Raw genomic sequence first — 56,625 nt, 5'->3', positions numbered from 1 at the left:
CGAGCGGTAGAACGCCTGGTCACGAAAACGCAGGTTGGACGATTCCCGCGAGGCGCGCGGCGGGTAGGTGGGCTGGCCTAAGAATGCGCGGGTCACAGGAAGGCCTCCTTTCGGTACGCGGCCTGCGAGGGTGTCCAGGGCTGATCCTTCGTCGAGGCGAGGATCTCAGCCATGTGCACCGCCCGGACGCCGTAGTGCTGGCGGGACAAAACTCCGGCGATGTTCATCAAGCACGACGAGTCGCCGCCGGTGACGTACTCGGCGTTCGTATCGGCGATGTGGCGGGCCTTATCCGCCGCCATGGCCGAGGAGACATCGGCGTTCTTGATGGCGAAGGTGCCGCCGAAACCGCAGCACTCCTCCGCGTTGCCGAGCTCCACCAGCTCCATGCCCTCGACGTTGCGCAGCAGTTGGTACGGGCGCTCGCCGACCTTCAGCATCCGCTTGCCGTGGCACGACGGGTGATAGGTCACCCGGTGCGGGAAGTAGGCGCCGAGCTCGGTGGTGCCTTCCACGTCCACGAGGAACTCGCTGAGCTCGTAAGTTTTCTGCGCGGTGGTGCGGCAGCCGTCGACAAGTGCTGGGGTGCCGTAGCGCTTGACGACGTGCTCCTGGTGGTTGCGCACCGAGGTCACACAGGAGCCGGAGGGTGCGACGACGGCGTCGATGGATGGATCGCTGAATGCATCCACATAAGTTTCGACGATGCCGGCCGCCTGCTTCTGGTAGCCGGAGTTGATGTGCATCTGCCCACAGCAGGTTTGCCCCTCCGGGTAGACGACCTCATGACCCAACCGGGAAAGGATCAGAGCGGTGGCTTTCGAGGCATCCGGGAACAAGGCGTCCCCGATGCAGGTCGAAAACAAAGCGATTCTCACGATTGATACTCCTTAGGGGTCTCCCCTGTAAGTTTAAACCCCGGAGCATGCGATCGCGCCGGGAACCTATAGAATTTGCCGCTATGACCCCAGCAGATCTCGCCGCCTTGATCAAGGACACTGCCCAGCGCGTGCTTTCTGCGCGCGAACTCGATACCTCGGTGTTGCCCGAGTCCGTCAACGTCGAGCGTCCCCGCAACCCCGAACACGGTGATTACGCGACGAACCTCGCGATGCAGATCGCCAAGAAGGTAGGCACCAACCCGCGTGAGCTCGCCGGCTGGTTGACCGCTGCGCTCGCCGAGGCCGAGGGTATCGACGAAGCCTCCGTCGCCGGCCCCGGCTTCATTAACATCCGCCTCGCCGCGGCCGCGCAGGGCGATATCGTGGCGAAGATCCTCGCCGCCGGCGAGAACTTCGGGCACAGTGACAAAAACGCCGGCATGAAGATCAACCTCGAGTTCGTCTCCGCCAACCCGACCGGGCCGATCCACCTGGGCGGCACCCGCTGGGCGGCGGTCGGCGACTCGCTGGGGCGCGTGCTCGAGGCCACCGGCGCCGAGATCACTCGCGAGTACTACTTCAACGACCACGGCGGCCAGATCGACCGCTTCGCCCGCTCGCTGGTCGCGGCCGCCAAGAATGAGCCCACCCCCGAAGACGGCTACGGCGGCGACTACGTCCGCGAGATCGCCCAGGGTGTGCTCGAGAAGGCGCCGGACGCCCTCGAGGGCACCGACGCGGAGGTCCAGGAGACCTTCCGCGCCCATGGCGTGGAGATGATGTTCGACCACATTAAGTCCTCCCTGCATGAGTTCGGCGTGGATTTCGACGTCTACTTCCACGAGAATTCCCTGTTTGAGTCGGGGGCGGTGGATCGGGCCGTCGAAAAGCTTAAGGACAACGGCTCGCTCTACGAGTCGGACGGCGCTTGGTGGCTACGCTCGACGGACTATGGCGACGACAAGGACCGCGTGGTGATCAAGTCCGACGGCGAGGCCGCCTACATTGCCGGCGATATCGCGTATGCCGCCGACAAGTTCGAGCGCGGCCACGACCTGGCGATCTACATGCTGGGCGCCGACCACCACGGCTATGTCTCGCGCCTGAAGGCCGCCGCCGCGGCGCTCGGTTTTGACTCGAACCGCATCGAGGTGCTCATCGGCCAGCTGGTCAACCTGGTCCGCGATGGCGAGGCCGTGCGCATGTCCAAGCGCGCCGGCACGGTGATCACGCTCGATGATCTGGTCGAGGCCATCGGCATCGACGGTGCCCGCTACTCGCTCGTGCGCTCCTCGGTCGATTCCTCGCTGGATATCGACCTGGGCCTGTGGCAGTCGCAGAGCTCGGATAACCCCGTCTACTACGTCCAGTACGGGCACGCGCGGCTGTGCTCCATCGAGCGCAAGGCCGCCGAGTGCGGCGTCGGTATCGAGGGCGCCGATTACTCGCTGCTCACCCACGAGCGCGAAGGTGATCTCATCCGCACCCTTGGCGAGTTCCCCGGCGTCGTCGCCACCGCCGCCGACCTGCGCGAGCCGCACCGCATCGCCCGCTACGCCGAGGAACTCGCCGGTGTTTTCCACCGCTTCTACGACAACTGCCAGATCCTGCCCAAAGCCGGCGAGGACGCCGCCGCGATCCACTCCGCCCGCCTCGCCCTGGCTCGCGCCAGCCGCCAGGTGCTCTTCAACGCCCTGACCATGGTCGGCGTGAGCGCCCCGGAAAGGATGTAGCCAGACATGCCCGAGTACTCCTTCAACGATCTGCCCGCCCACGTCTGGCCGCAAACAGCCACGCGTGACGACGACGGCGTCGTCCACATCGGCGGCGTTGCACTAACGGAGCTCGCCGCGCGTTATGGCACCCCGCTGTTCGTCGTCGACGAGGCCGACTTCCGCGCCCGCTGCCGCGCCATGGCTGCCGCCTTCCACGGTGCCGCTAACGTCCACTACGCCTCGAAGGCGTTTTTGACCCGCACCATCGCCCGCTGGGTTAAGGAAGAAGGCTTGTCTCTCGACGTGGCCAGCGGCAACGAGCTCGCCGTCGCGCTGCGCGCTGGCTTCCCGGCCGCACGCATCACCGCACATGGCAACAACAAGTCGACGCAGTTCCTGCGCACCTGCGTCGAGGAGAAGGTCGGCCACGTGGTGCTGGATAATCACGGCGAGCTCGCGGCGTTGGCGGACATCGCCGCCGAGGCCGGGGTGCGCCAGCCGGTCATGGTGCGCGTCAAGCCCGGCGTGGAGGCACACACCAACGAGATGATCGCCACGGCGCACGAGGACCAGAAGTTCGGGTTCTCGCTTGCCGACGGCGCCGCGTGGAACGCCGTCACCGCCGTCGTGGACTCACCCCACCTCGAGCTGGTGGGGCTGCACTGCCACATCGGTTCCCAGATCTTCGACGCCGGCGGTTTCAACCTGGCCGCGGCGCGCGTGCTCGAGCTCTACGGCCGCGTGCACGACGAGCTCGACGTGCGCCTGCCGGAGCTGGACTTAGGCGGCGGCTACGGCATCGCCTATACGGCCGACCAGCAGCCCCTCGACGTTGAGGCGCTGGCCCGGGAGATGCTCGAGGCGGTGCGCGAGCACGCCGAGGACGCGGGCATCGAGGCGCCGACGGTGCTGGTGGAACCGGGCCGGGCGATCGTCGGGCCGTCGACCGTGACTGTCTACACGGTGGGCTTCAACAAGACGATTTCCACCAGTGAGACCGACACGCGGCGCTACGTGGCCGTCGACGGCGGCATGAGCGACAACATCCGCCCGGCGCTCTACGGCGCGCAGTACGACGCCCGCCTAGTCAACCGGCGCGCCGCCGGAAAGCTGACGGCCACCCGCGTGGTCGGTTCGCACTGCGAGTCCGGCGATATCCTCATCAGCGACGAGGACTACCCGGATGACCTCACCACCGGGGACTTGCTCGCGGTGGCGAATACCGGGGCCTATGGCTACGCGATGGCCTCGAACTACAACCTGTTTACCCGCCCAGCCGTGGTCACGGTATGCGATGGTGAGGTGACCACGATGCTGCGTCGGGAAACGGTCGACGATTTGTTGTCGCTGGAAGACGGCGAGTTCTAGGAGTTTGGGCCGATATAGCCCGAGGGAGGCGTGAGCCTTTTGACGGCTTCCGCGATGAGCTCGTCGTTATGCTCGGCCGGAACCATCCGGCGGTGCAGCAGCAGGCCTTCGTAGAAGGCGTCGAGGATGTGGGCGGTCTCGTCGTCGAAAGCCTTGCCCATGGCGTTGCGGGTGGCCTTCGCCCACTCGATCAAGAGCAGCCGGTGGCGGGGGCGGCGCAGCGAGAGCGTATAGAGCTCGCTGCTGATGGCCGCGGTGCGATACGACGACGCCGCCTCCGTGAGGACCTGGACGGCGGCGGCGCGGGCGTCGTCAAGCGAGGTGATATCCGCGAAGGCGGCCTCGAAGCTGGCCACAGAATCGTCGACAAACGCCCGCAGCGCTTGGTTTAACAGGGTGTCGCGATCGGCGAAGTGGTAGGTGATCGAGCCGAGTGAGACACCGCACGCGCTGGCGATACGCCGCAGGCTCGCTCCGGCGAGGCCGTGGCTCGTGATGACATCGAGGGTGGCCGCGATGATCTCTTCGCGGCGGTTGCTCGGCCTAGGCGGGGTGGTCACAAATGTTCAAAATACCCCCGATACCGGGTCTTAGGCGACCCGGGGTTTGTCGGCGTTCTTCTTGGATCGGCCGGTGAAGATCTTCCACAGGCCGAAGACGGCCACGAGCGCCCAGACGGTCTCAGTGATGAACAAACCCGGGTTGAACGGGGAGATCGCGGTGTAGGTGAAACCGAGTGCGCCGAAGAGGTTGAGGCACTGGTAGATGGGGGATTCTGCGGTAACGACGCGGAAGTTCAGCAGCGCCAGGGCGACCACGAAGCTGATGCCAGCAGCGATACCGATTTCATAGGAGAACTCCATGAGAAAACCTTTCCAATGAGGGAGATCGAGTGCGGGCGTTAGTTAGGCACAGCGGGGCCGGGCTTGGGGACGTCCTTCTTCCGGCGCCCGTTTCGTGACGTAGATGCGGATGAGCCCGTAGAGGCCGAGCAAGGACCACAGCACCTCGGTCCAGAAGACGCCGGCGTTGAAGGGCTCAAAAGCAGACGCCGCGAGGAAGGCGGCGCCGAGGAAGTTCAGCGCCTGATAGGGGTAGCTATCGGCGGTCCACTTGCCGAGGTTGAGCATGGCGAAGGCAAAGAGTAGCGCAACTGACGCAACCAGCCCGAAAAAGACCATGGGGGTCATGGATGGGGCAACCTTTCTGTCGTCGACACGGTGTGTAAGGGGCGTGCCGTCGCTGCCTCTCCGGTGGCTCGGCCCGGCTTTCGTGGCGTCGAAACCGGGTGCGGCGGCGTTGGAAATATCTTATGGCGTATGCGTTCTCGTGAAAATGTGCGCTCTGTGAACGCGGATAAAAATCCAGCTCAGGGCGCTGGGCGGGTGTAAATAACAGTTGTTCTGCGCAGCGACGGGTCGGTTAAAGAACGGTTTACAGAGTAAGATCCTTATCGATCGGTGGCTTCCCACCGACTCCTGAGTACGTACAAAGCGCAAAACTCTCCGGGCGCTTTGATCCTTAGGGCCCGCCGCCGGCAGCCCTGAGAATGCGTACCTGCCGTCCCGCCTGCTGGTGAAGAAGTGGCGCTTTACTGGCTTGCCCGCCGAGCTGTACCCCGTAGGCCTGGTGATCCTTTCAGCGGCCGAGGTCGATACGGCGGACAGTAACGAGGAGGATTCATGTCGCAGAACACCACTGTTGACAACGACACGCAGGATGTCATGCTCCACGTCCCGCCCGGACGGGAGCGCGCCCCATTCTTTCGCTATATCCGCGTCAACCTGCCCCGCCTGACCAAGGCAGTCTTGCTGCTCATCATCGCAGTGCTTGGCGGGTGCGCGGCCTATGTCGCCAGTTCGAATCACGAGGTCTTCCCGGCCAGCGATATCGTGCTGTGGATCGTGATCGGTTTCGCCGCCGTCTTCGTCGTCGTGGGAGTGCTCACGAAGCTCAAGATCTGGGACTTCGGCGTCGTGCCGGCGTTCGGCGCCCTGCTGCTGTGGGGCGCCGGGCTGTTTACGCACGCCCCGTTTGTCTGGAACGGCGCGGAGGTCTACGAGGCAGCCGCGTGGAACACCATGATGCTCTCCGGGGTCGCCTACTTGCTTCTGTACTGGGCGCTCAACTACGGAATTCTGGTGGCCTACCCAGACGACCAGGGATTCGAAGACTAGGGATCGAGGAATAAGGAGAAGTCATGGACGTCGTATTGACGGAATACCCCTGGTGGCTGCGCATCGAGCACTTCGTGAACATCTTGTTCATCACGTTGTTCATCCGTTCGGGTATCGAGATCCTCGGTACCTTCCCGAAGCTGCACACGTCGATTCACACCCCGCTGGGCAAGCAGTGGGCCCAATTCACGGTGAAGGAAAAGCGCAAGCGCAAGTACTTCCCGGTCGCCGGTGAGTACGAGAACTACAGCCCGCTGATCTCGCTGCCGGGCCACGGCGCGCTGGGCCAGGGCCGCTACTGGCACTTCATCTCGGTGATCGGGTGGGTGACCATGATGGTCATCTACTGGGTCCTGCTTCTGGCCACGGGCCAGTGGCGTCGTTACTGGCCGGAGGATTGGGGAGTGTTCGCCCAAGCCTTCGACGACATGATCCACTACCTCGCCTTCGACATGCCGCCGGCGATGGAGGGCTACCCCTTCAACGCGGTGCAGCAGCTGTCCTACCTGTTCGTCGTGGTGGTGCTCCCGCTGATCATGATCGTGACCGGGTTCTTCCAGTCCCCGGCTATCAACAATCGCTTCCCGCGGATCTCGAAGGCGATGGGCGGACGCCAGGTCATCCGCACGATTCACTTCTTGGGCCTGGCGATGTATCTGGCCTTCGTCGTCATCCACGTGCTGCTGGTGGTCCTGCACGGCTGGGGCCACGAGACCTCGAAGATGGTCTTCGGCGACACCGAACGCCCGGTGGCCGCCGGCATCATCTACCTCATCGGCCTGGCGTTCATCGTCTGGTTCCATGTCTGGGCTACCCGCACGTCGCTGGAGAAGCCCAAGGTGATTGAGAAGATCCACAACGTGGTGGTGCGCCCGATGACTCGCGGTATGCGCAAGCTGGCCTCCCGCCAGCACTACTCGGACAAGGACGTCACCCCGTGGGGCGAGCACCGCGCCTCGGGCATGCCGCCCTCGACCGAGGAATATGCCGCGCTGGTGTCCAACGAGTACAAGGACGACTTCGTCCTAGAGATCGGCGGTTTCGTCGAGCGGCCCATGAGGTTGACCCTGGCCGATCTGGAGGAGATCTCCGGCGGGCACTCCCAGAACACGGTGCACCACTGTGTCCAGGGATTCTCCTCGCTGGGTAAGTGGAACGGCGTCATGCTCAAGGACCTCATCGAGCTGGCTGGGCCTATCGACGGGTGGACCGACGTCAACGTGATGTCCTTCCAGAACATGACCCGCGACGACGACGTCTACACCGGCGCCTACTACTACGAGACCCTGGCCAAGGAGGAGGCGCTGCAGCCGCAGACGCTCATCGCCACCGGGTACCTCGACCGAGAGCTGCCGATGAAAAACGGCGCGCCCTGCCGACTGCGCCTGGAGACCTCCACCGGCTACCGCTCCGCCAAGTGGATCGAGCGCATCGAGGTGGTCAACCGCTTCGACATCATCGGCAACGGTATGGGCGGTTTCTTCGAAGACACCGACAGCTACGACCGCCTGCAGATGATTTAGAAGGTTCAAGGAAGGAGACACACGATGCGAGCACTCTACAAGGACATGGAGCTCGACGACGCCCAGGTGCAGATCGTCAGCGACTACCTCCGCGAGATCGACTTCCACCTGCCCGGGGCCACGCCTGCCGACTTCGAGATCAACCGCACCGCCCGGTATCTGGGCTACATGTTCCAGAAGGAGGACCTCGAAGCCTTCGGGGTGGGGCTGAAATCCACCCACCCGGATCACCGTGGGCACAACACCTTCATCCGCATGTCGCGGGATCAGCTCCTCGGCGTGGAAAACCCGAAGATCCTGCCGGTCAACCGTCCCGCGATGGCTTCGGGGATGATGACCATGCAGCGCTTCTGGGAATCGCCGACCGGTCCCGCCACCCACGGCGTGGACGCCTACGCCGGCGATGAAGGCCTGCCCGGCGGAGACATGGATCTGTCGATGCTCGAATCCGCGCTCGGCGACATCCTCAACTTCGACGACGGCCGGCCGGTGCACCTGAACCAGGAGATCCTGGACTTGAAGGTCAACTGGGGCACGCTTCTAGCCGGGCGCTACCCGCGGCTGAAGCACTTTGAAGCGAAGGGCCGTTTGTCCGCTGCGCAGCAGGAAAGGCTAAGCCGGCTGGAAGAAGAGATCGGGAAACAGGCGGCGGTGTTGGAAAAGCACGGCCTGCCCACGCTGGAGACACTGAAAACGAAACCGGTGGTTAACGGGTAGGGGTGTTTCGGGGGCTCTCGGGGTTGGTTGGGTTGGTTCCGGCATGCGGCGCTAGCGCTGGTCGAAAACACCCTGACAGAAAGGAGTCCTGCGAAGTCGAAAGGACTCCGAAACCGACCCTCTTTTCGACCGCCTCCTTTCGACCAGGCGTGTGGGCGCGCTACCGCCGCATGTCGTTAGGGTGTTTGACGTTCTGTGGGTCCGCTTTTCAGCGCGGGGTGACGTTGCTGCTGCACAAACCCTTAAAGGAAGATGCTTGAAGGGCGCGTCCCTCAAGGGTTTGTGCGAGAAAATGGCCTGATTTTGCGTCCTTCAAAGTTCTTCCTACAAGCATTTGTGTTCGAGCGCTACAGAGGGGCCAGGGGTCAACTGCGCCCTAGACTCTTCCTTTCGACCCCGTGGGACTCGTTTAGTAGAGGGTCCTTTCGACCGGCGTTAGCGCAACACGAGGGTCCGGAGGGGTAGGAGCTCAGTATCGCCGGCCATTCGCACCATCCACCCCATCCGCCCTACCCGCCCCTTCTGTGAGGCTCCCGCGACGGTTGAGACGTCCCCGCCATACAGCGCTAACGCTGGTCGAAAGCGCCCGTACCGAAAGGACTCCTCCTTCCACCCGCGCGACAGCGCTAGTGCTCCATGCTCCCCAACGGAGGCGCGTGCCCCACAGCCCCCACAGTGCAACAAGCAAACCAAAGCCCCCTGCAATGAGGGCCCCCGAACAATGACGTGTTAGACAGCATTGTCTACACTGGTGCCGGTGACCGGGATCTGTCCCGGAACGAGTCGATAAGAACCGAAACGGATCTCAAAAGGAGTGTTCATGACGGCGAACAACCAGTCCAGCTTCAACCCGGGCAAGGGAACCGGCGAGCCCGTCGGCGTCGCTGTGCTCGGTATGGGCACTGTGGGTACTGACGTGATTCGTCTCATGTCCGAAAATGCTGAGCACTTCACCCACCGCATCGGTGGCCCCCTGGAGCTCAAGGGAGTGGCCGTTTCGGATCTCTCGAAGGAGCGCCCCGGCGTCGACCGTGACCTGCTCACCGACGACGCCCGCTCGCTGATCACCCGCGATGATGTCGACGTGGTCGTCGAGGTCATCGGTGGTATCGACTACCCGCGTGAGCTCGTCCTCGCGGCGCTGAACGCCGGCAAGTCGGTGGTTACCGCCAACAAGGCCCTCGTCGCCGCGCATGCGGACGAACTCGCCGAAGCCGCCGACGCCGCCGGCGTCGACCTGTACTTTGAGGCGGCCGTCGCGGCGGCCATCCCGGTCGTCGGCATGCTGCGCCGCTCCCTGGCTGGCGATCAGATCAACCGCATCTTCGGCATCGTCAACGGCACCACCAACTACATCCTGGACGCCATGACCAGCACGGGCGCTGACTACGACGACGCCCTCGCCGAGGCCACCCGCCTGGGCTACGCGGAGGCCGATCCGACCGCGGACGTCGAAGGCCACGATGCCGCCTCGAAGGCCGCGATCATGGCGTCGCTCGGCTTCCACACCCGCGTGAAGTTCGACGACGTCCACTGCGAGGGCATCACGCAGATCACCGCCGACGACATCGAGGCCGCGAAGAAGGCGGGCTATGTCATCAAGCTGCTCGCGATCTGTGAGCGCATCACCGACTCTGTCGGCGACGAGTCCGTCTCCGCCCGCGTGCACCCGACGCTCATCCCGGAGGCCCACCCGCTGGCGAGCGTCAACGAATCCTACAACGCCATCTACGTCGACGCAGAAGCAGCAGGTTCCCTCATGTTCTACGGCAACGGCGCCGGCGGCGCCCCGACGGCGTCCGCCGTGCTCGGCGACCTCGTCGGCGCTGCCCGCAACAAGGTTCACGGTGGTCGCGCCCCCGGCGAGAACACCTACGCAGAGCTCCCGCTCACCCCGTTCGGGGACGTGCCCACCCGCTACCACATCGACATGTCCGTCGTGGACCGCGCCGGCGTGCTGGCGGATCTCTCCGCACGCTTTTCCCGCAAGGGCATTTCCCTGCGCACCGTGCGCCAGGAGGAGCAGGAGCGCCACTCGCACGCCCGCCTGATCGTGGTCACCCACCAGGCGCGGGAATCGGATTTGCAGGACATCGTCAAGGAGCTCTCCGAGCTCGACGACGTGCAGGAAATCACCAGTGTCATCCGCCTCGACGGCTAGAACCCGACGTTTAGAAACGGAAACCCACTTTCATGGCGATCGAACTCGTTCCCGGCACCTTTGTCACCGTGCGGGTGCCCGGCTCCTCCGCGAACCTCGGCCCGGGCTTTGACACGCTGGGTCTGGCGCTTTCGATTTATGACACCGTCGAAGTCGAGGTCACCCGCTCCGGGCTCGAGGTGGAAATCCTCGGCGAAGGGGCCGAAGATCTACCCCGCGACGGCTCCCACCTCGTCGTCCGGGCCATCTACTCCGGGCTGGCCGCCTGCGGCGTGGAGGCCCCAGGCCTGCGCGTGCGCTGCCACAACACGATCCCGCAGTCTCGCGGGCTGGGCTCGTCGGCAGCTGCGGCAGCTGCCGGCGTCGTCGCCGCCGACGCGCTGGCGGATCACCCGCTGACCACGGATCAGCTCGTCCAGCTGGCCAGTGCCTTCGAGGGACACCCCGATAATGCCGCCGCCTCGATTCTGGGATCGGCTGTGGTGAGCTGGACCGACGTGCCCGTCGACGGCAAAAGCGAGCCGCGTTACCAAGCCGCGGGTATCGACGTCCACCCGGATATCCACGCCACCGCCTTGGTGCCGGACTTCCACGCCTCCACCCACGCGGTGCGCAAGGTGCTGCCGGAGCAGATCACACACCAGGACGCGCGCTTCAACGTCTCCCGCGTGGCCGTCATGACCGTGGCCCTCCAGCACCGGCCCGACTTGTTGGCGGAAGGTACCCGCGATCGCCTGCACCAGCCTTATCGTGCCGACGTGCTTCCCGTCACCGCCGAGTGGGTCAACCGCCTGCGCAACCGCGGCTATGCCGCCTACCTCTCCGGCGCCGGACCGACGATCATGGTCTTGTCCACCGAGCCGGTCGAAGAGCGCATCCTCGACTCCGCCCGCGACGATGGCCTGCGGGTGCTCGAGCTGGAGGTCGCCGGCCCGATCGAAGCCACCTCCGGGCAGGCCTAAAGCGCTAGGGGCGCGGGTGGATCGTGATCGCCTGCGCCTTCGTCACCAGCTCGACGCGGCTTTTCGGCGCGAGCCCGAGCTCGACGACCGCGGCGGTGGTCACACTCGCGCGCACGAGACGCTCACCCAGGCCGACTACCACCGTCGTCGCCGACGCGCTGCCGGCCTGCACATCCGTGACCTCGCCGACCCAGTGGTTACGCGCGGACGTCGGCACCTTTTCGCCCCCGCTAGCCAGGCGCAGCGTGATGGCCTCTGGCAGCACGGTCGCGACCACAGAATCCCCTTCGGAGAGCGCCGAGCCCGCCGTCGGGAGCCCGATGAGCTCCACGCCGGAGGCCTCTACCGTGACCGTGTCGGCATTCACCGCCGTCACCGTGCCCGCCAGCCGGTTGATGCCGGCGAGCCCGGCGACGAAGTCATTCGGCGGGACCTCGAGCATCTCTTGGGTGGGCCCCGCGGCCACCGGCACCCCTGCCTCCAGGGTGACGATGCGATCGGAGAGCCCGGCTATATCCAGCAGGTCGTGGGTGACCAGCACCGTCGTGCGATCACCGGCGGTCGCCCGCAAAAGTGCTCTCCAGCGGGCAGAGGAGTGCACGTCGATGGCGGCGAGCGGCTCGTCGAGAATCAAAGCCCGCGGGCGCGAGGCCAGGGCCCGCAGCAAGGCGACCTGCGCTGCCTGGCCGCCGGAGAGAGAGGCGACGGGAACGTCGCGCAGCGGATGGAGGCCGGCGGCGTCGAGAAGCTGGTCGCTGCGCCGCTGATCCCGGGTGACCATGGTGAGGATGTCTAAGGCCGTGCCGACGCGCGGCAACCCCGGGTTCTGGGTGAGTAGCACGATGCCGCGGCGGTGGGCGGGCAGGGTATCGACGCGCACCTCATCGACGCTCACCTCAGCGCCGGTGAGCCGGCCGGCGATCATGCCGCTGAGCGTCGATTTTCCGGAACCGTTGGGCCCGATCACCGCGGTGGTGCTGCCGGCGGGAAAGGCGGTGGTGGTGGCGTCGGCACGCGCGGTGATCGCGGCGGGTTCCTCCGGGACCGTCAGGGTGCGCAGGCGCGCGGTGTCCATGTCTGCGAGCGTGCGCGCGACCGGGGTGGGGGAGCGGTGCAGCAGCGTCGGCACGAAGGCCAGCGCCAGGACGATGACCGCGAGGGCGATGAGCACCGCGGAGAGCGCGTAGGCGGCGTCGCGGTCGGTTTCGCGCTCTAGGTAGATGGCCAGCGACATCGTGCGGGTGATACCCGGCATGGAGCCGGCGAAAGTGATAGTGGTGCCGAACTCTCCCAGCGAGCGGGCAAACGCCAGCCCCGCTCCGGTGGCGATGGCGGGGCGGATCGTCGGCAGCGTGATCTTGCGCAACACCTCAGCGGGGCTCATGCCGATCCCGGCGGCCGAGGCGGTGACCTCGGAGTCGATCTGGCGCAGGGCGGAGTCGACGGCGACGACCACGAAAGGCAGGGCCACGAACACGTGGGCGGCCACCACGCCGGGGAAGGCGAAGGCGAACTGGAGGTTGAGTACGTCGAGGGCACCGGCCAGGATGCCGTTGTTGCCGATCAGCGCCGAGAGCGCCAGGCCGCCGACGACCGGCGGCATCGCCAGCGGCAGCAGCACCAGCAGGCGCGCGATATGCGCCCCGCGGCGCAGCGACTGGATGGCCAGAGCCAGCGGGACGCCAATGAGCACCACGATCGCTGAGCTGGCCACCGCGGCGGAAAGGGTCAGCCCGATGAGCTCGGCGACCTCGGGGCGAGTGAGGATCTCGACGAGGCGGCCCCAGGGCACCCGGGTCGCCAGTGCCATAATCGGCAGCACGAGGTAGGCGACCGCCAATGCCCCGAGCACCACGATTACCAGGGGAGGCCGGGGGCGCAGCTCGCGGGGGTTAGCCATAAAGGCTCATCCTAGTTGGTGGCGGCGGGGTGGAATCCGGCGTCTTCCAAAAGACCGGCGACCTCCTCGCTGGTCAGCAGATCCAGGAACTTCTCGGCGGCCTCGGGGTTCTGGGAATTCTCGACGACCGCCGCGTACAGCGTGTTGGGGTGTTCTTCGGCGTGCGGGATGTCGATGATGGTGACGTCGTCACCCGCCGAGTGCGCGTCAGTGCGGTAGACCCACCCGGCATCGGCCTCGCCCGCGACGACCTTGCCGAGCACATCGCCTACCGAGTGCTCCAGCGAGACGGGGGAGAAATCCAGGTCATTTTCTTCCGCGAGGGTCTCCGATAAGCGCCCGCACGGCACCTCCGCGTCGCAGAGAATGAGATCGACGCCCTCGGCGGTGGCATCGGTGATCGAGGTGATCTCGCCGGCCGCATCCGGGTGAACGACCATGACCAGCTCGTTATAGGCGAATTTCCGGGGCTTTCCGACGGTCCCGTCCGCCACCGCCGTCTCCATCGTGGCTTCATCGGCGGTGATGAGGATATCGGCCGGGGCGCCCTCGGCCAGCTGGCTGACCAGCCCGCTGGAGCCGTCGTTGTTGAACTCGAGGTTGACCGCCGGCTCGTGGTCGGCGGCGAGCTCTTCGAGGCCTTCGTTGAGCACGCGGGTGGAGGAGGCGGCGAATAAGGTCAGTTGGTTCTCGTCTGCACCCGTGGCGCAGGCGGTGAGCGCTCCGGCGCCGGTGAGTAGGGCGGTGACAGCGGCGAGGACACGGCGTTTCATGAAACTGAGAGTAACAAAGGCGTGGCCGGGGGAGTGCCCTTTGTCACCGCGTAGCGGACAGTTTGACTGGTCTCACCGCTTTCGGAGAAGATTCCGGAAGTATTCATTGCCTGACCACGAAGAGTTCACCCTTCGGTTACTGTCCATTGCCTGCGAGGTAACTGGTCTTCGTCAGGGTTGATTGTGTATATGTCACGAGAGAACCACGAGGCAGGAAGGCCCCAATGACTCGACCTGAAGACCGTTCGAACCCGCCGGAGCAGGCGGGCGAGGAGCAGGCCGCCCGCGCGTCGGGCTCGAGCGCTGCGACGAAGATGGACGATAGCCAGGACGGCGGCGCGCACCAGAACGCCCCGGCCAGCGCCGAAGAACTCGGCGAGGACACCTCGATGGAGGAAGAGGCCCAGCACTCGCAGGGTCCTTTCGCAGCGATGCCGAAGTGGGCGCTGTGGATCCTCGCCTTCGTTACCCTCTACTTCCTCATCGTCGCCATCGGAGTGATCGGTGACGGCTTCTCCGCGGTCGGTGAGGATACCGCCGAGGCGGCCTTCGAATTCGCTACCAACCCGTTCGTGGGCTTATTCGTCGGTATCCTCGCCACGGTCTTGGTGCAGTCCTCGTCGACGACGACGGCGATCACCGTCGCCGCCGTCGGCTCTGGGGCGCTGCCGGTGGAAACCGCGGTGCCGGTCATCATGGGTGCGAACATCGGCACCACCGTGACCAACACCCTGGCCTCCCTCGGCTTCGCAGGTAACCGCCAGGAGTTCCGCCGCGCCTTCTCCGCGGCGCTGGTGCATGACTTCTACAACATGCTCGCAGTGGTCATCCTCTTCACCGTCGAGGTGATCTTCCAGCCGATCCAGCGCTCGGCCAAGTGGGTCGCCGACCAGCTCTACGGCACCGTGCTGCCGGATCCGGACGACGCCGACTTCATCTCCGCTATCACAGACCCCGTCGCCGACCTCATCGGCCCCGAGGGCCTGGCCGGCCTCCTGGGCAACGACATCGCCGTCGGCGTCGGGTCGATCATCCTCGGCGTGGTCATGATCTTCGTGGCCATCTACCTGCTGGGCAAGATCCTGCAGGCCATCATGGTCGGCGCGGCGCGCAAGTACCTGAAGAAGGCGGTCGGCGGCAACCCGATCGTCTCCATGGGCGTGGGCGCCGGCATCACCGTCCTCATCCAGTCCTCCTCGGTGACCACCTCCACGCTGGTGCCCTTCGCCGGCGCGGGCACCTTGAGCACCAAGGACATCTACCCGGTCACCCTGGGCGCCAACCTGGGTACCACCGCCACCGGCCTCATCGCCGCGCTCGCCGTGACCGGTGGCGGCGGCCTGGACGCCCTGACCATCGCGCTGGTGCACACCCTGTACAACCTCTACGGAATCATCATCATCTACGGCCTGCCGTTCCTGCGGAACCTGCCGGTCATGGCCGCCAACGCCATGGGCGCCATCGTCGCCGACCGCCGCTGGGTCGCCCCGGCATGGGTGCTGACCCTCTGGGTCGCCCTCCCGGCGCTGGTCGTCGGCGTCGTCGCCTTCACCTAGAGACCACTCTTTCGCCCATCGACGTGACCAGGAGATCACAGTGACCACGAACAACCCGCAGTCGAACGAGACCCCGCTGGCCCGCATCAGCACCAAAGACCTTGAGCTGATGCTCACCGAGATCGAGCAGGACGTCGCACAGATCCGTACCGAGCTCGCGCACCGCCGCGGCTCCACCCCGGGCACCGAAGCTCTGCTGGTCTCCGAGCAGGGGGACTTCACCTGGCTCAAGGGTGGCTGGTCGAACCTGTTCCGCTACATGCGCGACCTCATCCGCGAAGAGCGCGAGGAGCGCGAAGAACAGCAGTAAAAGCCAGTCCTAGTCCTCGAGCTCGCCGTAGTCAGCGAGTTCTGCCAGAGTGTCATAGTCGCGCTCTAAGCCGTCGCCTTTCACCTCGGCGACGGCTACTTCCTTATAGAGCACCCTCGCGGGCTGGTTTTCCACCGACTCTAAGCTCTCTAGTACCCGGTGCAGCGCGGCGGTATCCCACACCGCGCACAACGGTTGGCGCCGGCCGTCGCCGGCCACCACCACCGCCGCCTCTGCGGTACCGGTGAGGGCGGCGGCGAGGACGTCGATAAGCTGCGCTGAATCTGGCGCATCGACGGCCAAAATGGCCGTGCGCGCCGACGGTGTGCCCGCGCGCAGGGCGCGCACGCCGGCGTCGATAGCGGCGACGGGACCCGAAAACGGCGGATCCTCCGCGACTACCTGCACCCCTTTACGGACCTCGAGGCCGCGGGCGGTGACCACCGCGACCTGCATAAGGCCGGGTTGGGTGGCAAGGTCGTCGAGAAGCACGTCAATGAGACGACTGCCATCGACTTTCACCGCCGCCTTGTCGCGCCCGCCGATGCGCGAGCCGCGGCCGCCGGCGAGGATGATGACGTCGACGCCTGGGGTGAGGCTAGGCATCCGGCAGCTCCCGCGACCAGTCGCCGGAACGCCCGCCCGATTTCGCCGTGATGCCGGCGCGGCGGATATACGCGGAGCGATCGACGCCCTTGACCATGTCGATCACCGCGAGCGCGGCGACGTTGACGGCGGTGAGCGCCTCCATCTCCACGCCGGTGCGATCGGCGGTGCGGACGGTGGCGGTGATGGCGACGTGGTCGTCGTGAAGCTCTAGCTCCACAGACGCCCCGTGGACGCCGATGGTGTGGGCCAGCGGCAAAAGATCCGGCACCTTCTTCGCCGCCGCGATCCCGGCCACGCGGGCCACGGCCAGCACGTCGCCTTTGGGGACGGTGCCGTCTTTGAGCGCGGTCATAATCTCCGGCGAGCAGGCGACGTCGCCGACGGCGGTCGCCGAGCGCACGGTCGGGTTCTTCTCGGTGACATCGACCATGTAGGCCTGGCCGGCGTCGTTGAGGTGGGGAAGCTGCACGGTGCCTTCTTTCTTCAAGCTTGTCTACGCGTTGGTAAGCAGGATCTCGACGGGATCCTCCGGCCCGCTGCCTGGCTCAATCACAGCGAGGCCATTGGTGCCGGAGAGCGATCCCACCAGATGCGACCCCGTCGCACGCCGGTGAAACGGGGTGGCGCGGATATCCCCGGCGAAGTCCACGCGCACGGGGCACAGCAGCGCCTGGTGGGGACGCGCCGGCGGGAACTGGCCGTCGGTCTTTACGACGACACGCCCGCGCCGATCACCGGTGCCCGCCAGCTTTAGCAGCGCGGGTACCACGAACATCTGGAAACCGCAGTAGGCGGCCACGGGGTTTCCCGGCAGGCAGATCAGCGGCACCCCGTCGACTCTGCCGGCGCCCTGCGGGCCGCCGGGTTTCATGGCTACCGGCCCGAACCAGACGCCCAGCCGGGTGCCGACGGCCTTCACCACGTCATACGCGCCCTTCGAGACCCCGCCGGTGGTGACCACGAGATCCGCGACGCGGGTGGCCGTATGCAGAACCTCCTCGAACTCGGCGTCGGTATCCCCGGCGTGGAAGGTGTGTACCTCGCCGGCGCCGTTGGCCTCCGCGAGGGCGGCGACCATCGGCTTGTTGGAGTCATAGAGCAGGCCGGGGGAAAGCTCGCTACCGGGCTCAACGAGCTCGTTGCCCGAAGAGATCACGGCGACAACCGGCGCGGGGTGATAGGAGATCTCGGTGATGCCGGCGGAGACTAACGCGGCGAGCGCCCCGGCATCGATCAGGGTGCCTGCGGCCGCCACCTCGTCGCCGGCGCGCAGGTTATCGCCGCGCGGACGGATATGTGCCTTCTTCGGCTCCTCATAAATGGTGACCTCCCGCGGAAGCTCACCCGGCCCGGGGGTCATGTCGGTGTTTTCGACGGGCACCACCCTGAGGCCATCGTGGTCTTCGCCGGTCGGCCCGCCGGTCATGATCCGCACCGCCGTGCCCGGCGCCACGGTGCGGGGACCGGAACCGGCGGGGATGTCGCCGTCGACACGCAAGGTGACGGGGGGCTCGGGAAGGCCTGCGAGGTCCTCGGTGCGCACCAAGAAGCCGTCCATCGCCGAGTTCGAAAACGGCGGGACAGCTACCTCAGTGATCGCGGGGGCGGCCAAGACCACCCCGGTGCGCGGCGCGGAGCTTACCGGGGCGAGGGGAGAGACCAGCTCGCTGATGAAGCGCTGGTGGCCTGCGATCGGGCGTATCTCGGGCATGCTATCCACCGATCGCCGCCATCGGGCGGTCGGGCTGGAGGAAGCCGGGGTCGTTGATGGCGTGGCCAGGCAGCTTCGCCCACATCGCGGCGGCCCAGACGGTGGCGATCTCGTCGTCGCTCGAACCGTCGCGCAGCTTATCGCGCACGGAGAACTCCTGGTCGGCCGAGGCGAACAGGCAGTTGCGGATGGCGCCGTCGGCCGTGAGCCGGGTGCGGTCGCAGTCACCGCAGAACGAGTGGGTGACGCTGGCGATCACGCCGATCTCGCCGCGCAGGCCGTGGCCATCATCGGCTTTCCACAGGGCGGCCGGGGAGGAACCGCGGGGCTTATCGACGGGCGTGAGCTCGAACTGCGTGCGCAATTCGTCAAGGATGTCCTCGGCGGTGACCATCTCGGAGCGGTCCCACTGCGACGGCGGGCCAAGCGGCATCTGCTCGATGAAACGCAGCTGGGTGCCCTTCTCAAGGCAGAAGCGGGCGAGTTTGACGATGTCTTGGTCGTTGAAGCCCGGCATGATCACCGCGTTGATCTTCACCGGCTGCAGGCCGACTTCAAGCGAGGTCTCGATGGCGTCGATGACATCATCGAGGCGATCGCGGCGGGTGAGCTTCGCATAAGCCTTCTTGTCGATCGTATCCAGCGAGATGTTCACGCGGTCTAGGCCGGCGTCGGCCAGCTTCTGGGCGCGCTTGGCCAGTCCCAGCCCGTTGGTGGTGATCGCGGTCTGCGGCGCTTGGCCCTCGTCGGTTTTCAGCGACTTGGTGTGCGCGATGATCTTCTCCAGGGAGCGGCGCATCAGCGGCTCGCCGCCGGTGAAACGCACCTGCCGGATGCCGAGCTTTTCCACCCCGAGCGTGATGAGCCGGGTTATCTCCTCGTCGGTGAGCACCTTGTCCTTCGGCAACCAGTCGAGGCCTTCTGCGGGCATGCAGTAGGTGCAGCGCAGGTTGCAGCGGTCGGTGAGGCTCACGCGCAGGTCGCGGGCGACGCGACCGTAGGTGTCCGCCAGCGTGCGGGAACCGTCGGCGGCCGGGCGCAGCAGATCCTCCGGGATCGTGATCTGCGGGCGAACGGGCGACAGGGTCAAGGGGATGGTCGTATTACTCATTGTCATTCCAGCCTACGAAGCAGCCCGGTATTTTGACAACAACAGTGCTCGTTAATTATTCGACCTGCTCACGGCCGCCGCGGCGGGTGCGGCGCTCGCCCGGGCCCAGCAGCCGGATGATGTCGAATCTCCCGGCGTCGCGGTGTTCGCGCAGATCCTTCTTGTCGAACTTATCTACGCTGGTCTTGTCGATGTGATCGACGAACGTCCAGTATTCTGGCACCATCCAGTTCGGTAGCTGCTTGCGTACGCTCTGCCGGATCTCCTCGGCCGTCTCCTCGGTTGGGGGATAGCCCTCGTGCAAGACGGTGACGGCCAGCGGGCGCTCGCCCCACTTCTCGGAGGGGATGCCGATGACGGCGCACTCGATCACCGCCTCAGCCTCCATGATGATGTTCTCCAGCTGCGCCGAGTAGATCCACTCGCCACCGGAGCGGATGATGTCGCGGGCCCGGTCGGAGACCTGCAGGAAGCCGTCGGCAGTGACGGTGCCGACGTCGCCGGTGCGCAACCAGCCGTCGTCGGTAAAGCTCTCGGAGCCGTCGGTCACCGGCTCGCCGCGGAAGTACATGCCTGGAGGGCCCTCGAGGTAGGAGCCGGTGACCAGGTTGCCGCGCACCTGGATCTCGCCGTGGTTGCGGTCGGTGGTGGCCACGACCTCGCCGTCGTTGACCACCCGGTACTCCAGCGCGGGCAGAAAACGGCCCTGCGAGGAGCGGTAGAACTGGCGCGCCTCGACGGAGGCCCCGGACGGCGGGCGGGCGACGGTGCCGACGGTCGAGGTTTCCGTCATCCCCCAGACGTGGATGATGTCGACGCCGTAGCGCTCCTCCCAGATCTTCATCAGCGCCGTCGACGCCGGCGAGCCGCCGACGTAGATCTCGGTCAGCGACATCCGCTCCGGCGGGTGATGCAGGTAGTGGACCATGAGCTGGGTCCAGATGCTCGGCACCCCGTGGGCCACCCGCGGGTGGGTGGCGGCGACGATCTCGGCGAGGTCCTCCGGGGTGACAAAACGCCCCGGAAACACCAGGGGAGTGCCCGACATGAACGCCGCGAAGGGAACGCCCCAGCTTAAGACGTGGTAGATGGGCACCCCGCAGAGAAAAGAATCGCCGTGGGTGACGGCCAGGGAGTCCGTCGTGCGTAGGGTCATCGCCTGCAGGTAGGTCGAGCGGTGCGAGTAGACAACGCCCTTCGGCGCGCCGCCGGTGGTGCCGGTGGAGTAGCAGACTGCCGCCGCGGCCTGCTCGGATTGGGTGGGCCAGGCGAAGCGGGTGGAACGACCGTCGAGAAGCGCCTCGTAGGAATAAACCCGCCGCCCGGAGACTTCCGTCGGCATCGGGCCTTGTCCGATGAGCGCCACCGCCCGCACCTTTGGGGCTTTGGCGAGGACTTCTTCTAAAAGGTCGAGGTACTCGGGATCGGAGACGATGATCTCCATCTCCGAGTGGTTGATGATGTGCTCGATCTGGTCCGCCATGAGCTGCCGGTTGAGCGGGGTGAACACGGCGTCCATGCAGCAGGCGGCGAACATGACTTCGAGGTGCTCGGCGCAGTTATCTAACAGGGTGCCGACGCGCTCGTCCCCGGTGATCTCGAACTCGTCTTGCAGGGCGTGGGCGAAGGCGGCAGACCGGGCGGCGATGTCGTGGAAGGTGGTCTCCTCCGGGCCGTGGCCGGTCCAGGTGGTCACCTTGGTAGAGCCGTGGACGCTCGCCCCGTATTCCAGGATGCGGGTGATCGACAGGGGAATGTCCTGCATGGTCGAGAGCATGCCACCCACTGTAGCCGCCCCCGGGTGCGCCTTCGATGACGAACGTGCGCTACACTTTTGATCTGATCGTTGAAGTGAGCCCCGCGACTGAGCTGGCCGCGGCGGCCCGCGATCTAATACCTGCCCGTGTTGTCCCGGTTTCTGCCGGTTCGTCAGCGTTGCGGTGACGGCCGATGCCAGGTGGGTGGGTAGTTGACAGTTATCCAAAAGCTTCCGGCTTTTGCCCGATCATCCGCGGTATGAATAAACGGGCCCGGTCAAGCAACGAAAGGACTTCCGTGAGCGATACGGACACCCAGGATTTAAGCTCCCTGAAGCTGCCCGAGCTGCGCAAGATCGCGGCTGAAAAGGGACTGAAGGGCGTATCCGCACTGCGCAAGAGTGCGCTGATCACCGCCATCGAGACCGGAAAAGTTCCTCCCAAGGCGAAGAAGGCCGCCGCCCGCGCCGCCGCCGAGGAAGAGGCCGCGCCGGAGAAGGCGCCCGAGAAGGAGCAGCGCTCGGAGAAGCAGCCCGAGCAGGACTCAGATCAGCAGAAGGACGACTCCGGCAACAACGACAACCGTAACCACCACCGCAACGATGACGACGGTGGCAACCGCGGCAAGGGCCGACGCGGCCGTCGTAACCGCCGCAACCGCGGCGGGGATAACCACAACAACCAGGGCCACAACAACCAGAACAACCAGCCGGACGAGCTGCAGGACGTCGCGGGCATCCTCGATGTCATCGATAACTCGGCGGCATTCGTGCGCACCACCGGCTACCGCTCTGCCCCGGCCGATGTGTTCGTCAACAACAACCTGATCAAGCGCTTCGGCCTGCGCTCCGGGGACGCGATCACCGGCCAGGTGAAGATGAACGGCGGCGGACACACCCACGGCAACGGCCGCAACCGCCGCAAGTACAACCAGCTCGCCCGCGTCGATACCGTCAACGGCCTGCACCCGGAGGAGTCGAAGAAGCGCCCGGAGTTCCACAAGCTCACCCCGCTGTACCCGAATAAGCGCCTGCGCCTCGAGACGGAGCCGAACATCCTGACCACGCGCGTGATCGATCTGGTCATGCCGATCGGTAAGGGCCAGCGCGCGCTGATCGTCTCCCCGCCGAAGGCCGGTAAGACGACGATTCTGCAGAACATCGCGAACGCGATCGCCACGAACAACCCCGAGTGCTACCTCATGGTCGTGCTTGTCGACGAGCGCCCCGAAGAGGTCACCGACATGCAGCGCAGCGTGCGCGGCGAGGTCATCGCCTCGACCTTCGATCGCCCGCCGTCAGAGCACACCGCCGTCGCGGAGCTGGCCATCGAGCGCGCGAAGCGTTTGGTCGAGATGGGCAAGGACGTCGTCGTCCTGCTCGACTCGATCACCCGCCTGGGCCGCGCCTACAACAACTCTTCGCCGGCCTCGGGCCGCATCCTCTCCGGTGGTGTCGACTCGAACGCCCTGTACCCGCCGAAGCGTTTCCTGGGTGCGGCGCGCAACATCGAAGACGGCGGCTCGCTGACCATCCTGGCCACCGCCATGGTCGAGACCGGCTCCGCCGGCGACACCGTGATCTTCGAGGAGTTCAAGGGCACCGGCAACGCGGAGCTCAAGCTCGACCGCAAGATCGCCGAGCGCCGCGTCTTCCCGGCTGTCGACGTCAACCCCTCGGGCACCCGCAAGGACGAGCTGCTCATGCCCACCGAGGAGTTCCGCATCATGCACAAGCTGCGGCGCATCCTCGCGGCCCTGGATTCGCAGGCTGCCATCGACCTGCTGATCAAGCAGCTGAAGAAGACGAAGTCCAACGGCGAGTTCCTCATGCAGGTGGCCTCTTCCGCCCCGATGGCCGGGGATAAGGATGTGGAGGAGTACCTGTAATGGCTTCGGAAGTTTCACTTGTCGACGACTACGTCTCCGAATACGAGGGCATCGAGGCCCAGATGGCGGATCCCTCGGTCGCCGGCGACCAGGACCAATACCGCAAGCTCTCGAAGCGCTACGCGGAGCTGCAGCCGATCATCAAGGTCAACAACCAGCTCAACGCCGCCCGCGAGGACCTCGAGGCCGCCCGCGAGATGGCCTATGAGGACCACGACTTCGCCGACGAGGCCGAACGCCTCGAAAAAGAGGTCGTCGAGCTCGAGGAGAAGCTGGCCGACCTGCTCGCCCCGCGCGACGAGCACGACGGCGACGACATCATAATGGAGATCAAGGCCGGCGCCGGCGGCGAGGAAGCCGCCCTGTTCGCCGGGGATCTCGCCCGCATGTACCAGCGCTACGTCGAGCGCCACGGCTTCATCTGGGACGTGCTCGACGAATCCGAGTCCGACCTCGGCGGCGTGAAGGATCTCACCGTCTCCATCAAGTCGAAGACCCCCTCGCGCGACGGCGCGTGGAGCGTGTTCAAGTTCGAAGGCGGCGTCCACCGCGTCCAGCGCGTGCCCGTGACCGAGTCGCAGGGCCGCATCCAGACCTCAGCCGCCGGCGTGCTGGTCTACCCGGAGCCCGACGAGCTCGAGGCCGTCGAGATCGACGACAAGGACATCCGCGTCGATGTCTACCGTTCCTCGGGCAAGGGCGGCCAGGGCGTGAACACGACCGACTCGGCCGTGCGCATCACGCACCTGCCGACCGGATTGATCGTCACGTGTCAGAAGGAGCGCTCGCAGATCCAGAACCGCGCGCGGGCCATGCAGGTGCTGCAGGCGCGCTTAGAGCAGATAGAGCGCGAGGCCGCGGAGGCCGAGGCCGCCGAGGACCGCGCCTCCCAGGTGCGCACCATGGATCGCTCCGAGCGCATCCGCACCTACAACTGGCCGGAAAACCGCATCAACGATCACCGCATCAACTACAAGGCCAACAACCTCGACCAGGTGCTCGACGGCAACATGGACGACCTGCTCAAGGCTCTGCAGGCCGCCGAGCGCGCCGAGCGCCTCGAAGCGGAGTCCTAGCCCGTGCGCACCCTCGGTGAGGCGCTGGGCGCGGCCGTCGAAAAGCTTCGCGACGCCGGCGTCGCCTCCCCCGAGGTCGACGCCCGGCTGCTCGCCGCCCACCTCACCGGCGCCCACCACCTAGCGCTGGGTAAGGCCGGCGAGGTGCCCGCGGGTTTCGACGAGCTCATCCGCCGGCGTGCTCAGCGCGAGCCGCTGCAGCACATCCTCGGCGAAGCCCCCTTCGGTCACCTCGATGTCGCCGTCGGGCCGGGGGTGTTCATCCCGCGCCCGGAGACGGAAGTGCTCGCCGACTGGGCGGTGCGCCAGCTGCGCGCGTCTTCGAAGACTTCGCCCGTGGTGATGGATCTGTGCACCGGCAGCGGGGCGATGGCGCAATATATCGCCTCGCTGGTCCCGCGGGCGCGGGTGGTGGCCGTCGAAAAGCAAGCCTCAGCCCTTGACTTCGCGCGACGGAACGCGCCGGATGTCACCGTGCTGGAAGGCGATGTCACCGCCGATATTCTGCGCGACTATCACGGGCGCGTCGATCTCGTGGTGAGCAATCCGCCCTACGTGCCGCAGGCCGACGATCTCGAGCCCGAGGTCTACGCGGATCCGCACGAGGCTGTGTTCGCCGGGGCCGATGGCATGAGCGTGATCCCCAGGATGGTCCCGCTCATCGAGCGCCTGTTGGTGCCCGGTGGGCTGGTGGGCATCGAGCACGACGAGACCACCGCCCACGCTGTGTGTGAGGTGCTTGCCGCGCACGGTTTCGTCGAGGTGGCCACGCTGAAGGACCTGGCAGGTCGGCCGCGGTTCGCCACCGCGAGTAAACTCAACCGGACAACGCCCGCCAGGGAGTCGTCATAGAGAAAGGACCGGTACGTTCGCCGTGAGCAAGATTTACTCCTGCGCTGAGCCCGCCGACCGTGAACTCGGCCTGAAGATGGCCGTGGACGCGGTCCGTGCGGGGCGTCTCGTCGTCACGCCAACGGATACGGTCTACGGGCTCGGCTGCGACGCCTTCGACAACGACGCGGTCGCCCGGCTGCTCGCGACGAAACAGCGCGGCCCGGACATGCCGGTGCCGGTGCTCGTCGGCTCCTGGGAGACCGTCCAAGGGCTGGTGCGCGAGTACTCGGAGATTACCCGCACGCTCGTCGAGGCGTTCTGGCCGGGCGGGCTGTCCATCGTCGTGCCGGAGGCGCCGAGCCTGCCGTGGAACCTAGGCGATACCCGCGGCACCGTCATGCTGCGCATGCCGCTGCACCCGGTGGCTATCGAGCTGCTGCGCGAGGTCGGGCCGATGGCGGTCTCGAGCGCGAACATCTCCGGCTCCGCGCCGCCGGTGACCGCCCAACAGGCCCGCGAGCAGCTCGGGCGCGCCGTGAGCGTGTATCTCGACGGGGGAGAGGCCACGATTGGTCAGCCCTCGACGATCGTCGACGTCTCGGGTGCTTCCCCCAAGATCCTGAGGGAGGGGGCGATCAGCGCCGAGCGCATTGGTGAAGTTCTGGGCCTTGACCCAGAGGTGGTGCGCTAGATGGATGCGGTGGGACTGCCGCTGCGCGAGCTCGGGTTGGTGATCCTGGTTGCCGCGGCGATCACGTTTTTGACCACCGGCGGCATCCGCTCGCTGGCGGTGCGCACAGGCCAGGTCGCCGAGATCCGCACCCGCGACGTGCATACCCAGCCCACCCCGAGTCTCGGCGGGCTGGCCATGTTCTCCGGCTTCCTCGTCGCCGTGGCGCTCGCGTCCCAACTGCCGGCGCTGACCCGCGGGCTCATGCCAGTGACCCCGGAGATGACCGCGGTGCTGTGGGCCGCCGTGGCGATCGTGATCGTCGGAGCGGTCGATGACTTAATCGAGCTCGACGCCATCACCAAGCTGGCCGGCCAAGTCGGCGCCGCGCTCTTGATGAGCCTTTTGGGCCTGTCCTGGACGCTGGTTTTCTTGCCTTTCGGCGAGGGCACGACGGTGGTGCTCGATCAGTACTGGTCGCTGGCCGTGACCACCGTGTTCGCGGTGTTGCTCATGAACGCCGTCAACTTCGTCGACGGCCTCGACGGACTCGCCGCAGGCCTCGGGCTGATCGCCGGCGCGGCGATCCTCATCTTCTCGCTGACGGTCCTGCACGATCTAGGCGGGGCGGTCAGTGCCTACCCGCCGGCGATCATCGCCGCCGGCTTAGTGGGCATCTGCGCCGGCATCCTGCCGCATAACTTCGAGCCCTCGCGGATCTTCATGGGCGACTCCGGTGCCATGCTCATCGGGCTGCTGCTGGCGGCCAGCGCGACCTCGGCGAGCGGCAAGATCAACATGTCGCTCTACGGCACCGCGGACATCGTGGCCCTCATGAGTCCCCTGATCGTCGTCGCTGCGGCCGTGTTCGTGCCGGTGTTGGACCTCGTGCTCGCCGTCATTCGGCGGGTCTCCAAAGGCCAGAGCCCCTTTGCGGCCGATCGGATGCACATCCATCACCGCCTGCTGGCCATCGGGCACACGCATAGGCGCACCGTCCTCGTGCTCTACGGCTGGGTGACGGCCGTCGCCTTCGGGGCGGTGAGCTTCTCGATCGTCCCGCCGCCCATCGCCGTCGTCGTCAGTATCGTCCTATTGGTGGGGGCAGCGGCCATCACCGTCGTGCCGGTGGTGCGCGATCGCCGGGCGCGGCTGAGGTAGGCTGAGCGCCCGTGAGTGATCAAACGCCCTACAGTGACCACACCCGCCCGCTCAACCGCGCCCTGAAGTTCGGCTCGATCGCGCTCGTGGTGATGACCGTGATCTCCTTGGCCGTGTGGGGCTATCTGCGCGATCTCCCCGGCATCTGGGGCGTGCTCATGGGAGCCGGCCTCGGCGGGGGATTCGTGCTACTGACCGCACTGAGCGTCCGCGTGACCGCCAATACCTCACCGACGACCGCCATGGCCGTCATCCTGGGCGGATGGTTGGTGAAGATCGTGCTGTTTATCATCGTCTTCTTGCTTATCGACGGCATGACCTTCTACGACCGCACTGCCTTCGCTACGACAGTCATCATCGCTTTAGTGGTCGTCCTTGCCACGGAGGTGTGGGGAATCATCACATCTAATGTGACTTTCGTGGGTTAACCTGCACGTTTCCTTAAGTTTTCCCTACACTTTCGGGGGTATGTGACGCGGATAACGTCCTGGTGTTTTCTCTGAACAAGCCCCTTCTTCGCAGGTGGAAGGGGCTTTTTCTAGGAGACAATAAGGAAACGCTCACCCGGGCACACCGAAGGTTCCAAGAGACTGCTAGTATTTCGTGCGGGTAACCGCAGCTGTGCATGTTGTGGCTTTCCCCTGTCTCCGTCGGAGCTGATGTGCGAAGGAATCCCCGGCGGCGGCAGTGAGAGTATTGAGACGTCCATCGCACCGCGGGAGGCGCCGCACCTCCCGCGGCCCAAGAACGGGAGAGAACGCTGAGCGTTACAACTTTGGCCATGAGGGGCGAATTCCATCCGCCCGAACTGGACCCAGAATTTTTTCCCGGGGAATATTACGGCGACATGCTGTTCGCGGATTTCGCGAACGGCTGGTTCGCGCTGGATCGATTGATGCTCATCCGCCTGGTCATGGCGGCTGTGCTCATCATCATTTTCATGCTGGCCTTTAGGAATCCGAAGCTGATCCCTTCGGGCCTGCAGAACGTCGTGGAAATGGCGGTCGACTTCGTCCGCCTGCACATCGCGGAGGACATCCTGGGCAAGAAGGAGGGGCGTAGGTTCCTGCCTATCATCGCCGCCATCTTCTTCACCGTGCTGTTCATGAACATCCCGGCTGTCATTCCGGGCATGAACATCTCGCCCAACTCACGTATCGGTATGCCGATCGTGCTGGCGGTCGCCGGCTACATCGCATTCATCTACGCCGGCTCCAAGCGCTATGGATTCGGCAAGTACGTGAAGTCTTCCGTCGTGATTCCTAATCTCCCTCCGCTGCTCCACATCCTCGTGGTGCCGATCGAGATCTTCTCGACGTTCATCTTGCGTCCGGTCACGCTGGCTCTTCGTCTGATGGCGAACTTCCTGGCTGGCCACATCATTCTGGTTCTGCTGTTCTCCGCCACGAACTTCTTCTTCTGGCAGCTGAACGGCTGGACCGCCATGGCGGGTGTGACGACCATCGCCGCGATTCTGTTCACCCTCTATGAGTGCATCATCATCTTCCTGCAGGCGTACATCTTCGCCCTGCTGGTGTCGGTGTACATCGAACTGTCGCTGCATGCGGACTCACACTGACGCGCCCGTCAACGCGAACCTCGCGGTTAACTGAATAGCCCCACTTCAACACTCACCGCCCACAACGGGTATCAAGAAAGGGAACGACTTTCATGAACGAGATCATCCTGGCTCAGGCTGCAGAGTCCACGATCACCGGCCTCGGCGCCGTCGGCTACGGCATCGCCACCATCGGCCCCGGCCTCGGCATCGGCATCCTCGTCGGCAAGACCGTCGAGGGCATGGCACGCCAGCCGGAGATGGCTGGTCAGCTGCGTACCACCATGTTCCTGGGTATCGCCTTCGTTGAGGCCCTGGCCCTGATCGGCCTGGTCGCAGGCTTCCTGTTCTAACCACGAGCGGACCTTTTGACCCTGAGGGTCGTTGAGAGACACCCTCTATTTCAGACTGGAGAGACATGACGAACGTCATTTACCTGCTTGCGCAGGAGGCGGAGCAGCTGCCCCTCGAGGGTGGCAACTCCATTCTCCTGCCCAAGACTTACGACATCGTCTGGTCCATCATTCCGTTCCTGGTCATCCTGTTTATCTTCTGGAAGTTCATCCTTCCGAAGTTCCAGGAGGTCCTGACCGAGCGTGAGGACCGGATCAAGGGTGGCATTCAGCGTGCAGAGGCCGCTCAGGCCGAGGCGAAGGCCGCTCTGGAGAAGTACAATGCACAGCTCGCTGAGGCACGTTCCGAGGCAGCCGAGATCCGTGAGCAGGCGCGCGAGCGCGGCAAGGAGATCGAGGCTGAACTGCGGGCTAACGCCGAAGCCGAGTCCAAGCGCATCGTGGAAAACGGTGAGAAGCAGCTGCAGGCGTCGCGCGATCGCGTCGTCGGCGAGCTTCGTTCCGAGATGGGACAGAACTCGATCAACCTGGCTGAGCGTCTGCTCGGTACCGAGCTGTCGGACAGCACTAAGCGCTCCGGCACGATCGATAACTTCCTGTCCGGTCTCGACACCGTGACCCCGGCCGGAAAGTGAGCGAGATGCACGCAGCAAGCCGCGAAGCACTGAACAAGGCCGCCGAGCACCTGGATAACACCATCCAGGACGGCAACGTGGTGGCTACCGCCGCTCAGACCGGTATCGAGCTGTTCGAGGTCGTCGACACCCTGGATGATGATCGCACCCTGCGCATCGCCGTGTCCGATCCTTCGGTCGAGGCCGAACAGCGCACCGGTATCGTCGAGCGCCTCTACGGCGGCAAGATCGCCGAACCGACCCTGTCGGTCCTCAAGGAGGTTGCCCGCCAGCAGTGGTCGACCACCCGCGAGTTCCGTGACGGCCTGGTTGAACTCGGTCGACGCTCGCTTCTGCGCGGCGCGGAGGCCCAGGGCCAGCTGGAGCAGGTGGAAGAGGAACTCTTCCAGCTGTCTCGGCTCCTGGACCGCGAGGGCAAGCTCACGCAGCTGCTCTCGGATCGCACCGCAGAGTCGAGCGCCAAGCGCGGCCTGCTGGCTAACGTGCTCTACGGGAAGGTCACCATGTTCACCGAGGCGCTGTCGCTGCAGGTGATCGGCCGACCCGACAAGAACCCCATCGACGACATCGCGGGCATCGCGGAGCAGGCAGCACAGCTGCGCAACCGCTCGGTCGCCCACGTGGTCGCCGCGGAGGAGCTGAATGAGGGCCAGCAGGCGAGCCTCGCCGAGAAGCTGGGACAGATTTACGGTCGCGACATGTCCATTCACACCGAGGTCGACGCCAGCCTCCTCGGTGGAGTGGTGGTCCGCGTCGGCGACGAGATCATCGACGGTTCCACCCGGAACCACATCGAGCGTCTCCGTGCCGCGCTAGCGTAGGCGGCCCTAACAATACAATCAATGCTGGAAGATACTACCGAGAGCAGGAAGAACATGGCGGAGCTGACGATCTCCTCCGATGAGATCCGTAGCGCGATAGCGAACTACACCTCGAGCTACTCCGCGGAGGCCTCCCGTGAGGAGGTCGGCGTGGTCATTTCGGCAGCAGACGGTATTGCCCAGGTTTCGGGCCTGCCGTCCGTGATGTCGAATGAGCTGCTCGAGTTCCCCAACGGCGTCATCGGCGTCGCACAGAACCTCGAGACCGACACGATCGGTACCGTGATCCTGGGTAACTTCGAGACCATCACCCAGGGTCAGGAAGTCAAGCGGACGGGCGAGGTCCTGTCCATCCCCGTGGGCGAGGAATTCCTCGGCCGCGTCATCAACCCGCTCGGCCAGGCCATCGACGGCCTCGGCGACATCTCCTCCGAGGAGGAGCGCGCCCTCGAGCTGCAGGCCGCGGGCGTTCTCGACCGTCAGCCGGTCGAGGAGCCGATGCAGACCGGCATCAAGGGCATTGACGCGATGACCCCGATCGGCCGTGGTCAGCGTCAGCTGATCATCGGTGACCGTAAGACCGGTAAGACCACCATCGGCCTGGATACGATCCTCAACCAGAAGGCCAACTGGGAGACCGGCGACCCGGAGCAGCAGGTCCGCTGCATCTACGTTGCCGTCGGCCAGAAGGGCTCCACCATCGCCAGCGTGCGCCGCACCCTGGAGGAGCACGGCGCCCTGGAGTACACCACCATCGTGGCGGCTCCGGCCTCCGACTCCGCCGGCTTCAAGTGGCTCGCACCGTTCTCCGGTGCCGCCCTGGGCCAGCACTGGATGTACCAGGGCAAGCACGTCCTGGTCATTTACGACGACCTGACCAAGCAGGCCGAGGCCTACCGCGCGATCTCGCTGCTGCTGCGTCGCCCGCCGGGCCGTGAGGCATACCCGGGTGACGTCTTCTACCTGCACTCCCGCCTGCTGGAGCGCGCCGCCAAGCTCAACGACGAGCTCGGTGCCGGCTCTCTGACCGCGCTGCCGATCATCGAGACCAAGGCGAACGACGTCGGTGCCTTCATTCCGACCAACGTCATCTCGATTACCGACGGCCAGTGCTTCCTCCAGTCGGACCTCTTCAACCAGGGCGTGCGCCCGGCTGTCGACGTCGGTGTCTCCGTCTCCCGCGTCGGTGGCGCGGCCCAGACCAAGGGCATGAAGAAGGTCGCCGGTAACCTGCGTCTCTCGCTGGCCGCCTACCGCGACCTCGAGGCGTTCGCCACCTTCGCCTCCGATCTGGACCCCGTCTCCAAGCGACAGCTGGATCGTGGCTCCCGCCTGGTCGAGCTGCTTAAGCAGCCGGAGAACTCCCCGCAGCCCGTCGAGTTCCAGATCGTCTCGATCTGGCTGGCCGACCAGGGCGCCTTCGATAACGTTCCCGTCGAGGACGTCCGTCGCTACGAGTTTGAGATGCAGGAGCATTTCCGCGGCACCGTTCCGGAGGTCTACGAGCAGATCAAGGGTGGCAAGCCGCTGTCCGACGAGTCCAAGGACGCGCTTCTTAAGGAGAACGAGAACTTCGCTCAGGGCTTCCGCACCTCTGAGGGCAAGTCCATCGTCGAGGAGCACGACGCCCTGGATTCCCAAGACGTGAAGAACACCGAGCTCACCGTCTCCCGTAAGACGGCCAAGAAGGACGACTAGGCAGTATCTGCCGGAATCCATCACCGTCTAGACAACACAGAAGGGAGGCAGTGAACCATGGCAACGCTTCGCGAAACACGTGATCGCATCCGGTCAGTGAACTCGACCAAGAAGATCACGAAGGCGCAGGAGCTCATCGCGACGTCGCGCATCACCAAGGCGCAGAACCGTGTGCAGGCCGCGCAGCCTTATGCACACGAGCTCACCGACGTCGTCGCCCGCGTCGCCGCAGCGACTTCGATGGACCACCCCATGCTCAACGAGCGGGAGAATCCGCAGGTCGCGGCAATCATGGTCGTCACTTCCGACCGTGGCCAGTGCGGTGGCTACAACAACAACGTGCTCAAGAAGGCCGCGGAGCTTGAGGAACATCTCAAGGAACGAGGCCTCGAGGTCGTCCGGTACGTGACCGGCGCCAAGGGCATCGGCTACTACCAGTTCCGCGACATCGAGATCAGCGGATCCTGGACCGGGTTCTCCGAGAACCCGGAGTGGGAGAAGACCCACGACGCCCGGCACCACCTCGTGCGCGGCTTTGAGGCCGGCAGCGAGGGCGAGGCTAAGTGGCGTCCCGGCCTGAACGTCCCGGAGGGCGAGACCATCCGCGGCTTCGACGAGGTCCACGTCGTCTACACCGAGTTCCAGTCGATGCTGGCGCAGGTTCCCCGCGTGCAGCGACTGCTTCCGGTGCGGACCGTCTTCGAGGACCAGGAGTTCGAGGTCACCTCGGCCACCCAGTCCGCCGGAGAGGTCACCGCCGACATGGACTTCGAGCCGGATGCCGACACGCTGCTCAAGGCGCTCATGCCGCAGTATGTCTCGCGTGTGCTGTACTCGATCTTCCTCGAGGCGGCCGCCAGCGAGTACGCGGCCCGTCGTACTGCTATGAAGAATGCGACGGATAACGCCAACGATCTGGTCCAGGACCTCACGCGTGTGGCCAACCAGGCTCGCCAGGCTCAAATTACCCAGGAAATCACAGAGATCATCGGTGGCGCTGGCGCGCTCGCCGATAGCGGAGAAAGTGACTAATAATGACTACAGCTCTGAATGCGCAGGACGAGCAGCGCACCGGTGAGACCGCCGGTCGCGTCGTTCGCGTCATCGGTGCCGTCGTTGACGTGGAATTCCCGCGTGGCGCGCTCCCGGCACTGTACAACGCTCTCACCGTCGAGGTGACGCTCGCCGATCACACCCGGACCATCGTCCTGGAGACGGCGCAGTTCCTCGGCGACAACCTGATCCGTACCATCGCCATGGCCCCGACGGACGGTCTCACCCGCGGCGCCGAGGTCATCGACACCGGCAACGCCATCTCGGTGCCGGTCGGCGACGTGGTCAAGGGCCACGTCTTCAACGCCCTCGGTGACTGCCTCGACGAGCCCGGCCTGGGCCGCGACGGCGAGCAGTGGGGCATCCACCGCGACCCGCCGCCGTTCTCCGAGCTCGAGGGCAAGACCGAGATCCTCGAAACCGGCATTAAGGTCATCGACCTGCTGACCCCCTACGTCAAGGGCGGCAAGATCGGCCTGTTCGGCGGTGCCGGCGTGGGCAAGACGGTTCTCATCCAGGAGATGATTACCCGTATCGCCCGCAACTTCTCCGGTACCTCCGTCTTCGCCGGCGTCGGCGAGCGCACCCGTGAGGGCACCGACCTCTTCCTCGAGATGGAGGAGATGGGCGTGCTCCAGGACACCGCCCTGGTGTTCGGCCAGATGGATGAGCCGCCGGGAGTCCGTATGCGCGTCGCCCTGTCCGGCCTGACCATGGCTGAGTACTTCCGCGACGAGCAGAACCAGGACGTTCTGCTGTTCATCGACAACATCTTCCGCTTCACCCAGGCCGGCTCTGAGGTGTCGACGCTTCTGGGCCGTATGCCCTCGGCCGTCGGTTACCAGCCGACCCTGGCGGATGAGATGGGTGTGCTGCAGGAGCGAATCACCTCGACCAAGGGTCGCTCGATTACCTCCCTGCAGGCCGTCTACGTCCCGGCCGATGACTACACCGACCCGGCCCCGGCGACCACCTTCGCCCACCTGGATGCGACCACCGAGCTCGACCGCTCCATCGCCTCTAAGGGTATTTACCCGGCGGTGAACCCGTTAACGTCGACCTCCCGCATCCTGGAGCCCGGTATCGTCGGCGAGCACCACTACGAGGTCGCACAGCGCGTCATCGGTATCCTGCAGAAGAACAAGGAGCTGCAGGACATCATCGCCATCCTCGGTATGGACGAGCTGGGCGAGGAGGACAAGCTGACCGTTCAGCGTGCCCGCCGCATCCAGCGCTTCCTGGGCCAGAACTTCTACGTGGCCCAGAAGTTCACCGGTGACCCGGGTTCCTCCGTCCCGCTGGAGGAGACCATCGACGCCTTCGAGCGCATCTGCGACGGCGAGTTCGATAACTACCCGGAGCAGGCGTTCAGCAACCTGGGTGGTCTGGACGACGTCGAGGCTGCTTACAAAAAGCTGAAGGAAGAGAACTAGGGGTTTCACCATGGCTGAATTCACCGTGCAGATGGTCTCGGTTGACCGCATGCTCTGGTCTGGTCAGGCCACCATGGTCACCGCGCAGACCACCGAAGGTGAGATCGGCGTGCTCCCCGGCCACGAGCCGCTGCTGGGCCAGTTGGTCAGCAACGGCATCGTGACCATCGATCCCGTGGACGGCGACAAGCTCATCGCCGCCGTGCAGGACGGCTTTCTGACGGTCACCTCCGACAAGGTCACCGTCTTGGCACACAACGCCAGCTGGTCCAGCGAGATCGACGAAGAGGCCTCCACACGCCGACTCGAGAGCGAGGACGCTGCGGAGAAGGCCCGCGCCGAGAGTGATCTCAAGGCGCTGCGCCGTAGCCGCGAGACCCGGTAGCCACGTCCGATCACGCCGACAACGGGCCCGACACTGTGTATGGTGTCGGGCCCGTTGCGCTGTATAGGGCAGTGGTGTTTAAATACCCTCAGAGCAGAAAGAAAGGACTCAGCGTGACGGTCGTGACGGTGATCATCTCGGTGGTGGTGGTCCTTGCCGTCTGCTTGGCTGGTTGGCGTTTCTTCTTCGTGCGCTCCCACGGGGTGCCGGCGCTGGTGCGCAGTTTGCCGTCGGAAAGCTCCGAGGACTTCCGCCACGGGGTGATGAGCTATCACGGCGACTATCTGGAGTTCCATAAACTGCGGTCTTTACTTCCGCGCCCGGACCTCGCGCTGCATCGCACCCACACTGAGCTGCGCGGGCATCGCCGGGCGGACGACGAAGACCCAGAGATCCTCGCCCCGCACTACATCATCATCGAGCTGGCCTGCGGGTCGGATCGCTATGAGATGGCTATGGCCCCGGCGTCGGCGAAGGCGGTGGTCTCCTGGGTGGAGTCCGCGCCCTCCGAGCGCAAGGAGCGCATCGACCATAAGTCCCTCCTGATGAAAGCGGCCCGGAAGCGGAAGCGCTAGGGTATTCGGCATGCGTCTCGTCATCGCCCGCTGTTCTGTCGATTATGTCGGCCGCCTGTCGGCCCATCTGCCCCTGGCTGATCGTCTGCTGATGATCAAGGCCGATGGTTCGGTTTCCGTGCATGCCGACGACCGCGCCTACAAACCGCTGAACTGGATGACTCCGCCGTGTACGTTCACCGAGTCGGAGATCACCGACATGGACGGCGAGGACACCGGCGACCGGCTCTGGATCGTCGAGAACCCGAAAGGCGAGCAGCTGCGGATCACCGTCTCGGAGATTCGCCACGACATCGAGGTCGAACTCGGCGAGGACCCCGGGCTCGTCAAAGATGGCGTCGAGTCCCACCTGCAGGAGTTGCTCGCCGAACACATCACCACCCTCGGCGAGGGCTACTCGCTGGTGCGCCGGGAGTACCCGACCGCCATCGGGCCGGTCGATCTCTTGGCCCGCGACGCCGACGGGGCGGCCGTGGCCGTCGAGGTCAAGCGCCGGGGCAACATCGACGGCGTGGAGCAGCTCACCCGGTATCTCGAGCTGCTCAACCGCGACGATCTGCTCAAGCCCGTGACCGGCGTGTTCGCCGCCCAGCAGATCAAACCGCAGGCCCGCACGCTCGCCGAGGACCGCGGCATCCGCTGCGTCGTCCTCGACTACGACGACCTGCGCGGCATCGAAACCAACGAACTGCGCCTGTTCTAGGCATGCCCCGGAAGAATCGCCGCCGCCGCTCGGCCCAGCGTGCCCTGCCTGCCGACGGCGCCGCCTTCTACGGCACCCAGCGCCGCGGCACCTACCTCTGGCGTCATATCGGCGCGAGCCGCGCGACGAAGTACTACCTGTGTCCCTGGTGTAACCAGGACATCCCGCCGGGCATCGCGCACGTGGTGGCCTGGGACGAGTTGCGTCCCGACGACCGGCGGCACTGGCACCGGCGTTGCTGGGAGAGACACGGGTAGCCTGGATGACATGATCGTCGCATTTTCTGTTGCTCCGACCGTCACCGAGTCGTCGACAGCGGAGATGTCTGAGGCGGTGGCGCGTGCCGTCGCCGTCGTCCGCGCCTCCGGACTGCCGAACGAGACCTCCGCGATGTTCACCACGCTGGAAGGGGAGTGGGATGAAGTCTTCGACGTGATCAAGCGAGCCACGCAGGCCGTCGAGGAGGTCAGCCCGCGGGTCTCCCTCGTGGTGAAGGCCGACATCCGGCCGGGGCGTACCAACATGCTCACCCAGAAGATGGAATCTTTGGAACACGCACTCGAAAAGCAGAAGGAACAGTAGATGACCAACCCGAATAAGTTTTCCGGTGGAGCTGTAGATCTGGGCCAGCTGAAGAAGAGCGCCCCGGCTGCTGGTGCTGGTGCTGGCTCCTCGGCGGAGGTGGCGACGTACTTCACCGTCACCCAGCAGAACTTCGAGACCGAGGTGCTGCGCCGCTCGATGCAGGTTCCGGTGATCGTGCTCGTAGGCTCCGAGCGTGCCGACGCCACCGCCACCCTACGCACCGACCTCGAGGATCTGGCGGCCGGCCAGCGGGAGTTCGTCGTGGGCTACGTCGACGCCGATAACACCCCGCAGATCGCCCAGGCCTTCGGCGTGCAGGCCTTGCCGACGGTCATCGCACTCGCCGGCGGGCAGCCGCTGACCAACTTCCAGGGCGCCCAGCCGAAGGAGAACCTGCGCAAGTGGCTGCAGGCGATCACCCAGGCCGTAGCCGGCAAGCTGCAGGGCCTTCCGGACGCCGAGGAGCAGCCGGCGCAGGAGAGTCAGGACCCGCGGCTCGAGGCCGCCATGGAGGCTCTTAACGCCCGCGACTACGACCGCGCCTTGAACATCTACGACGAGGTGCTCGCCGATAACGACAGCCGCGAGATCCGCCAGGCGCGCGCCACCGTCGTCCTGCTCAAGCGCCAGGACTCCGACCAGCGTGCCGAGTTCGCCACCGCGGACCGCGACCTTCTGGCCGGCAACGCGGAGAAGGCCTTCGATGATCTGATCGAGCTGATGAAGACCACCGCCGGCGACGAGAAGGAAGAGATTAAGCAGCGCCTCATTGAGTACTTCGAGATGCTCGGCAACTCTGATCCGCGCGTGAAGCAGGCGCGCACGAAGTTTGCCTCGGCGTTGTACTAGGTTTTTGGCTGTTGCGGCGGAACGGGCCGGAACCTTCCGCATGCCGCGTTAGCGCTGGTCGAAAACAGTCGCTCAGAAAGGAGTACTGGTTTCGACCGCGCGGGACTCCTTTAGGGGTGACTCCTTTCGACCAGGTGTGCGAAAACGTTATCGTCGCATGGAATTCGGGCCAAATCCGCCGGAAACCCGAGCCCGAAACCCGAGCCCGAAACCCGAGCCCGGCAACCGAAGAACCTACACCGCCCGGTACCACTGCACGCTGTTAGCTGGCATGTGCACGGTCAGGGCGTATTGCTGGCCGTCCCAGTCGCGGCGTTCGGCGTGGACCTGATGCGGCAGGTCGTTTCCGGCGCCGGCGTAGATGTCGGCGTCGCTATTGAGGACGAGCTCCCAGTCCTTAAGGGGCACACCGAAGGTGTAGGCCTCGTGGGAGGAACCGGAGAGGTTCACCACGGCGAGGAGTGCCTGCCCGTCGTCGGACCAGCGGATGTAGGCCAATACGTTGTGTTCGGAGTCGTCGCCCTTGACCCACTGGAAGCCGGCCGGGGTGTTGTCCTGGCGGTAGAGCGCCGGGTGGGTGGTGTAGATGGCGTTCATGTCGTGCACCAGGCGCTGGATGCCGCGGTGGTATTCCTCGCCCCAGCCTTCGAGGTTGGACCAATCGACGGAGTGCGCCTCGTCCCACTCGCCGGTCTGGCCGAACTCCTGGCCCATGAACAGCAGCTTCTTGCCGGGGTGCGAGTACATGTAGCCATACAGAGCACGCAGGCCGGCGGCCTTGTTCCAGTCGTCGCCGGGCATGCGGCCCCACAGGGAGTTCTTGCCGTGGACGACCTCGTCGTGGCTAAAGGGGAGGACGTACTTCTCGGAGAACGCGTAGACCAGCGAGAAGGTGATCTCGTTGTGGTGGTAGGAGCGGTGGACGGGGTCGAGCTTGAAGTACTCGAGGGTGTCGTTCATCCAGCCCATGTTCCACTTGAGGGTGAACCCGAGGCCGTCGTCGGAGGTCATGGCGGTCACTCCGGGCCAGGCGGTGGATTCCTCGGCCACGGTGACGATGCCGGGGTGCTCGCGGTGCACGGTGGCGTTGAATTCCTGTAGTAGGCGCACGGCGTCGAGGTTTTCGCGTCCGCCGTATTCGTTGGGGAGCCATTCGCCGTCGTTACGCGAGTAATCCAGGTAGAGCATCGAGGCGACGGCGTCGACGCGCAGGCCGTCGAGGTGGAACTCCTCGACCCAGTACAGGGCGTTGGCAACCAGGAAGTTGCGCACCTCGTTGCGGCCGAAGTTGAAGACGTAGGTGCCCCAGTCCTTCTGCTCGCCGCGGCGCCAGTCGGGGTGTTCGTAGAGGGCGGTGCCGTCGAAACGCGCCAGCGCCCAGTCGTCCTTGGGGAAGTGTGCGGGAACCCAGTCGACGATAACGCCGATACCGCGCTCGTGAAACGCGTTGACAAGCGCCCGGAAGTCATCGGGGCTGCCCCAGCGTGCCGACGGCGCGTAGTAGCCACTGACCTGGTAGCCCCAGGAACCGCCGAAGGGGTGCTCGGCGACGGGCAGGAACTCCACGTGGGTGAAGCCCTGCTCGGCGACGTAGTCGACAAGATCGGTGGCGAGCTCGCGGTAGCCCTTGCCGATCATCCAGGAGCCCACATGCACCTCGTAGATGCTCATCGGCTCGTTGGTCTGATCCTTCTGCGAGCGCTTCTCCAGGTAGTCCTGGTCGGTCCACTCGAACAGGGAGGTCGACGAGACCACAGAGACCGTCTCGGGCGGGGCCTTGGTGGCCTTGGCCAGCGGGTCGGCCTTGTCGCGGCGGTAGCCGTCCTTGGTTTGGATGGCGTACTTATATTCGGTGCCCACCCCGATGCCGGGGATGAAAATCTCCCACACCCCGGAAGATCCGAGCGAGCGCATCGGGTACTGGTTCGGGTTCCAGGCGCAGAAGTCGCCGACGACGGCCACGCCCTCGGCGTTCGGTGCCCACACGGCGAAAGACGTGCCGTGCACCGTGCCCTGCGGGGTGTCGAACTCGCGGACGTTGGCGCCTAAGACCTCCCACAGACGCTCGTGGCGGCCCTCGCCGATGAGATGGAGGTCGAAGTCGCTGAGCGTCGGCAAGAAGCGATAAGGGTCGGCGATGATCTTCTCCGAGGCCGGGTAGAAGACGCGTAGGCGGTAGTCGGGGGCGTAGGTGTCGCTGAGTTCGGCGACGAAGATATCGTCACCCACGGGGGTCATCTCGATGGAGGTGTTGTGGATGAGCAGCTCCACGCGCACGGCCCCGAGCTGGCGGGTGCGCACGACGGAACCGTTGTCGGTGCGGTGCCAGCCGTAGATGTCGTGGGGTGCGTGGTGGCGGCACTGGGTCAGCCGCTTGCGGTCGTTCGGATCGATCACTGTCATGTCTTCGACGGTACTCGTTTCAGCAGGTTGGGATAGCGTTAGTGGGAGGAAATTACCCGCGGTAGTCGGTGACGTGGCGCCAGGCGATGCGCTCGCGGTTGTCGGGGGTGACATCGGGCAAAACGAAGACGTGGGCGACGTCGGCACGCGGCTCCAAGCGCACGAAGTTGTGCTCGCCCCAGGTGTAGTCGGAGCCGGTGATCAGATCGTGGACGCCGACCTCGCCGGGCTCGCGGCCGAGCGCGTCGAAGTCGAGGTGGACCGTGGCCTCCTGGGCATAGTGCGGATCCAGGGTGACCACCACCAGGATGGTGTTGCCCGTGTGCGGGTCGACCTTCGAGTAAGCGAGCATGCGGTCGTTGTCGATCGGGTGGAAGTGCAAGGTCCGCAGCTGTTGGAGGGCGGGCTGCTCGCGGCGCAGGCGGTTGAGCGTCGTGATGAAAGGCTCTAAGGAATCGCCGGAGGCATTCGCCCCTTCGAAATCGCGGTGGCGGATCTGGTACTTCTCCGAATCCAGGTATTCCTCGCTGCCCGGGCGGACCGGGACGTGCTCGTAGAGCTCGTAGCCGGAGTACACGCCCCACAGCGGCGAGAGCGTGGAGGCGAGCACCGCGCGGATGGCGAACATCGCGCGCCCGCCCGTCTGCAGCGACTCGTGCAGGATGTCCGGGGTATTGACGAACAGGTTCGGCCGCGAGATATCCGCCTGGTCGCGGATCATCTCCCCGAAGTCGATGAGCTCGTCCTTCGTGGTCTTCCAAGTGAAGTAGGTATAGGACTGGGAGAACCCGGCCTTCGCCAGCCCGAATAGGCGCGCCGGGCGGGTAAACGCCTCGGCCAAGAAGATGACATCCGGGTCTGTTTCGTGGACCTTCTCGATCAACCACGCCCAGAAGTTCGTCGGCTTGGTGTGCGGGTTGTCCACGCGGAAGGTGCGCACGCCGTTGTCGATCCAGTGCTTGACCACGCGGTAGACCTCCGCGTAGATGCCGGCCGGGTCGTTGTCGAAGTTGAGGGGGTAGATGTCCTGGTACTTCTTCGGCGGGTTCTCGGCGTAGGCGATGGTGCCGTCGGCAAGCACCGTGAAGAATTCGGGGTGCTCGGCCGCCCAGGGGTGATCCGGGGCGGCCTGCAGGGCGAGATCGAGGGCCACCTCGAGGCCTAGGTCCTCGGCGCGGCTGACCAGCGTGCGGAAGTCCTCCAGCGTGCCGAGCTGCGGGTGCACCGCGTCATGGCCCCCGTCGGCCGAGCCGATGGCCCAGGGGGAGCCGACGTCCTCGGGCTCCGGGGTGAGCGTGTTGTTGCGCCCCTTGCGGTTGACCTCGCCGATGGGGTGGATCGGCGGGAAGTAGACGGTGTCGAAGCCCATCTCGGCGACACGCTCGAGCGCCTCGGCGGTGGTGGCGAAGGTGCCGTGCTCGCCCGGCGCGCCAGTGGAGCGCGGGAAGAGCTCGTACCAGGAGCTAAAGCCGGCCTTGGTGCGCTCGACCTTGACCTCGTGGATGGGCCCGCGGGTCAAGAGATCGCGCAGCGGGTAGTCGCGCAGGATCTCGGTGACCTCGTCGCTCAAGCCCACCTCGAGGCGCTGGTCCAATTCGAGCTCGGCGTTGCGGAGGTCGCGGGCGGCGTCGGCAAGCAAGCTCGCGTGCGGCGCCGGGGTCTGCTGGGCGGCGCGGTCGAACAGGGTGGCGCCGTGCTGCAGGTCGTTGTCCATCTCGGCCGCCGACTGGCCGGCGTCGCGCTTCTTGTACACGGCGTTGCGCCAGGTGGCGAAGACATCAGACCAGGCGTCGACGCGGAAGGCCCACGTGCCCACCTCGTCGGGGACGAACACGCCGTGGACGCGGTCCTGGTTCTCCGGGTCGGTGGTCATGGCGTGCGCCTGGGAGTGCTCACCGTCGGGGCGCAGCACGGTGAGGGTCGCCGCGACGGCGTCGTGCCCCTCGCGCCAGACGAGCGCGGTCACGGGGACCACCTCTCCGACAACGGCCTTCGAGGGTAGGGTGCGGGCGGAGACGACCGGGCGGACGTCGTCGATACCAAGGCGACCAATCATGATGTGTTTCCTTACTCTGGATGAAGAGAAACGAACGGTGGATCTGGCGCCCAGATTAACGCAGCTGTGTCACTTGCACCGGCGGAGTGAAATTTCGGACACAATGGGGGTGTGACTGACTCAAGGACTGAAGACATCCCCGCCCCGGACCCCGATCATCTCATCGATTTCCGCGGGGTCGAGTTCATCCGCAATGGCCGCACTCTGGTCGGCCCGGTCGACTGGCAGGTCGAGCTGGATGAGCGCTGGGTCATCATCGGGCCCAACGGCGCGGGCAAGACCACGCTGGTGCGCATGGCCGCGGCCGAGGCTTTCCCCACGCGCGGCATCGCGTTCTTGCTCGGCGAGCAGATCGGGCGTACGGACATGCGCGATCTGCGCGCCATGATCGGCATCTCCTCGTCGGCGATGGGCAACCGCATCCCTCCCAACGAGCAGGTGGGCGATCTGGTGATCTCCGCCGGTTATGCCGTGCTCGGGCGCTGGCTCGAGGAATACGATGAGATGGACCGCGATCAGGCCGTCGAGATCTTAGAGCAGGTCGGTGCGATCCACCTCGTCGATCGCACCTGGGGCACCTTGAGCGAGGGCGAGAAGAAGCGCGTGCTCATAGCGCGCGCCATGATGACCAACCCGGAGCTGCTCATCCTCGACGAGCCCGGCGCCGGCATGGACTTAGGCGGGCGCGAGGACCTCGTGGCCTACCTCGGCGATCTGGCGCTGAATCCGGACGCGCCGGCGGTGGTCATGATCACCCACCACGTTGAGGAGATCCCTTATGGCTTTACCCACGCCATGCTTCTCGACGAAGGCCAGATCGTCGCCCAAGGCCTCATCGACGATGTCCTGACCAGTGAGAACATCTCCCGCGCCTTCCACCAGCCGATTTCGGTCGAAAAGGTTGGGGAGCGCTACTTCGCCCGCCGTATCCGCCGCGGGGGCGCCCACCGGAAGTAGGCTTTGAGGGCATGGCTTCGGGAGCGCTGTCGAGTGACGCCGGGGATTGGATCGACCCCTCGGACCGATCCGGCTACAACGGCGGCCGCTTGGCGGCGACGGTCCTGCTCATCCGCGACGGCGAGGAAGGCCTCGAGGTCTGGGTCCAGGAACGCGTGCACACCATGTCGAACTACCCCGGCATGACGGTCTTTCCCGGCGGCGGGGTCGACCCCCGCGACTTCCCGCCGCGTAGCTGGGACTCGGGCGATCTGTGGAGCGGGCCTTCGGTCGTCTCGGTCGCCCGCACGATGGGGGTGACCAAATACAAGGCCCACGCCCTCGTCTTCGCCGCGGTGCGCGAGCTCTACGAGGAGACTGGCACGCTCTTGGCCGTCGGCGATGACGGCACCGTCGTCTCTGATGCCTCCTACCTGCACGACGAACGCCACAATCTCTCGACCCACCGCAAGGCCCTGACCGACGTGCTCAGCGATCACTCCCTGAAGGTCCGCTCGGATCTCGTGCGCCCCTGGGCGCGCTGGGTGGGTGTCTCCGAGTCGGGCAACTGGTTCGACACCTTTTCCTTCATCGCCGCCGTACCGGAGGGCCAGAACCCGGATGGCGATACCAGCGAGGCCGATGATGCCAACTGGTTTCCGCCCTCGCTGCTTTTGGAAGGCTGGCGCCACGGCCTGGTCCGCTTCGTTCTGCCCACCTGGGCGCAGCTGGCCGAGCTCTGCGAGTTCGACACCGTCGCCGAGGTCATGGCCGCCACCAAAGACGCCGACCTCAACCCGATCATCGGCGATCCCGTCGACGATCCCCGCTACGAGGAGTACTTCGCCGGCATCCCTGAAGACCGCGTCGGAGGACACTATGGCCTTTAGCAGTAAAGAACTCGACTTCCTCGCGCACACAGACATCGACATCGAATTAGGCCTGACCAAGAAGTCCGCCCTCGCCGATGCGCAGAAGGCCCGCGCCGCCTATGGCGACTACGGCCGCGCGGTCATCGAGCTTTTACAGGCCCGGGCTAGCGGCAAGCTTCCCGACGGCTGGTTCGCCGACCACGACGCCGCCCAGCAGGCGACCGCGGCGCCGGTGGCGAGGGAGCGCGCCCGTCGTCTAGCGGGGCGCTTCGTCCACGACGTCACCTGCTCTATCGGCACCGAAGCCCGCTTCATCGACGGCGAGTGGCTCGGCAGCGACCTCGACCCCATCCGGCTGCGCATGGCCGCGCTCAACCTGCCGGGACGCTGGCTGGTGCGTGCCGACGCCCTGCACCCCGTTAGCCGCGATTCCGTCATGGTCGCCGACCCCGCGCGGCGGGCGGGCGGCCGGCGCATCCGCGAGACCATCCCGCCCCTCGACGAGCTGGTGACCGCCTGGCGCGGACACCCCATGGCGATCAAGTGCGCGCCGGGCATCGACTACTCGCAGTGGGACGGGCTGGTCAGCGTCTCGTCGGTGGCCGGGGGAGTGAAAGAAACCTGCCTCTATACCGCGGATCTCGCCGAAGGCGACGAGCGCCGCGAGGCGGTGATCCACCAGGCAGGTTTTAGCGACCGGCTCACCGATCTTCTCGACGACGACGTCAGCGCCGGTTCCCCGGGGCGCTATATCGTCGACCCGGACGGGGCGATCGTGCGCGCCGGGCTGGTGCGCCACTTCGCGTATCGCGAAGGCCTGCACATGCTTGACGAACACATCGCCTACCTCACCGGAGACAGGATCCCGCAAGGCTACTCGGGCTTCGAGATCCTGGAGGCCGTCCCGCTGAAGAAGCTGCGCTCGGCGTTGAAGGCCCAGCGTGCGGGCAGCGTGGAGATCTTGGTGCGCGGCGTGGATATCGATCCCGACCGCTTGCGCAAGAAGCTCAAACTCACCGGCGATCAGCCGCGGGCGGTGGTCATCGCCCGTATCGGCGATTCGGCGACGGCGTTCGTGTGCTTGCCGCGGGAGCACGCTGCGCGCGCCGGGCTTTAGCGACGGCCTCGTCGGGGAGTACTGTCGTACCCTGTAGAATTACCGCACAAAAATGTGAGCAAATTATTCGCAACCCGAAAGGTGCAGAACGCATGTCCGCCATTGTGGTGCTCGTCAAGCATGTGCCCGACACGTGGTCGGTCAAGTCCTTGACCGACGATCACACCCTCGACCGCGAAAGCGTGGACAACGTCATCGACGAGGTCAACGAGTACGCCGTCGAGCAGGCGCTGCGCCTCAAAGAGGCCGATGAGTCCTTAAGCGTCATCGCCGCCACGATGGGGCCGGCCGCAGCGGATGAGGCCCTGCGCAAGGCCCTGGCCATGGGTGCCGACGACGCCGTCCGCCTCACCGACGACGCGCTCGCCGGCTCCGATGCGATCGCCACCGCCTGGGCGCTGAACAACCTGCTCAACCAGATCGAGGATGTGCGCGTCATCGTCATGGGCGCCGCCTCCTCCGACGGCGATACCGGCCTGGTGCCCGGCCTGCTCGCGGAATACCGTCAGATCCCTGCGCTCACCGAGGTCACCGGCCTGTCCGTGGAGGGCGATACCGCGACGGCGACCCGTCGTGACGCGCGCGGCACCTGGGAGCTCGCCGCCCAGCTGCCGGCGATCATCACCGTCACCGACAAGGCCGACAATCCGCGCTATCCCAACTTCAAGCGCATGAAGGCCGCCAAGGCGCACGAGATCACCACCTACGATCTCGCGGGCATTGGCGTCGATCCCAGCCAGGTCGGCCTCAACGCGTCCGCCACCCGCGTGAACACCTCCGCGGCGCGCCCGCCGCGCGAGGCCGGCGAGATCTTCGACGCGGGCGACCCGGCCGCCGCCGCGAAGCGCATCGCTGACTACCTCGCAGACCGCGACCTCATTTAACAAGAACGTTTAGGAAGGAAACTCTAGAACATGTCCCACGTCTACGTTCTCGTCGAGCACGACCGCGGTCAGCTCTCGGAGGTCACCGCGGAGCTCATCACCGCCGCCCGCCCGCTGGGCGTGGTCTCCGCCGTCGTTGTCGGCCCGGAGGGCACCGTCAACGACCTGGCCACAGAGCTCGCGGCCCTAGGCGCCGAGCAGATCATCGACGCCACTGCCGACGACTACGACAAGCGCCTCATCACCCCGGAGGTCGACGCCCTGCACGGCCTCGGTGCCGCCAACCCGGCCCCGATCGTCATCGCGGGCACCAACACCGGCAACGAGATCGCCGGTCGCCTCGGTGCGCGCCTGGCCTCCGGTGTGCTCGCCAACGTCGTGCGTATCAACGCCGATCGCTCCGCCGAGCACCTGCTCTTCGGCGGCACGGTCGATGCCACCGCCGTGGTTGGCGGCAACTGCCCGATCTACACCGTGCGCCCGGGCTCCGTGAAGGCGGAGCCCGCGCCCGCGTCCGGCACCATCGCCCCGATGCCGCTGCCGGCCGCCACGGCCAAGGACGTCACCGTCACCAACTTCACCCCGGCCGAGGCCGGCGACCGCCCGGCTCTCGCGTCTGCGAAGGCGGTCGTGGCTGGCGGGCGCGGCGTGGGCTCGGAAGAGGGCTTCCACGAGGTCATCGAGCCTTTGGCCGATAGCCTCAACGCCGCCGTCGGCGCCACCCGCGACGCCGTCGACGAGGGCTGGTACGACGCCAGCGCCCAGATCGGCCAGACCGGCGAGACGATCTCGCCGGAGCTCTACATCGGTGCCGGCATCTCGGGCGCGATCCAGCACCTGTCCGGTATGCAGACGGCGGGCACGATCGTTGTGATCAACTCCGATGGCGATGAGCCCTTCTTCCAGATCGCCGACTTGGGTGTCGTGGGTGATCTCCACGAGATCGTCCCGGCCCTGACCAACGAGATCAACTCCCGGAAGTAAAAGGTGCAGCCCACCTACTTCGACCACGCGGCCACCTCGCCCATGCGCGCGGTGGCCATCGAGGCGTATGTCAAGCACGCCGACAAGCTCAACCCCGGCGCAGCGTATGCTGCTGGGCGTCGCGCGCGCAGCGTGCTCGACGACGCCCGCGAACAGATCGCCGCGCTGCTCGGTGCCGATCCCATCGAGGTGATTTTCACCGCCTCCGGCACGGAGGCCGACAACCTCGCTATCCAGGGGCTCTTTTCCGCAGCGTCGAGCTCGCGGGTGGTGACCAGCCCGCTCGAGCATCCCGCGGTGGCGGAAACGGTGCGCGCCTTAGAAGCGGAGGTCGACTACCTTGGGGTGGATCGCTCCGGGCACGTGGTGGACTTTTCTGCCCTGGATACGCCGGCCGCCGTCGTGACCTGCATGATGGCCAACAACGAGACAGGCGCGATTCAGCCGATCGAGGAGATCGCCGCCCGTGCGGCGGCGACAAAGAGCCCGATGCATGTGGATGCGGTGCAGGCCGTCGGCAAGCTGGAGATCGACTTTCACGCCCTCGGCATCACGACGCTCGCCGCCTCCGCCCACAAGTTCGGCGGCCCGCGCGGAACCGGGTTCCTGCTGGCGCGGCGCTCGCCGGCGCCTTCGGCGATTCTGCACGGCGGCGGCCAGGAGCGCGGAATCCGGCCCGGTACGGTCGACGTCGCCGCTGCGGCCGCCACCGCCGCCGCGCTGCAGGAAGCCTACGATGAGCGCGAGGCCGAACACACCCGCGTGCAGCGCCTGCGCGACCGGCTCGAAAGCGAGATCTGCCGGCAGGTCGACGACGTGGTGATCAACTCCCGCGAGCCGGTGCTGCCGAGCCACCTGCACGTATCCTTCCCGGGTGCCGACGGCGACTCGCTCATCATGCTGCTCGATAGCCTGGGCATTTCCGCCTCCACCGGCTCAGCCTGCCACTCCGGAGTCAGCCGGAGGTCAGAGACGCTGGAGGCGATGGGGCTCACGTTGGATGAGGGGATCGGGTCCCTGCGGCTGTCGTTGGGGCCGACGACGACGGAGGAGGACGTCTCTGCTTTCAGCGCGGAGATCGCGGACGTCGTGCAGCGCGCGCGTTTGGCCGGGCAGCGGTAGGTTTTCTGTTCTGGGGGTTGGCGTTTGGTGGGGTTGGCCCGTGTGCGTGTTGCTTTTGCGCTGGTCGAAAGGAGTCGGTCGAAAGGAAGCGTCCTTTCGACTTCGTGGGACTCCTTTCTGTGAGGGTCCTTTCGACCGGGTGTCTGGTTAAACGGCGTTTAAGTTTTTGTTGTGGCGGGCGGGGTTGGTGTGTGAGGTGGGGTGGTGTTCCCGGGTGTCTGCTGGCTGTCGGTTAGCCCGTGGGCGTGTTGCGCTAGCGCTGGTCGAAAGGGATCCCCCTTAAGGAGTCCTGGTTTCGACCGCGCGAGAGTCCTTTCTATGAGGGTGCTTTCGACCGGCCGTCTGGTTAAACGGAGTTCAAGTTTCTGCTGTGGAAGGTGGGGCTGGTGTGACACAACCACCAAAATCGCAAACACCACCTCACACACCCTCATCATGCCGCGGCGGCGCGCCGGCGATCCGGTTGTCACACCACTCGTCACCCTTCACGTGCGCGGGCATCGCACCGCCGAGGAGGTCCCGCGTCATCGCTGGTGAAATCTCGATCGGCGTATCCGAGGCGATGAGCACCAGGTTCCCGTAGCGCCGGCCTTTGAGCATCGGCGGATCAGCGATCACCGCGAGGTGCTCGAACACCTCGCGCATGCCAGCCATCTCCGCGCGGGCCTCAGCGAAGTCCGCATGCGTGCCGCAGTTCGCCAGATACCACCCGCCCGGCGCCAAGGCCTCATGCGCGGAGGCGAAGAACTCGACCGTCGTCAAGCTGTGCGGCGTGGTGGATCCGGAGAAGACGTCGCGCACGATGACATCCCGGCTGTGCGGGTGGAAGGAATCCGTGACCGCGCGTGCCTCGCCAACGCGGATCTTCACCGTCGGCGAGCGCGGGATGTCGAACTGCTCCCGAACGAGCTCCGCCAGCTTCGCGTCCACCTCGACCACCGAGTTACGCGCCTGCGGCCAGTGATGCGCCACGAACCGGGCCAGCGAACACCCCGCCCCGCCGAGGTGCGTGACCCGCAGACGTTCGGCCGGGACGTGGTACTCGACGATCTCGCCGATCATCCGCCCCATCCACTGCAGGTATTCGAACTCCATCTCCCCGGGCTCGCCGGGAACGATATAGGACGAGGGCACCCCGTTGACATGCAGCACGAAACCGCCGGGGCGCAGGTCGTCGGCGAGGATCTCGGCGGTGCCCGTCGAAATCTCATAGGTGCCGATCTCCGGGGTGGGATAAGAGGTGCGCCGTGCCATGGCCGCATATGGTAGCCGAGATTGTCTTTTCGCTGGACCAGCGCACTAGGCTGGTTCAGCGAAAACACACGAACACGCACGAAAGGAGCATGCGCTCATGCGGGTACTGGCAGCGATGAGCGGCGGGGTCGACTCGTCGGTGGCGGCGGCGCGCGCGGTGGAGGCCGGCCACGAGGTCGTCGGCGTGCACCTCGCGCTGACGCAGGATGCGCAGCAGACACGGGAATCGGCACGCGGGTGCTGCTCGCTGGAGGATTCCGCCGACGCCCGCCGTGTGTGCGACAAGCTCGGCATCCCGTTCTACGTCTGGGACTTCTCCGATCGCTTCAAGGAGGAGGTCATCGACGACTTCGTCGAGTCCTACGCCATCGGCGAGACCCCGAACCCGTGCCTGCGCTGCAACGAGAAGATCAAGTTCGCCGCGCTGCTCGATCGGGGCTTGGCGCTCGGATTCGATGCCGTCGTCACCGGCCACTACGCCACGATCGACGACGACGGCCACCTCCGCCGCTCCCCGGATGCCCAGAAGGACCAGTCCTACGTTCTCGGCGTGCTTGAGCGCCGTGAGCTCGAGCACTGCCTCTTCCCGGTCGGTGACACGGAGAAGCCGGAGATTCGCGCCGAGGCCGCCCGCCATGGCTTCTCGACGGCCTCCAAACCCGACTCCTACGACATCTGCTTCATCCCGGATGGCAACACCCAGGCCTTTCTGGGCCGTTCCATCGGGATGCGCCCCGGCATGATCGTCGATACCGAAGGCAACGAGCTCAAGGAACACGACGGCGCGTTCAACTACACCATCGGCCAGCGCAAGGGCCTCGACATCAAGAGACCCGCCGCCGACGGCAAGCCGCGCTACGTCACCGACATCGACGCCACCACCGGCACCGTCACCGTCGGCCCCCGTGAGGCACTGAAGGTCACCACGATCACCGCCGACCGGCTCAAGCGCCTCCACCCCGCCATGCACGGCGAGCTCGAGTGCCAGGTGCAGGTGCGCGCGCACGGCTCCGTCGCAAAGTGCACGGCGCGTATCGACGACACCGCCATGACCCTCACCCTCCACGAGCCCCTAAGCGGCGTCGCGCGCGGGCAGGCGGCGGTGCTCTACCTACCCACCGACGACGGCCTCGGTGACATCGTGCTCGGCTCCGGCACGATCACCGGCGCTTACGCGGAGTAACCGTGGCACGCGCGTACGGGCTGGGCACCCTTCCCGGCGCAGATGTCCCTGAGGCCCTGGACATCATCGTCAGCGAGACCGGCGAGATGCCACACCTGCCGATCATGCCCGAGCGCGGACTCGGTTACGATCGCACCGCCATGACCGCCGCGATGATCGGACACTTAAGCATCGATCGCGGCCCGCGCGGCTGGGTGCTTCTCAACCAGCCCCGCCTGGCCACCGTGCGGATTGCCGATCACCTCGCGCGCGATCTCGACCTCGCCCAGGCGCTCTGGCCACCCATCCCTAGGGTGAAGATGCAGCTCAGCGGGCCTTTATCTTTGGCGTGCGACTTAGAGCTTGCCGACGGCCACCGCGTCCTCACCGACCCCGGCGCCTTGAGGGATCTCGCGGCCGCGCTGATCGACGGCATCGTGACCACCCGGCAGGAACTGCAGCGGCGTTTCTCGGTGAGCGAGGTCGTCGTGCAGCTCGATGAGCCCTGGCTGAGTGCCATTGCCGCCGGCAAGGTGCCGGGCACGAACGACTTCGACACCATCCGCGCGATCCACCCGCAGGACCTGCACGACGAACTGCAAAGCCTCGTCGATGAGGTCGGGGGGGAGGTGCTGCTCAACCAGTCCGGCCAGGTGCCGCTGTGGGAGGTCTCGCCGTGTCAGGTGCTCGTCGATACGGCGCGCGTTGCAGGCACCGCGCAGCTCGACGGGCTGGGCACCGCGCTGGCTGAGAAAGCAGTCGGCCTCGGGGTTGCCGCGGCTGAGGTGGCGGGGGATCCGCGTGGTGTTGCCATCCGCCTAGCGCGCCTCGCCGAAGAGCTCGGGGTGGACCCGGCCCGGCTTAGCAACATGGACGTCTACCCCGCAGGCCGGCTGGGTAACCCGGCGGCGGCGTATGCCGGTGTGCAAGAACTCGCGGGCATTCTCACCCGCGACGCCGGCGACCTCTAGCCCTGCATCGGCCAGGAGAAGTTGACGTCGCTGGTGTCCCGGCCGCGCGAGGCCAGCCACTTGTGCAGGTTGGTCTGGGATTCGTAGTAGCCGACGGCCTGGAACTCCATCAGCTCGTCGCTGTCCATCTTCTTCAGATCCGGAAAGACCTTGTTGACCTGCTTCCACGCGACGCGGGCGGCGGCCATCGCATCGGCCGAGGCCTCGTGCGCGTTGCCGAGGGTCACCCCGTAGTGCTCGCAGATGTTGGTGAGCTTGCGCGAGGCCTTGCGGTAGGGGTCTTTGACCTTGTCGACGACAAAGGGATCGAACACCGGCCCGGTCACCTGGAACTTCCCGCCGGAGAGCGTGTGCAGCACCGTGAGGTCATAAGGCGCGTTGAACACGATGAGGGTGAGCCCGCGCGACCAGGCATCCTCGATGGCGGTGATGGTCTGCTCTAAGACCTCGTCGTGCGGGCGGCCGTGCTCGCGGGCGTAGTCCGTGGTGATGCCGTGGACCTGCTGGGCCTGCTCGGGGATTTCGACGCCCGGGTCGGCGAGTAATTCGGTGGTGTCGGCGTGTGAGCCGTCGATGGTGATCAGGGCAGAGGTGACGATGCGCGCCTCCTTCGGGAAGCGGGACGTGGTCTCGAGGTCGAAGGAGAGCATGCGCGAGGCGTCGAAGCCGCTGAAACCGGTCATACCTTACACCCTAGTGGGACGAGCGCACCGGCAGGAGACGGTAGGTGGCCGCCGCCGCGAAAACACCCAGAAGAGCTGCGATGATCCACCACATAAACACCGGGATGACGATGTTCCAGGGGATGCTCGTCAAAACCCCGAAGTAGATGGTCAGCGGTAGGATGCCAATCACAGCTTCCAGGATGATGGCGCGGCCGGGTGAGTGTGCCGCGTAAGTGAGTGTGCCGCGTAAGACGCGCACGGTGGCCACGGCGATGATGACGGCGAGGAAAATGATCAGGCCCCAGGAGACGAAGGGGGTCATGCGAGCTCCTCAACTAGGTGAGCGGTAATAGTTTCGACTTCTTGTTGGCTATCTCCCACGACGAAGACGGCCTGGCGGTTTTTAGGGTGGATGACCAGCATGGTGGAAAACCCGAAGGTGGCCCCGCCGTGTACGTAGCTGCCGTCGTCTTCGGCCACCCACGTGAGATCGGGAACACCCTTTTCTAGAAGATCCGAGGCGTAGAGGACCATATCGGCGGCGGTGGTGCGTATCGCCCCGGCACCGTTGTAGCCGCCCATCTCCCAGGGTTGCGCGTGCCCGTCATCAGGAAGGAGACCGCGCGGGGCGTCAGGAGGGACCGAGCCGTCGGTCATGACGTAGGTATCGGCCATGCCCAGAGGTGAGAGGACGTGGGTGTCGAGGAACTCCTCGTAGGTGGTGCCGGCCTCGATCGCGAGAAGCTCTTCCAAGAGGCCGACCCCGAGGTTGGAATAGGCGTGCTCTCCGCGGCCTTCCAGGGAGGCCTCGAGCGAGTCGGTGATGACGTCTTCGCGGGTTGGGCCGGCATAGGGGTTGGAGCCGGTGACTGCGGAGGTGAATTGGGTGAGAAGCCCGGGATTGCCGAGGCGGGGAAGCCCGGAGGTGTGGTCGGCCAACTCGCGCAGGCTCACGTCTGCGAGCTTGGAGCCGGAGGCGTCGATGATCTCCCCGACGGTGGTGTCTTCGAGGCCACGCTCGGCGAGGATGCCCGCGGTGAAGGTTTTGGTCACCGACCCGATCTCGAATTCTTCGTGCTCGTCGGCGCCGAGCCCAGCGAAGGTGGTCTCCCCGTCGGCGATGGTGAACGCGGCGATGTGGTGGTTGCCGGTTTTAGCGTGCTCGGCGATCTGGGCCGCCAGCTCGGGATCACCCGTGTGCTCGCTCGAGGGCGTGATCCGGTCGGGGCCGGCCCACGCGGTGGCGGCGGCGACGGCTAGACGACGACTGCGGCGATGAGAGCGAAGGGGCGGCTACTCATCAGTGATCCTCGGTGGCGGAGATGATGGTGAGCAAGGGAACGACGCGCGCAGCGCGCACATGCCAGCGCCCGCCGGCGGCTTTGGATACCCAACCGCCGGCATGCAGTGCGTCGAGGTGGTGATAGGCGGTGCCGGTAGAGGTGGCGATCTCCTCGTCGACGAGATCACCGACGGTCGCGTCCCCCTCGAGGAGCCGGCGCAGGATGTGGCCGCGTATGGGGTGGGCGAGGGCGGCGAGGCGGGTGATGTGTGGGGCCCAGTCTTCGCCGAGAAGCGTGGTGGTATCCCGCTGCCACTGGTACTGCGCGTGGCTGGCGCCGGTGCGGACATCGCCGGCGAAGCCGACGGAATCGACGAGGTTGTCGAGCACCCAGAGATCGCCGCTAGTGTCCCGGTGAGGCGGCGCGCTGGTTTCCAACGCCGCGAGCCTTTCTTCGATGGCGCTGAGCCGCTCTATCAATTCCATGATTCTAAAAATACAGAATGTTGGAAAACTCCGCAACGGCTATCCTCGGTGAAGTGATTGAGCCTTCGATTGACCCGGATGTGCACCGCCGGTGGAGCGAGCTGGCCGATGAGATCCGCCGCCACCGCGACCTCTACTACAACGGCCGCCCCGAGATCCCGAACGCGGATTTCGACGCGCTCTTCCGCGAGCTGCAGGAGATCGAAAACCAGTACCCGGAACTGGCGACGTCGGCATCTCCTACCCGCGAGGTGGGCGCACCTGCCCCGGAAGAGTCGAGCTTCGCCAACGTCAAGCACCTCGAGCGGATGATGAGCCTCGATAACGTCTTCGACGCCGCCGAGCTCGACGACTGGCTTAGCCGCACCCCAGCTGAGGCCTATCTCACCGAGCTCAAGGTCGACGGGGTCTCCATCGACCTCGTCTACCGCGACGGCGTGCTCGAGCGCGCCGCCACCCGCGGCGATGGCCGCATCGGTGAGGACATCACCGCCAACGCACGGGTCATCGACACCATCCCGCACGAGTTGAAGGGCGACGCCCCAGCGCTCATCGAGGTGCGCGGCGAGATCTACATCCGCCCCGAGGACTTCCACGAGATCAACGCCGAGCGCCACGAGGCCTGGGTGAAGACCTCCGAGAAGGCGCGCGACCAGGGCCGGCGGCAGCCGAAGAAGCCGGAGCCTTTCGCCAACCCGCGCAACACCGCGGCCGGGGGCTTACGCCAGAAGAACACTGCCGAGGTGAAGAAGCGGCGCCTGCGTTTCGTCGCCCACGGCATCGGCGCGCGCGAGGGCTTCGACGTCGACTCGCAGCACGAGGCCTACCGCATGCTCGCCGAGTACGGCCTGCCGGTCAGCCCCTACACCGAAAGGGTGACCGATACCAAGGCGGTGCAGGAGAAAGTCGCCTACTGGGCGGAGCATCGCCACGACGCGGAATTTGAGATGGACGGCGTCGTTATCAAGGTTAATTCCTTGTCCGAGCAGCGTGGCTACGGCGCGACCTCGCGCGCGCCGCGCTGGGCGATCGCCTACAAGTACCCGCCGGAGGAGGTCTCCACCCCGCTGCGCGACATCATGGTCGGCGTAGGGCGCACCGGTAGGGTCACCCCTTTCGCGTGGCTGGTGCCGAAGCTGGTCTCCGGGTCGACGGTCTCCATGGCTACCCTGCACAACCAGTCCGAGGTCGAGCGCAAGGGAGTGCTCATCGGCGATACCGTGATCATCCGCAAAGCCGGCGAGATCATCCCGGAGGTGTTGGGCCCGGTCGTCGAGAAGCGAGACGGCACCGAGCGCACCTACCGTTTCCCCACGCTGTGCCCCTCGTGCGGCACGCGGCTCGCCCCGCAGCGCGAGGGCGACGCCGACTGGCACTGCCCGAACGCCCGCTTCTGTCCGGCGCAGCTGGTCGCGCGGCTGACGTATATCGCCGGTCGCGGCGCCTTCGACATCGAGGCGCTGGGGGAGAAGGGCGCGCTCGATCTCATCCGCAGCGGGGTGCTTAACGACGAAGCCGGTCTGTTCGACCTCGACACCGCCGCACTCGAGCAGACGCGCGTCTACACCACCACCAAAGGCACCGTGAACGCCACCGGCAAGAAGCTCCTCGAGCACCTGGAGAGCGCGCGGCACACCGAGCTGTGGCGCGTGCTCGTCGCATTGTCGATCAGGCACGTCGGCCCGACCGCCGCCCGCGCCCTCGCCGCCCGCTATGGATCGATGCGCGCGCTGCGGGAGGCCAGTGCCGCAGACCTCGCGGAGACCGACGGCGTCGGCCAGATCATCGCGGAATCGCTCAAGGCGTGGTTCGAGGTGGATTGGCACGTCGCTATCGTCGAGGCTTGGGAGCGCGCCGGGGTCTCCATGGAAGACGATCAGTCCGAGCGTGCCGAGCAGACCCTCGAGGGGCTCACCCTCGTGGTCACCGGAACGCTGGAGAACTACAGCCGGGATAAGGCCAAGGAGGCGATCCTGGCGCGCGGGGGCAAGGCGAGCGGGTCGGTGTCGAAGAAGACCGACTACGTCGTGGTCGGCGAAAACGCCGGCTCGAAGGAGCAGAAGGCCCGCGATCTCGGCGTGACCATCCTGGATGAGGCGCAGTTCGACAAGCTTTTGGAGACCGGCGGCATCGACTAGGTGGGCTAGTCCAGCAGCGCGCCGATGATGGTGGCCACCTCGCCGAGGTGCGAGACCTCGCTGGCCAAGAAATCCGGCCCGCCGAGACGCCCGATGACCAGCAGCAGCCCGGTATCGGCCAGCGGCGCGGCGGCCAGCGCGGTCTCAAGCACGGTCCACGACTCGGGCACCCAGGCATCGCTGCCCTCCGGATCGAGCGGGCGCGAGTGCGCGATCTCGATGTCAGCGGGCACCGAACCGTCTTCTTCCGGCGCGGCCTCGGAGGCCGCCAGCCGGCGCACCTCGCCTTCGGTGTCGAGCACGAGCGCCCACGAGGCGGTCATGGTGCGCGGCATCACGGGCACGAAGGTCTCGACGGCGCGCGTGCGATTCCCACCCGCGCGGGCGATATCGGCGAGCATGGTGATCTGGCCGCGGCGATCCACCCGCCCGGAAAAAGGCCGGATCGAATCGACCTCGGTGCCGGGGACGCTATTCGAGGCCGTAATGAGCTCATCGGCCATCCGCCCCTGCGGCAGCTCGATCACGATGTCGTCGATGACGAAGCCGTCGGTGGCCTCGACGACGTCGACGGACCGGATGTTCGCGTCAGCACTACCGAAGGCTTCCGCGAGGGCTCCGAGTGCGCCCGGTTCGTCGGGAAGTTGGACTCGGATCAAAAAGGACACGAAATGACTCCAGCGAGTGAGGTTAGCTTCTCAGCACACATACTGTATGAGGTGAACCACAGTTTTTCAATGCTCAGGGGCACCCGAGGCGGCGCTCGGCGCGCGGGGTGAGTGCAG

At 65.8% G+C, this 56,625-nt stretch carries 58 protein-coding genes (1 of these 58 cut by a window edge); 38 read left to right on the top strand and 20 right to left on the bottom strand.

All coding sequences use genetic code 11. From position 1 onward, the window contains the following. Positions 1–96 carry the beginning of a lactate utilization protein B gene (locus C3B44_RS06960; RefSeq protein ID WP_412841937.1) on the bottom strand. 1,443 nt of this gene lie to the left of the window's left edge, so 96 of the gene's 1,539 nt are visible here — the first part of the coding sequence; it begins with the start codon at positions 94–96; the stop codon falls past the left edge of the window. Next, the gene (locus C3B44_RS06955) at positions 93–878 is read right to left on the bottom strand and encodes a (Fe-S)-binding protein (RefSeq protein WP_108431745.1); all 786 of its coding nucleotides are present in this window, start codon (positions 876–878) and stop codon (positions 93–95) included. The genes C3B44_RS06960 and C3B44_RS06955 overlap by 4 nt, the downstream gene beginning before the upstream one ends. An 83-nt stretch (positions 879–961) precedes the next feature. On the opposite strand from C3B44_RS06955, the gene argS reads away from it, so the two are divergent. Both argS and lysA read left to right on the top strand, forming a co-directional pair. After that, positions 962–2,614: an arginine--tRNA ligase gene (gene argS, locus C3B44_RS06950; protein ID WP_108431744.1), complete on the top strand. Its 1,653-nt coding sequence runs from the start codon at positions 962–964 to the stop codon at positions 2,612–2,614. Positions 2,615–2,620: 6 nt separating this feature from the next. Continuing rightward, the gene (gene lysA / locus C3B44_RS06945) at positions 2,621–3,964 is read left to right on the top strand and encodes a diaminopimelate decarboxylase (protein WP_108431743.1); all 1,344 of its coding nucleotides are present in this window, start codon (positions 2,621–2,623) and stop codon (positions 3,962–3,964) included. Here lysA and C3B44_RS06940 read toward each other — a convergent pair. Genes C3B44_RS06940 through C3B44_RS06930 form a run of 3 tightly spaced genes read right to left on the bottom strand, consistent with a single transcriptional unit; the run spans position 3,961 to position 5,154 of the window. Further along, complete coding sequence (locus C3B44_RS06940) at positions 3,961–4,524, bottom strand: TetR/AcrR family transcriptional regulator (protein ID WP_108431742.1); 564 nt, start codon at positions 4,522–4,524, stop codon at positions 3,961–3,963. The two genes, lysA and C3B44_RS06940, sit on opposite strands and share 4 nt — an antisense overlap. Positions 4,525–4,554: 30 nt before the next feature. Next, entirely contained in the window at positions 4,555–4,827 is a 273-nt protein-coding gene (locus C3B44_RS06935; protein WP_108431741.1) for a CBU_0592 family membrane protein, read from the bottom strand. Positions 4,828–4,869: 42 nt separating this feature from the next. Further along, positions 4,870–5,154, bottom strand: a complete 285-nt coding sequence (locus tag C3B44_RS06930) for a CBU_0592 family membrane protein (RefSeq protein WP_108431740.1) — start codon at positions 5,152–5,154, stop codon at positions 4,870–4,872. 492 nt (positions 5,155–5,646) lie between these two features. Between C3B44_RS06930 and C3B44_RS06925 the strand changes: the two genes are divergently transcribed. The 5 genes from C3B44_RS06925 to thrB all read left to right on the top strand — a co-directional run bounded on the left by C3B44_RS06925 (position 5,647) and on the right by thrB (position 11,504). Beyond that, positions 5,647–6,141, top strand: coding sequence for a hypothetical protein (locus C3B44_RS06925; RefSeq protein ID WP_108431739.1), 495 nt, complete (start codon positions 5,647–5,649; stop codon positions 6,139–6,141). Positions 6,142–6,164: 23 nt separating this feature from the next. Beyond that, a complete protein-coding gene (locus C3B44_RS06920) occupies positions 6,165–7,664 on the top strand; it encodes a molybdopterin-dependent oxidoreductase (RefSeq protein ID WP_108431738.1) in 1,500 nt (499 codons plus the stop codon). 24 nt (positions 7,665–7,688) lie between these two features. Next, positions 7,689–8,381 carry a hypothetical protein gene (locus C3B44_RS06915; protein WP_108431737.1) on the top strand — a complete coding sequence of 231 codons (693 nt, stop codon included), beginning with the start codon at positions 7,689–7,691 and terminating at the stop codon, positions 8,379–8,381. Positions 8,382–9,201: 820 nt separating this feature from the next. Next, on the top strand, positions 9,202–10,542 hold the full coding sequence (locus tag C3B44_RS06910) for a homoserine dehydrogenase (RefSeq protein ID WP_108431736.1): 1,341 nt from the start codon (positions 9,202–9,204) through the stop codon (positions 10,540–10,542). Positions 10,543–10,574: 32 nt separating this feature from the next. Then, complete coding sequence (gene thrB / locus C3B44_RS06905) at positions 10,575–11,504, top strand: homoserine kinase (RefSeq protein ID WP_108431735.1); 930 nt, start codon at positions 10,575–10,577, stop codon at positions 11,502–11,504. A 4-nt stretch (positions 11,505–11,508) separates the two neighbouring features. On the opposite strand, the gene C3B44_RS06900 is transcribed toward thrB, so the two are convergent. Next, on the bottom strand, positions 11,509–13,404 hold the full coding sequence (locus C3B44_RS06900; protein WP_108431734.1) for an ATP-binding cassette domain-containing protein: 1,896 nt from the start codon (positions 13,402–13,404) through the stop codon (positions 11,509–11,511). Positions 13,405–13,415: 11 nt separating this feature from the next. Then, positions 13,416–14,177, bottom strand: coding sequence for a molybdate ABC transporter substrate-binding protein (modA, locus tag C3B44_RS06895; protein WP_108431733.1), 762 nt, complete (start codon positions 14,175–14,177; stop codon positions 13,416–13,418). Between the two features lie 224 nt (positions 14,178–14,401). On the opposite strand from modA, the gene C3B44_RS06890 reads away from it, so the two are divergent. Together C3B44_RS06890 and C3B44_RS06885 are read left to right on the top strand one after the other, a co-directional pair. Further along, positions 14,402–15,733 carry a Na/Pi symporter gene (locus C3B44_RS06890; protein WP_108431732.1) on the top strand — a complete coding sequence of 444 codons (1,332 nt, stop codon included), beginning with the start codon at positions 14,402–14,404 and terminating at the stop codon, positions 15,731–15,733. Between the two features lie 40 nt (positions 15,734–15,773). After that, positions 15,774–16,043: a hypothetical protein gene (locus C3B44_RS06885; protein ID WP_108431731.1), complete on the top strand. Its 270-nt coding sequence runs from the start codon at positions 15,774–15,776 to the stop codon at positions 16,041–16,043. 9 nt (positions 16,044–16,052) lie between these two features. Here C3B44_RS06885 and mobA read toward each other — a convergent pair whose 3' ends face one another. The 5 genes from mobA to C3B44_RS06860 are packed head-to-tail and all read right to left on the bottom strand — an operon-like array spanning position 16,053 to position 21,251. Further along, positions 16,053–16,649 carry a molybdenum cofactor guanylyltransferase gene (gene mobA, locus C3B44_RS06880; protein ID WP_108431730.1) on the bottom strand — a complete coding sequence of 199 codons (597 nt, stop codon included), beginning with the start codon at positions 16,647–16,649 and terminating at the stop codon, positions 16,053–16,055. Then, entirely contained in the window at positions 16,642–17,121 is a 480-nt protein-coding gene (gene moaC / locus C3B44_RS06875) for a cyclic pyranopterin monophosphate synthase MoaC (protein ID WP_108431729.1), read from the bottom strand. The genes mobA and moaC overlap by 8 nt, the downstream gene beginning before the upstream one ends. Positions 17,122–17,145: 24 nt before the next feature. After that, entirely contained in the window at positions 17,146–18,363 is a 1,218-nt protein-coding gene (locus C3B44_RS06870; protein ID WP_108431728.1) for a molybdopterin molybdotransferase MoeA, read from the bottom strand. Between the two features lies 1 nt (position 18,364). Beyond that, on the bottom strand, positions 18,365–19,474 hold the full coding sequence (moaA, locus tag C3B44_RS06865; RefSeq protein WP_235840358.1) for a GTP 3',8-cyclase MoaA: 1,110 nt from the start codon (positions 19,472–19,474) through the stop codon (positions 18,365–18,367). 55 nt (positions 19,475–19,529) lie between these two features. Next, positions 19,530–21,251 carry a long-chain fatty-acid--CoA ligase gene (locus tag C3B44_RS06860; protein WP_108431726.1) on the bottom strand — a complete coding sequence of 574 codons (1,722 nt, stop codon included), beginning with the start codon at positions 21,249–21,251 and terminating at the stop codon, positions 19,530–19,532. Positions 21,252–21,529: 278 nt separating this feature from the next. Between C3B44_RS06860 and rho the strand changes: the two genes are divergently transcribed. From rho to C3B44_RS06765, 19 genes are all read left to right on the top strand, one after another. Next, complete coding sequence (rho, locus tag C3B44_RS06855; RefSeq protein WP_108431725.1) at positions 21,530–23,119, top strand: transcription termination factor Rho; 1,590 nt, start codon at positions 21,530–21,532, stop codon at positions 23,117–23,119. Continuing rightward, on the top strand, positions 23,119–24,195 hold the full coding sequence (prfA, locus tag C3B44_RS06850) for a peptide chain release factor 1 (RefSeq protein WP_108431724.1): 1,077 nt from the start codon (positions 23,119–23,121) through the stop codon (positions 24,193–24,195). The genes rho and prfA overlap by 1 nt, the downstream gene beginning before the upstream one ends. Positions 24,196–24,198: 3 nt before the next feature. Next, positions 24,199–25,047 carry a peptide chain release factor N(5)-glutamine methyltransferase gene (prmC, locus tag C3B44_RS06845; protein WP_108431723.1) on the top strand — a complete coding sequence of 283 codons (849 nt, stop codon included), beginning with the start codon at positions 24,199–24,201 and terminating at the stop codon, positions 25,045–25,047. 22 nt (positions 25,048–25,069) lie between these two features. Next, a complete protein-coding gene (locus C3B44_RS06840; protein WP_108431722.1) occupies positions 25,070–25,720 on the top strand; it encodes an L-threonylcarbamoyladenylate synthase in 651 nt (216 codons plus the stop codon). Continuing rightward, positions 25,721–26,860, top strand: a complete 1,140-nt coding sequence (locus C3B44_RS06835) for an MraY family glycosyltransferase (RefSeq protein WP_108431721.1) — start codon at positions 25,721–25,723, stop codon at positions 26,858–26,860. It abuts the gene before it with no gap. A gap of 11 nt (positions 26,861–26,871) precedes the next feature. Further along, positions 26,872–27,288 carry a Cg1360 family ATP-synthase-associated protein gene (locus C3B44_RS06830; protein WP_108431720.1) on the top strand — a complete coding sequence of 139 codons (417 nt, stop codon included), beginning with the start codon at positions 26,872–26,874 and terminating at the stop codon, positions 27,286–27,288. Positions 27,289–27,641: 353 nt separating this feature from the next. After that, positions 27,642–28,439 (top strand): F0F1 ATP synthase subunit A, encoded by a 798-nt coding sequence (gene atpB, locus C3B44_RS06825; protein ID WP_108431719.1) that lies wholly within the window; start codon positions 27,642–27,644, stop codon positions 28,437–28,439. 92 nt (positions 28,440–28,531) lie between these two features. Beyond that, a complete protein-coding gene (locus C3B44_RS06820; RefSeq protein ID WP_108431718.1) occupies positions 28,532–28,771 on the top strand; it encodes an ATP synthase F0 subunit C in 240 nt (79 codons plus the stop codon). Between the two features lie 65 nt (positions 28,772–28,836). Beyond that, a complete protein-coding gene (locus C3B44_RS06815; protein WP_108431717.1) occupies positions 28,837–29,406 on the top strand; it encodes a F0F1 ATP synthase subunit B in 570 nt (189 codons plus the stop codon). Between the two features lie 5 nt (positions 29,407–29,411). Beyond that, positions 29,412–30,227, top strand: a complete 816-nt coding sequence (locus tag C3B44_RS06810) for a F0F1 ATP synthase subunit delta (protein WP_108432598.1) — start codon at positions 29,412–29,414, stop codon at positions 30,225–30,227. 21 nt (positions 30,228–30,248) lie between these two features. After that, positions 30,249–31,925 carry a F0F1 ATP synthase subunit alpha gene (atpA, locus tag C3B44_RS06805; RefSeq protein WP_108431716.1) on the top strand — a complete coding sequence of 559 codons (1,677 nt, stop codon included), beginning with the start codon at positions 30,249–30,251 and terminating at the stop codon, positions 31,923–31,925. Between the two features lie 57 nt (positions 31,926–31,982). Then, complete coding sequence (locus tag C3B44_RS06800) at positions 31,983–32,957, top strand: F0F1 ATP synthase subunit gamma (protein ID WP_108431715.1); 975 nt, start codon at positions 31,983–31,985, stop codon at positions 32,955–32,957. A 2-nt stretch (positions 32,958–32,959) separates the two neighbouring features. Further along, on the top strand, positions 32,960–34,411 hold the full coding sequence (gene atpD / locus C3B44_RS06795) for a F0F1 ATP synthase subunit beta (protein WP_108431714.1): 1,452 nt from the start codon (positions 32,960–32,962) through the stop codon (positions 34,409–34,411). A 10-nt stretch (positions 34,412–34,421) separates the two neighbouring features. Continuing rightward, on the top strand, positions 34,422–34,796 hold the full coding sequence (locus C3B44_RS06790) for a F0F1 ATP synthase subunit epsilon (protein WP_108431713.1): 375 nt from the start codon (positions 34,422–34,424) through the stop codon (positions 34,794–34,796). Between the two features lie 113 nt (positions 34,797–34,909). Then, positions 34,910–35,371 carry a DUF2550 domain-containing protein gene (locus C3B44_RS06785; RefSeq protein ID WP_158268615.1) on the top strand — a complete coding sequence of 154 codons (462 nt, stop codon included), beginning with the start codon at positions 34,910–34,912 and terminating at the stop codon, positions 35,369–35,371. A gap of 10 nt (positions 35,372–35,381) precedes the next feature. Then, complete coding sequence (gene nucS / locus C3B44_RS06780; protein ID WP_108431711.1) at positions 35,382–36,074, top strand: endonuclease NucS; 693 nt, start codon at positions 35,382–35,384, stop codon at positions 36,072–36,074. A 2-nt stretch (positions 36,075–36,076) separates the two neighbouring features. Continuing rightward, positions 36,077–36,331: a hypothetical protein gene (locus tag C3B44_RS06775; protein ID WP_108431710.1), complete on the top strand. Its 255-nt coding sequence runs from the start codon at positions 36,077–36,079 to the stop codon at positions 36,329–36,331. 10 nt (positions 36,332–36,341) lie between these two features. Next, positions 36,342–36,656 (top strand): thiamine-binding protein, encoded by a 315-nt coding sequence (locus tag C3B44_RS06770; protein WP_108431709.1) that lies wholly within the window; start codon positions 36,342–36,344, stop codon positions 36,654–36,656. Further along, positions 36,657–37,508 carry a tetratricopeptide repeat protein gene (locus tag C3B44_RS06765; protein WP_108431708.1) on the top strand — a complete coding sequence of 284 codons (852 nt, stop codon included), beginning with the start codon at positions 36,657–36,659 and terminating at the stop codon, positions 37,506–37,508. A gap of 234 nt (positions 37,509–37,742) precedes the next feature. Here C3B44_RS06765 and glgB read toward each other — a convergent pair whose 3' ends face one another. Next, positions 37,743–39,911 carry a 1,4-alpha-glucan branching protein GlgB gene (gene glgB / locus C3B44_RS06760; protein ID WP_108431707.1) on the bottom strand — a complete coding sequence of 723 codons (2,169 nt, stop codon included), beginning with the start codon at positions 39,909–39,911 and terminating at the stop codon, positions 37,743–37,745. A 52-nt stretch (positions 39,912–39,963) separates the two neighbouring features. Further along, on the bottom strand, positions 39,964–41,967 hold the full coding sequence (locus C3B44_RS06755; protein WP_108431706.1) for an alpha-1,4-glucan--maltose-1-phosphate maltosyltransferase: 2,004 nt from the start codon (positions 41,965–41,967) through the stop codon (positions 39,964–39,966). A 111-nt stretch (positions 41,968–42,078) separates the two neighbouring features. Here C3B44_RS06755 and C3B44_RS06750 point away from each other — a divergent pair, with 111 nt between their 5' ends. The 6 genes from C3B44_RS06750 (at position 42,079) to C3B44_RS06725 (ending at position 47,882) form a co-directional block, all read left to right on the top strand. Further along, positions 42,079–42,924 (top strand): ABC transporter ATP-binding protein, encoded by an 846-nt coding sequence (locus C3B44_RS06750; RefSeq protein WP_108431705.1) that lies wholly within the window; start codon positions 42,079–42,081, stop codon positions 42,922–42,924. 11 nt (positions 42,925–42,935) lie between these two features. Further along, a complete protein-coding gene (locus tag C3B44_RS06745; protein ID WP_108431704.1) occupies positions 42,936–43,793 on the top strand; it encodes an NUDIX hydrolase in 858 nt (285 codons plus the stop codon). Continuing rightward, on the top strand, positions 43,783–44,892 hold the full coding sequence (locus C3B44_RS06740; protein ID WP_108431703.1) for a THUMP-like domain-containing protein: 1,110 nt from the start codon (positions 43,783–43,785) through the stop codon (positions 44,890–44,892). The genes C3B44_RS06745 and C3B44_RS06740 overlap by 11 nt, the downstream gene beginning before the upstream one ends. Positions 44,893–44,984: 92 nt before the next feature. Beyond that, positions 44,985–45,776: an electron transfer flavoprotein subunit beta/FixA family protein gene (locus C3B44_RS06735; protein WP_108431702.1), complete on the top strand. Its 792-nt coding sequence runs from the start codon at positions 44,985–44,987 to the stop codon at positions 45,774–45,776. A gap of 30 nt (positions 45,777–45,806) precedes the next feature. Further along, positions 45,807–46,760, top strand: a complete 954-nt coding sequence (locus tag C3B44_RS06730; protein ID WP_108431701.1) for an electron transfer flavoprotein subunit alpha/FixB family protein — start codon at positions 45,807–45,809, stop codon at positions 46,758–46,760. 3 nt (positions 46,761–46,763) lie between these two features. Then, the gene (locus C3B44_RS06725; RefSeq protein WP_108431700.1) at positions 46,764–47,882 is read left to right on the top strand and encodes a cysteine desulfurase family protein; all 1,119 of its coding nucleotides are present in this window, start codon (positions 46,764–46,766) and stop codon (positions 47,880–47,882) included. 420 nt (positions 47,883–48,302) lie between these two features. Here C3B44_RS06725 and C3B44_RS06720 read toward each other — a convergent pair whose 3' ends face one another. Then, entirely contained in the window at positions 48,303–49,136 is an 834-nt protein-coding gene (locus tag C3B44_RS06720; protein ID WP_108431699.1) for a spermidine synthase, read from the bottom strand. 97 nt (positions 49,137–49,233) lie between these two features. Between C3B44_RS06720 and mnmA the strand changes: the two genes are divergently transcribed. Both mnmA and C3B44_RS06710 read left to right on the top strand, forming a co-directional pair. Continuing rightward, positions 49,234–50,319: a tRNA 2-thiouridine(34) synthase MnmA gene (mnmA, locus tag C3B44_RS06715; protein ID WP_108431698.1), complete on the top strand. Its 1,086-nt coding sequence runs from the start codon at positions 49,234–49,236 to the stop codon at positions 50,317–50,319. A 2-nt stretch (positions 50,320–50,321) separates the two neighbouring features. Beyond that, on the top strand, positions 50,322–51,269 hold the full coding sequence (locus C3B44_RS06710) for a uroporphyrinogen decarboxylase/cobalamine-independent methonine synthase family protein (protein ID WP_108431697.1): 948 nt from the start codon (positions 50,322–50,324) through the stop codon (positions 51,267–51,269). Here C3B44_RS06710 and C3B44_RS06705 read toward each other — a convergent pair. From C3B44_RS06705 to C3B44_RS06695, 3 genes are read right to left on the bottom strand one after another with little or no spacing between them, the layout of a single operon-like run. Further along, a complete protein-coding gene (locus C3B44_RS06705; RefSeq protein ID WP_108431696.1) occupies positions 51,266–51,952 on the bottom strand; it encodes a 3'-5' exonuclease in 687 nt (228 codons plus the stop codon). The two genes, C3B44_RS06710 and C3B44_RS06705, sit on opposite strands and share 4 nt — an antisense overlap. A 10-nt stretch (positions 51,953–51,962) precedes the next feature. Beyond that, the gene (locus tag C3B44_RS06700) at positions 51,963–52,256 is read right to left on the bottom strand and encodes a hypothetical protein (protein WP_108431695.1); all 294 of its coding nucleotides are present in this window, start codon (positions 52,254–52,256) and stop codon (positions 51,963–51,965) included. Then, a complete protein-coding gene (locus tag C3B44_RS06695; protein WP_235840360.1) occupies positions 52,253–53,056 on the bottom strand; it encodes a serine hydrolase domain-containing protein in 804 nt (267 codons plus the stop codon). The genes C3B44_RS06700 and C3B44_RS06695 overlap by 4 nt, the downstream gene beginning before the upstream one ends. Between C3B44_RS06695 and C3B44_RS11935 the strand changes: the two genes are divergently transcribed. Further along, positions 53,009–53,194 (top strand): hypothetical protein, encoded by a 186-nt coding sequence (locus C3B44_RS11935; RefSeq protein WP_242979237.1) that lies wholly within the window; start codon positions 53,009–53,011, stop codon positions 53,192–53,194. The two genes, C3B44_RS06695 and C3B44_RS11935, sit on opposite strands and share 48 nt — an antisense overlap. Before the next feature lie 40 nt (positions 53,195–53,234). Here C3B44_RS11935 and C3B44_RS06690 read toward each other — a convergent pair whose 3' ends face one another. Then, on the bottom strand, positions 53,235–53,702 hold the full coding sequence (locus C3B44_RS06690; protein ID WP_108431693.1) for an ArsR/SmtB family transcription factor: 468 nt from the start codon (positions 53,700–53,702) through the stop codon (positions 53,235–53,237). 17 nt (positions 53,703–53,719) lie between these two features. Here C3B44_RS06690 and ligA point away from each other — a divergent pair, with 17 nt between their 5' ends. Then, entirely contained in the window at positions 53,720–55,840 is a 2,121-nt protein-coding gene (gene ligA, locus C3B44_RS06685; RefSeq protein WP_108431692.1) for an NAD-dependent DNA ligase LigA, read from the top strand. A 5-nt stretch (positions 55,841–55,845) separates the two neighbouring features. On the opposite strand, the gene C3B44_RS06680 is transcribed toward ligA, so the two are convergent. Further along, positions 55,846–56,508: an ACT domain-containing protein gene (locus C3B44_RS06680; RefSeq protein ID WP_108431691.1), complete on the bottom strand. Its 663-nt coding sequence runs from the start codon at positions 56,506–56,508 to the stop codon at positions 55,846–55,848. Positions 56,509–56,625 lie beyond the last annotated feature (117 nt).

Source organism: Corynebacterium yudongzhengii (genome assembly GCF_003065405.1).
Lineage (GTDB): Bacteria > Actinomycetota > Actinomycetes > Mycobacteriales > Mycobacteriaceae > Corynebacterium > Corynebacterium yudongzhengii.
This window is presented reverse-complemented; position numbering and strand designations above follow the sequence as displayed.

Coding starts and splice junctions, on each gene's coding strand:
- argS (WP_108431744.1), top strand. CDS start 962: ATGACCCCAGCAGATCTCGCCGCCTTGATCAAGGACACTGCCCAGCGC.
- lysA (WP_108431743.1), top strand. CDS start 2,621: ATGCCCGAGTACTCCTTCAACGATCTGCCCGCCCACGTCTGGCCGCAA.
- C3B44_RS06935 (WP_108431741.1), bottom strand. CDS start 4,827: ATGGAGTTCTCCTATGAAATCGGTATCGCTGCTGGCATCAGCTTCGTG.
- C3B44_RS06930 (WP_108431740.1), bottom strand. CDS start 5,154: ATGACCCCCATGGTCTTTTTCGGGCTGGTTGCGTCAGTTGCGCTACTC.
- C3B44_RS06925 (WP_108431739.1), top strand. CDS start 5,647: ATGTCGCAGAACACCACTGTTGACAACGACACGCAGGATGTCATGCTC.
- C3B44_RS06920 (WP_108431738.1), top strand. CDS start 6,165: ATGGACGTCGTATTGACGGAATACCCCTGGTGGCTGCGCATCGAGCAC.
- C3B44_RS06915 (WP_108431737.1), top strand. CDS start 7,689: ATGCGAGCACTCTACAAGGACATGGAGCTCGACGACGCCCAGGTGCAG.
- C3B44_RS06910 (WP_108431736.1), top strand. CDS start 9,202: ATGACGGCGAACAACCAGTCCAGCTTCAACCCGGGCAAGGGAACCGGC.
- thrB (WP_108431735.1), top strand. CDS start 10,575: ATGGCGATCGAACTCGTTCCCGGCACCTTTGTCACCGTGCGGGTGCCC.
- C3B44_RS06900 (WP_108431734.1), bottom strand. CDS start 13,404: ATGGCTAACCCCCGCGAGCTGCGCCCCCGGCCTCCCCTGGTAATCGTG.
- modA (WP_108431733.1), bottom strand. CDS start 14,177: ATGAAACGCCGTGTCCTCGCCGCTGTCACCGCCCTACTCACCGGCGCC.
- C3B44_RS06890 (WP_108431732.1), top strand. CDS start 14,402: ATGACTCGACCTGAAGACCGTTCGAACCCGCCGGAGCAGGCGGGCGAG.
- mobA (WP_108431730.1), bottom strand. CDS start 16,649: ATGCCTAGCCTCACCCCAGGCGTCGACGTCATCATCCTCGCCGGCGGC.
- C3B44_RS06870 (WP_108431728.1), bottom strand. CDS start 18,363: ATGCCCGAGATACGCCCGATCGCAGGCCACCAGCGCTTCATCAGCGAG.
- moaA (WP_235840358.1), bottom strand. CDS start 19,474: ATGAGTAATACGACCATCCCCTTGACCCTGTCGCCCGTTCGCCCGCAG.
- C3B44_RS06860 (WP_108431726.1), bottom strand. CDS start 21,251: ATGCTCTCGACCATGCAGGACATTCCCCTGTCGATCACCCGCATCCTG.
- prfA (WP_108431724.1), top strand. CDS start 23,119: ATGGCTTCGGAAGTTTCACTTGTCGACGACTACGTCTCCGAATACGAG.
- C3B44_RS06835 (WP_108431721.1), top strand. CDS start 25,721: ATGGATGCGGTGGGACTGCCGCTGCGCGAGCTCGGGTTGGTGATCCTG.
- atpB (WP_108431719.1), top strand. CDS start 27,642: ATGAGGGGCGAATTCCATCCGCCCGAACTGGACCCAGAATTTTTTCCC.
- C3B44_RS06820 (WP_108431718.1), top strand. CDS start 28,532: ATGAACGAGATCATCCTGGCTCAGGCTGCAGAGTCCACGATCACCGGC.
- C3B44_RS06815 (WP_108431717.1), top strand. CDS start 28,837: ATGACGAACGTCATTTACCTGCTTGCGCAGGAGGCGGAGCAGCTGCCC.
- C3B44_RS06810 (WP_108432598.1), top strand. CDS start 29,412: ATGCACGCAGCAAGCCGCGAAGCACTGAACAAGGCCGCCGAGCACCTG.
- atpA (WP_108431716.1), top strand. CDS start 30,249: ATGCTGGAAGATACTACCGAGAGCAGGAAGAACATGGCGGAGCTGACG.
- C3B44_RS06800 (WP_108431715.1), top strand. CDS start 31,983: ATGGCAACGCTTCGCGAAACACGTGATCGCATCCGGTCAGTGAACTCG.
- atpD (WP_108431714.1), top strand. CDS start 32,960: ATGACTACAGCTCTGAATGCGCAGGACGAGCAGCGCACCGGTGAGACC.
- C3B44_RS06790 (WP_108431713.1), top strand. CDS start 34,422: ATGGCTGAATTCACCGTGCAGATGGTCTCGGTTGACCGCATGCTCTGG.
- nucS (WP_108431711.1), top strand. CDS start 35,382: ATGCGTCTCGTCATCGCCCGCTGTTCTGTCGATTATGTCGGCCGCCTG.
- C3B44_RS06775 (WP_108431710.1), top strand. CDS start 36,077: ATGCCCCGGAAGAATCGCCGCCGCCGCTCGGCCCAGCGTGCCCTGCCT.
- C3B44_RS06770 (WP_108431709.1), top strand. CDS start 36,342: ATGATCGTCGCATTTTCTGTTGCTCCGACCGTCACCGAGTCGTCGACA.
- C3B44_RS06765 (WP_108431708.1), top strand. CDS start 36,657: ATGACCAACCCGAATAAGTTTTCCGGTGGAGCTGTAGATCTGGGCCAG.
- glgB (WP_108431707.1), bottom strand. CDS start 39,911: ATGACAGTGATCGATCCGAACGACCGCAAGCGGCTGACCCAGTGCCGC.
- C3B44_RS06755 (WP_108431706.1), bottom strand. CDS start 41,967: ATGATTGGTCGCCTTGGTATCGACGACGTCCGCCCGGTCGTCTCCGCC.
- C3B44_RS06745 (WP_108431704.1), top strand. CDS start 42,936: ATGGCTTCGGGAGCGCTGTCGAGTGACGCCGGGGATTGGATCGACCCC.
- C3B44_RS06740 (WP_108431703.1), top strand. CDS start 43,783: ATGGCCTTTAGCAGTAAAGAACTCGACTTCCTCGCGCACACAGACATC.
- C3B44_RS06735 (WP_108431702.1), top strand. CDS start 44,985: ATGTCCGCCATTGTGGTGCTCGTCAAGCATGTGCCCGACACGTGGTCG.
- C3B44_RS06730 (WP_108431701.1), top strand. CDS start 45,807: ATGTCCCACGTCTACGTTCTCGTCGAGCACGACCGCGGTCAGCTCTCG.
- C3B44_RS06720 (WP_108431699.1), bottom strand. CDS start 49,136: ATGGCACGGCGCACCTCTTATCCCACCCCGGAGATCGGCACCTATGAG.
- mnmA (WP_108431698.1), top strand. CDS start 49,234: ATGCGGGTACTGGCAGCGATGAGCGGCGGGGTCGACTCGTCGGTGGCG.
- C3B44_RS06705 (WP_108431696.1), bottom strand. CDS start 51,952: ATGACCGGTTTCAGCGGCTTCGACGCCTCGCGCATGCTCTCCTTCGAC.
- C3B44_RS06700 (WP_108431695.1), bottom strand. CDS start 52,256: ATGACCCCCTTCGTCTCCTGGGGCCTGATCATTTTCCTCGCCGTCATC.
- C3B44_RS06690 (WP_108431693.1), bottom strand. CDS start 53,702: ATGGAATTGATAGAGCGGCTCAGCGCCATCGAAGAAAGGCTCGCGGCG.
- ligA (WP_108431692.1), top strand. CDS start 53,720: ATGTTGGAAAACTCCGCAACGGCTATCCTCGGTGAAGTGATTGAGCCT.